The 57,671-nt window shown below is 50.0% G+C and carries 48 protein-coding genes (1 of these 48 running past the window's edge); 21 read left to right on the top strand and 27 right to left on the bottom strand.

Features of this window, described 5'->3' with window-relative positions; genetic code table 11:
* The 3 genes from mqo to F566_RS34190 form a co-directional block, all read right to left on the bottom strand.
* A protein-coding gene (gene mqo, locus F566_RS0126325) for a malate dehydrogenase (quinone) (RefSeq protein WP_026180328.1) crosses the window boundary here: on the bottom strand, positions 1-1,100 show its 5' portion. Its footprint begins 403 nt before the window's first position; 1,100 of the gene's 1,503 nt are visible here — the first part of the coding sequence; its start codon is at positions 1,098-1,100; its stop codon lies off the left edge, out of view.
* 490 nt (positions 1,101-1,590) lie between these two features.
* On the bottom strand, positions 1,591-2,814 hold the full coding sequence (locus F566_RS0126320; protein WP_157497110.1) for a flagella assembly protein FlgT: 1,224 nt from the start codon (positions 2,812-2,814) through the stop codon (positions 1,591-1,593).
* 39 nt (positions 2,815-2,853) lie between these two features.
* Positions 2,854-3,498, bottom strand: coding sequence for an LPP20 family lipoprotein (locus F566_RS34190; RefSeq protein ID WP_245555314.1), 645 nt, complete (start codon positions 3,496-3,498; stop codon positions 2,854-2,856).
* A 337-nt stretch (positions 3,499-3,835) separates the two neighbouring features.
* Here F566_RS34190 and F566_RS0126310 point away from each other — a divergent pair, with 337 nt between their 5' ends.
* The 8 genes from F566_RS0126310 to F566_RS0126275 all read left to right on the top strand — a co-directional run bounded on the left by F566_RS0126310 (position 3,836) and on the right by F566_RS0126275 (position 16,303).
* Positions 3,836-5,065 (top strand): multifunctional CCA addition/repair protein, encoded by a 1,230-nt coding sequence (locus F566_RS0126310; RefSeq protein WP_020410033.1) that lies wholly within the window; start codon positions 3,836-3,838, stop codon positions 5,063-5,065.
* Positions 5,066-5,222: 157 nt separating this feature from the next.
* Positions 5,223-6,401, top strand: coding sequence for an acetyl-CoA C-acetyltransferase (locus F566_RS0126305; RefSeq protein ID WP_020410032.1), 1,179 nt, complete (start codon positions 5,223-5,225; stop codon positions 6,399-6,401).
* Positions 6,402-6,604: 203 nt separating this feature from the next.
* On the top strand, positions 6,605-7,069 hold the full coding sequence (locus F566_RS0126300; protein ID WP_020410031.1) for a chemotaxis protein CheW: 465 nt from the start codon (positions 6,605-6,607) through the stop codon (positions 7,067-7,069).
* Positions 7,050-8,570: a CheR family methyltransferase gene (locus F566_RS0126295; RefSeq protein ID WP_020410030.1), complete on the top strand. Its 1,521-nt coding sequence runs from the start codon at positions 7,050-7,052 to the stop codon at positions 8,568-8,570. The genes F566_RS0126300 and F566_RS0126295 overlap by 20 nt, the downstream gene beginning before the upstream one ends.
* Positions 8,567-9,169, top strand: coding sequence for a chemotaxis protein CheW (locus tag F566_RS0126290; protein WP_020410029.1), 603 nt, complete (start codon positions 8,567-8,569; stop codon positions 9,167-9,169). Before F566_RS0126295 ends, F566_RS0126290 begins: the two co-directional genes overlap by 4 nt.
* Before the next feature lie 111 nt (positions 9,170-9,280).
* Complete coding sequence (locus F566_RS0126285) at positions 9,281-11,566, top strand: hybrid sensor histidine kinase/response regulator (protein ID WP_020410028.1); 2,286 nt, start codon at positions 9,281-9,283, stop codon at positions 11,564-11,566.
* Between the two features lie 63 nt (positions 11,567-11,629).
* Entirely contained in the window at positions 11,630-12,652 is a 1,023-nt protein-coding gene (cheB, locus tag F566_RS0126280; protein ID WP_020410027.1) for a chemotaxis-specific protein-glutamate methyltransferase CheB, read from the top strand.
* Between the two features lie 15 nt (positions 12,653-12,667).
* The gene (locus F566_RS0126275; protein ID WP_020410026.1) at positions 12,668-16,303 is read left to right on the top strand and encodes an EAL domain-containing protein; all 3,636 of its coding nucleotides are present in this window, start codon (positions 12,668-12,670) and stop codon (positions 16,301-16,303) included.
* Between the two features lie 119 nt (positions 16,304-16,422).
* Here the strand turns inward: F566_RS0126275 and F566_RS0126270 are convergent, their stop codons facing one another.
* From F566_RS0126270 to F566_RS0126245, 6 genes are all read right to left on the bottom strand, one after another.
* On the bottom strand, positions 16,423-16,962 hold the full coding sequence (locus tag F566_RS0126270) for a response regulator (RefSeq protein ID WP_020410025.1): 540 nt from the start codon (positions 16,960-16,962) through the stop codon (positions 16,423-16,425).
* Between the two features lie 2 nt (positions 16,963-16,964).
* On the bottom strand, positions 16,965-18,332 hold the full coding sequence (gene nosR, locus F566_RS0126265) for a response regulator c-di-GMP phosphodiesterase, NosR family (RefSeq protein WP_020410024.1): 1,368 nt from the start codon (positions 18,330-18,332) through the stop codon (positions 16,965-16,967).
* A 4-nt stretch (positions 18,333-18,336) separates the two neighbouring features.
* Positions 18,337-20,178 (bottom strand): ATP-binding protein, encoded by a 1,842-nt coding sequence (locus F566_RS35850; RefSeq protein WP_020410023.1) that lies wholly within the window; start codon positions 20,176-20,178, stop codon positions 18,337-18,339.
* Positions 20,179-20,218: 40 nt separating this feature from the next.
* Positions 20,219-21,055: an HDOD domain-containing protein gene (locus tag F566_RS0126255; RefSeq protein WP_020410022.1), complete on the bottom strand. Its 837-nt coding sequence runs from the start codon at positions 21,053-21,055 to the stop codon at positions 20,219-20,221.
* Positions 21,056-21,072: 17 nt separating this feature from the next.
* Complete coding sequence (locus F566_RS0126250; protein ID WP_020410021.1) at positions 21,073-21,930, bottom strand: response regulator; 858 nt, start codon at positions 21,928-21,930, stop codon at positions 21,073-21,075.
* Positions 21,931-22,078: 148 nt separating this feature from the next.
* Complete coding sequence (locus tag F566_RS0126245; protein ID WP_020410020.1) at positions 22,079-22,507, bottom strand: hypothetical protein; 429 nt, start codon at positions 22,505-22,507, stop codon at positions 22,079-22,081.
* 212 nt (positions 22,508-22,719) lie between these two features.
* On the opposite strand from F566_RS0126245, the gene F566_RS0126240 reads away from it, so the two are divergent.
* The 5 genes from F566_RS0126240 (at position 22,720) to trmL (ending at position 26,584) form a co-directional block, all read left to right on the top strand.
* Positions 22,720-23,088, top strand: a complete 369-nt coding sequence (locus F566_RS0126240) for a response regulator (RefSeq protein ID WP_020410019.1) — start codon at positions 22,720-22,722, stop codon at positions 23,086-23,088.
* Positions 23,089-23,091: 3 nt separating this feature from the next.
* The gene (locus F566_RS0126235) at positions 23,092-23,694 is read left to right on the top strand and encodes a hypothetical protein (protein WP_020410018.1); all 603 of its coding nucleotides are present in this window, start codon (positions 23,092-23,094) and stop codon (positions 23,692-23,694) included.
* 30 nt (positions 23,695-23,724) lie between these two features.
* Positions 23,725-25,020: an ATP-binding protein gene (locus tag F566_RS0126230; protein WP_020410017.1), complete on the top strand. Its 1,296-nt coding sequence runs from the start codon at positions 23,725-23,727 to the stop codon at positions 25,018-25,020.
* 150 nt (positions 25,021-25,170) lie between these two features.
* The gene (locus F566_RS0126225; RefSeq protein ID WP_020410016.1) at positions 25,171-25,893 is read left to right on the top strand and encodes a DUF6901 family protein; all 723 of its coding nucleotides are present in this window, start codon (positions 25,171-25,173) and stop codon (positions 25,891-25,893) included.
* A 226-nt stretch (positions 25,894-26,119) separates the two neighbouring features.
* Positions 26,120-26,584 (top strand): tRNA (uridine(34)/cytosine(34)/5-carboxymethylaminomethyluridine(34)-2'-O)-methyltransferase TrmL, encoded by a 465-nt coding sequence (gene trmL / locus F566_RS0126220; protein ID WP_020410015.1) that lies wholly within the window; start codon positions 26,120-26,122, stop codon positions 26,582-26,584.
* A 40-nt stretch (positions 26,585-26,624) separates the two neighbouring features.
* Here the strand turns inward: trmL and F566_RS0126215 are convergent, their stop codons facing one another.
* From F566_RS0126215 to F566_RS0126195, 5 genes are all read right to left on the bottom strand, one after another.
* Positions 26,625-27,500: a hypothetical protein gene (locus tag F566_RS0126215; RefSeq protein ID WP_020410014.1), complete on the bottom strand. Its 876-nt coding sequence runs from the start codon at positions 27,498-27,500 to the stop codon at positions 26,625-26,627.
* Positions 27,501-27,762: 262 nt separating this feature from the next.
* Positions 27,763-27,915, bottom strand: a complete 153-nt coding sequence (locus F566_RS37050; protein WP_020410013.1) for a hypothetical protein — start codon at positions 27,913-27,915, stop codon at positions 27,763-27,765.
* Positions 27,915-28,898 (bottom strand): cytochrome d ubiquinol oxidase subunit II, encoded by a 984-nt coding sequence (locus tag F566_RS0126205; protein WP_020410012.1) that lies wholly within the window; start codon positions 28,896-28,898, stop codon positions 27,915-27,917. Before F566_RS0126205 ends, F566_RS37050 begins: the two co-directional genes overlap by 1 nt.
* A 108-nt stretch (positions 28,899-29,006) precedes the next feature.
* Positions 29,007-30,380 carry a cytochrome ubiquinol oxidase subunit I gene (locus F566_RS34180; protein WP_020410011.1) on the bottom strand — a complete coding sequence of 458 codons (1,374 nt, stop codon included), beginning with the start codon at positions 30,378-30,380 and terminating at the stop codon, positions 29,007-29,009.
* Positions 30,373-30,651: a hypothetical protein gene (locus tag F566_RS0126195; RefSeq protein WP_157497108.1), complete on the bottom strand. Its 279-nt coding sequence runs from the start codon at positions 30,649-30,651 to the stop codon at positions 30,373-30,375. Before F566_RS0126195 ends, F566_RS34180 begins: the two co-directional genes overlap by 8 nt.
* 115 nt (positions 30,652-30,766) lie before the next feature.
* Here F566_RS0126195 and F566_RS0126190 point away from each other — a divergent pair, with 115 nt between their 5' ends.
* Both F566_RS0126190 and F566_RS0126185 read left to right on the top strand, forming a co-directional pair.
* Positions 30,767-32,716 (top strand): sensor histidine kinase, encoded by a 1,950-nt coding sequence (locus tag F566_RS0126190; protein ID WP_020410009.1) that lies wholly within the window; start codon positions 30,767-30,769, stop codon positions 32,714-32,716.
* Positions 32,713-34,074, top strand: coding sequence for a sigma-54-dependent transcriptional regulator (locus F566_RS0126185; RefSeq protein WP_020410008.1), 1,362 nt, complete (start codon positions 32,713-32,715; stop codon positions 34,072-34,074). Before F566_RS0126190 ends, F566_RS0126185 begins: the two co-directional genes overlap by 4 nt.
* Positions 34,075-34,095: 21 nt before the next feature.
* Here F566_RS0126185 and F566_RS37790 read toward each other — a convergent pair whose 3' ends face one another.
* Together F566_RS37790 and F566_RS0126175 are read right to left on the bottom strand one after the other, a co-directional pair.
* A complete protein-coding gene (locus F566_RS37790; protein ID WP_245555309.1) occupies positions 34,096-34,257 on the bottom strand; it encodes a phosphotyrosine protein phosphatase in 162 nt (53 codons plus the stop codon).
* Between the two features lie 159 nt (positions 34,258-34,416).
* Positions 34,417-34,920 carry a DNA/RNA non-specific endonuclease gene (locus tag F566_RS0126175; protein ID WP_020410006.1) on the bottom strand — a complete coding sequence of 168 codons (504 nt, stop codon included), beginning with the start codon at positions 34,918-34,920 and terminating at the stop codon, positions 34,417-34,419.
* A 299-nt stretch (positions 34,921-35,219) separates the two neighbouring features.
* On the opposite strand from F566_RS0126175, the gene F566_RS0126170 reads away from it, so the two are divergent.
* Positions 35,220-35,936, top strand: coding sequence for a YebC/PmpR family DNA-binding transcriptional regulator (locus F566_RS0126170; RefSeq protein ID WP_020410005.1), 717 nt, complete (start codon positions 35,220-35,222; stop codon positions 35,934-35,936).
* Between the two features lie 97 nt (positions 35,937-36,033).
* Here F566_RS0126170 and F566_RS0126165 read toward each other — a convergent pair whose 3' ends face one another.
* The 3 genes from F566_RS0126165 to F566_RS34170 all read right to left on the bottom strand — a co-directional run bounded on the left by F566_RS0126165 (position 36,034) and on the right by F566_RS34170 (position 39,694).
* Entirely contained in the window at positions 36,034-38,022 is a 1,989-nt protein-coding gene (locus F566_RS0126165) for a methyl-accepting chemotaxis protein (protein WP_020410004.1), read from the bottom strand.
* A gap of 240 nt (positions 38,023-38,262) precedes the next feature.
* Complete coding sequence (locus F566_RS37420; RefSeq protein WP_020410003.1) at positions 38,263-39,039, bottom strand: hypothetical protein; 777 nt, start codon at positions 39,037-39,039, stop codon at positions 38,263-38,265.
* 34 nt (positions 39,040-39,073) lie between these two features.
* On the bottom strand, positions 39,074-39,694 hold the full coding sequence (locus F566_RS34170) for a SatD family protein (RefSeq protein WP_020410002.1): 621 nt from the start codon (positions 39,692-39,694) through the stop codon (positions 39,074-39,076).
* A 354-nt stretch (positions 39,695-40,048) separates the two neighbouring features.
* Between F566_RS34170 and F566_RS0126150 the strand changes: the two genes are divergently transcribed.
* Positions 40,049-40,846: a substrate-binding periplasmic protein gene (locus F566_RS0126150; RefSeq protein ID WP_020410001.1), complete on the top strand. Its 798-nt coding sequence runs from the start codon at positions 40,049-40,051 to the stop codon at positions 40,844-40,846.
* A gap of 22 nt (positions 40,847-40,868) precedes the next feature.
* Here the strand turns inward: F566_RS0126150 and F566_RS0126145 are convergent, their stop codons facing one another.
* The 7 genes from F566_RS0126145 to F566_RS0126115 all read right to left on the bottom strand — a co-directional run bounded on the left by F566_RS0126145 (position 40,869) and on the right by F566_RS0126115 (position 51,538).
* On the bottom strand, positions 40,869-43,133 hold the full coding sequence (locus tag F566_RS0126145) for a LemA family protein (RefSeq protein WP_020410000.1): 2,265 nt from the start codon (positions 43,131-43,133) through the stop codon (positions 40,869-40,871).
* A 284-nt stretch (positions 43,134-43,417) separates the two neighbouring features.
* The gene (locus tag F566_RS0126140) at positions 43,418-43,975 is read right to left on the bottom strand and encodes a LytTR family DNA-binding domain-containing protein (protein WP_020409999.1); all 558 of its coding nucleotides are present in this window, start codon (positions 43,973-43,975) and stop codon (positions 43,418-43,420) included.
* A gap of 405 nt (positions 43,976-44,380) precedes the next feature.
* Positions 44,381-45,868 carry an alkaline phosphatase family protein gene (locus tag F566_RS0126135; RefSeq protein WP_020409998.1) on the bottom strand — a complete coding sequence of 496 codons (1,488 nt, stop codon included), beginning with the start codon at positions 45,866-45,868 and terminating at the stop codon, positions 44,381-44,383.
* Positions 45,869-45,872: 4 nt separating this feature from the next.
* Positions 45,873-47,837 (bottom strand): alkaline phosphatase family protein, encoded by a 1,965-nt coding sequence (locus F566_RS0126130; protein ID WP_020409997.1) that lies wholly within the window; start codon positions 47,835-47,837, stop codon positions 45,873-45,875.
* A 96-nt stretch (positions 47,838-47,933) separates the two neighbouring features.
* Entirely contained in the window at positions 47,934-49,037 is a 1,104-nt protein-coding gene (locus F566_RS0126125; RefSeq protein ID WP_020409996.1) for a ferritin-like domain-containing protein, read from the bottom strand.
* Positions 49,038-49,052: 15 nt separating this feature from the next.
* Positions 49,053-50,912 carry a GMC family oxidoreductase gene (locus F566_RS0126120; protein ID WP_020409995.1) on the bottom strand — a complete coding sequence of 620 codons (1,860 nt, stop codon included), beginning with the start codon at positions 50,910-50,912 and terminating at the stop codon, positions 49,053-49,055.
* A gap of 128 nt (positions 50,913-51,040) precedes the next feature.
* Positions 51,041-51,538: a hypothetical protein gene (locus tag F566_RS0126115; protein WP_020409994.1), complete on the bottom strand. Its 498-nt coding sequence runs from the start codon at positions 51,536-51,538 to the stop codon at positions 51,041-51,043.
* A 361-nt stretch (positions 51,539-51,899) separates the two neighbouring features.
* Between F566_RS0126115 and F566_RS0126110 the strand changes: the two genes are divergently transcribed.
* From F566_RS0126110 to F566_RS0126095, 4 genes are all read left to right on the top strand, one after another.
* Positions 51,900-52,853, top strand: coding sequence for a heme-binding protein (locus F566_RS0126110; protein ID WP_033416944.1), 954 nt, complete (start codon positions 51,900-51,902; stop codon positions 52,851-52,853).
* Between the two features lie 231 nt (positions 52,854-53,084).
* On the top strand, positions 53,085-54,248 hold the full coding sequence (locus F566_RS35845; RefSeq protein WP_020409992.1) for a hypothetical protein: 1,164 nt from the start codon (positions 53,085-53,087) through the stop codon (positions 54,246-54,248).
* A gap of 267 nt (positions 54,249-54,515) precedes the next feature.
* Entirely contained in the window at positions 54,516-55,277 is a 762-nt protein-coding gene (locus F566_RS0126100) for an Hpt domain-containing protein (protein ID WP_020409991.1), read from the top strand.
* A gap of 92 nt (positions 55,278-55,369) precedes the next feature.
* Entirely contained in the window at positions 55,370-56,557 is a 1,188-nt protein-coding gene (locus tag F566_RS0126095; protein ID WP_020409990.1) for an FAD-dependent monooxygenase, read from the top strand.
* A 117-nt stretch (positions 56,558-56,674) separates the two neighbouring features.
* On the opposite strand, the gene F566_RS0126090 is transcribed toward F566_RS0126095, so the two are convergent.
* Positions 56,675-57,415 (bottom strand): substrate-binding periplasmic protein, encoded by a 741-nt coding sequence (locus F566_RS0126090; RefSeq protein WP_020409989.1) that lies wholly within the window; start codon positions 57,413-57,415, stop codon positions 56,675-56,677.
* Positions 57,416-57,671: the final 256 nt, after the last annotated feature.

Here is a 57,671-nt window from a genome sequence, read left to right as displayed (position 1 = left end):
GACTGGAAAACTTCCTTGATCAGATAACGGGTCAGATCCAGGTTGTCCATACCTGCGGACCAGATTGGGCCAAAGTTATCTCCCTTAAAGGAAGACGGCAGGTCAAACACAGAACCTTCTTTCAGGAAACGTGTCGTGAAACCGGCGAATGGGCCAAACAGCAAAGCCGGTTTGCCATTGATGATTCGGGTATCCAGATGCGGTACAGACATTGGCGGAGCCCCGATGGGTGCCTTTCCGTAGACCTTGGCATAATGCTGCCGAACGATCTCCGGCTTCTGGCATACAAGCCACTGTCCACTGACCGGAAATCCTCCGTAGCCCTCTCCTTCAGGAATGCCGGATTTCTGCAGTAACGGCAGTGCACCACCACCGGCACCAAGAAAAACAAACTTGGCATTGATATGAAGATTGTCTTTGGAATTACGGTTTTTCACCCGCACATTCCAACGACCGTTCGGCTGCTGGGTCAAAGATTCTACTGAATGAGACAGCATCACTTCATAATCAGGAAGGGTTTCAAGATGCTTGACCATGTTGCGGGTCAGAGAACCGAAGTCCACATCCGAGCCATATTCCACCCGGGTGGCGGCGACCTTCTCCATGGGATCACGATTATTCATCACCAATGGAATCCACTGCTTCAGGACCTCAGGGTCTTCAGAGTATTCCATATCTTTGAACAAGTGATGCTGATGCATCAGTTCGTAACGTTGCCGTAAAAATTGGATGGCATCATCACCCCACACAAAGCTCAGGTGTGGCGCGCGATTAATAAATTCTGTTGGCGTCGGCAAAGCACCATTTTCTACCAAATAGGACCAGAATTGCAGGGACACTTCGAAAGCAGCATTAATGGCAATGGCTTTGGATATATCAATAGTGCCGTCGGGCTTACGAGGCGTATAGTTCAGCTCACAATAGGCGGCATGCCCTGTGCCGGCATTATTCCAGCCATCCGTACTTTCGTGGGCGACATGGTCAAGCCGTTCGACCATGATGATTTTCAGGGACGGGTCCAGGTGTTTGAGCATCATTCCCAGAGTCGTGCTCATGACACCGGCGCCGACAAGTAGTACATCAGCAGATTTTACGGTCATTTTGTATTGCCTTTCACGAGAATCAGTTAGCTGAGGTTCATGTTTGGAACCCCAACGATAGACCTGTGTCATAGTAGTATCTGACTCAGGCTGCCTGCCGACTCATAACGGTTAGGTCTTGAGCCGCTCGAGATTGAGCCTGTTCACACAAGGTCGATAGCCCCTGTTGTAACGGTTATTTCGTCACAACCCCCTGGCTGGGAGTATAGTCACGCCAGCATAGACAATCGAATCGCGTAAACAGCCCACAGGTTCCGGATCATCTGTCCACCCGGCGGGTAATAATTGTGTCACCCGGGCCAGTTCTTGTGGCCCTCCATCGAAATTGGCCCGCGCATTATACTTATATCTAATGCTGAATCCTAATTACCTTACGTTTATTACGTCTAGACAGACGGCTGTGGAGGGTGCTAAGAGAAGATCAGGAAGGAAGCGGGCAGGCGTCAGTGCTGCCCGGCATTGCATGAACTAAGGGATATTTTGTTACCTGTCACCAACTTACGACCACATCGTCCACCTGGATATTGATACGAGTCGGGTCAAGACTGAGGTTACCGCTGGCCAGTTCCGGCTGGACCAGTCCCACCTGCAAAGCCAGTTTCATGTCGGCAAGATGAGTCCCCTGGAACCGGGTGCCATCGTATAGTTGACGGGAGCGGTAAATCTGGAAGCGATCTCCGGGCCGGATGCCGGAATTGGCACCAGCCTCAAACAGGACATTGCGCCCTTCGACCCGAGTGATTCTGGTCATAAACGGCTGGCATGACAGGTTACTCTCGATATCTGACGCCATCTGGTGAAGTAAATTGGCCACTTTTTTGCCGTATTCCAACTCGCGGAATTCAGCAGAAAGGAGCGATCTGGTCTGCCCCGGATCTGCGTCCCATTCGCCCATTGTGCTGTAACGCTGTTCAAACATGATTGCACCACTAAAGCCGTCATGTATAAACAGGTCCACAACAAAGGCCCGCTCCAGATCACTTAGGGTCAACCAACGGCTGACATTCTTGACGATGGAACGCTCATAGGCATCGGGGCTACGTACAGACAGGTCTCGCACCACCCCTGAAACGACAAACTGCACACCAAGTTTGCGTGCCTCGTCTACCGCTTTGGTCAGCGTACGCTGTTCCGTCTCATGGGTAGGCGCATTCACCAGTTCGTGATACAGCTGGATATGGCTGGCCTGACTGACCAGAAGCCGCGGAGAGTTGACCAGCATGCCATTCAGAGCCGTGGGCAATTCCCTTTCGATGTTGTATAGCCCTCCAATGTCGGCCTGCGTCTGATCCTCCATGGCAAAGCCAAGCAAGGCCACATGGCGTCGGTACTTATTGGTCTCCATGCCTTCGCAAAGCTCGGATTTTCTGGCCTGCATATCCAGGTCCAATGTTAGCTGCAAGGTATCATCGAATATTTCTTCAGACACCGGCACAATTCTGCGGGCGTAGGAATCACTACTGACTTTGATGGTGGACTCTGTCAGAAGTCCCTGCTCCACCGTATCCTGACTGGAGATAGAAGCACCGAATTGTAGTGATGCCTGCCTGATCGCATCTTTTTGCGCTTCCTTACGCGCAGTGGCAACGTCACCACCGCGAACCACCGCCTCACCGGTGACTCGAACCCACTCGGCATCAGCCATCGCAGCGAACAACATCATCATCGTTGCCAGAACGATACCACCGCGATTTCGTTTTTTAGTCAGCATCATATGGCAATCCCGTTCAACCGTTTTTTCCTGATCAGCCCGCTATTTCTGATCTGATTTGTCGCCATCTTCAGACCCAGGCTGACTACCGATGTAGTACATGCTACCGGAGGTTGTAGAAGGCGATTCCATGCTGGCATGTATTTCCGGGTCACCCTGCGGCAAAGGCATACGGCATTCTTCGGTATAACGGAAGTAATTAACATTCGTCAGGCATTGGCGAAATCTGGGGGCGAGCACGACCTCCAGAACGGTCTCAAATCCGCCGCCCTTCATCTCAGAAACACTGATCACCCGGGCACCACGAATCACGCTGTCCACCATGGTCTTGTACTCATCATGTTGCAAAACCAGCGCCTGTACCGATGATGAGCCATATATCACCGTGCCATAAATCCGCTCAGCCAGAGCCCGATAGGCATCCAATTTGGAAGCCCGCATTGCCAGCAAACGCATCCTCTGGGATTTCGCATGTTTTGGGTCTTCATAGGTGCCATAACCAGACACCCGGACAACAATTGGATCATAGTTCTGAGCGGCAGCTTGTTGCCCCGTGGAACTGACCGAGTTACATGCCCCCAGCAACACTGCCACTACCATCAACACCAGCCAGTTGAAACAAGACTTGATACCTGACGGTAGAAGATTACTCGTTCGAACTGCCTGGAGGCTGTTTTTTGAATTCATCACAAGCATTTACCTCTGGTTATTGCCAGTCGCGCCCGAATCGGTCGCACCTTTATTCCGGGGAGCTTCATGACCTGCCTGATCACACGGAAAATCAAAAGCCATGACCTTTTTAGTGAACACACTCCGGCATAACTTTGCCGCTATTGTCCGATTTTATACTTGCGAGAAGATAATGAAATTTCCATGCCATAACCTTCTATAACCTTGAGGGCTTCCGACAACCCGAGTAATCTACCCGGTCCTGTATGGGAATGTGGGCAAGGAAGAAGTAGAGGGAAAGGTATAGGAAAATGATAAGGGTAAGGGTAAGGGTAAGGGTAAGGGTAAGAACAGTATGCAACGATATCTGGTAGGTGGTGCAGTCAGAGACCAGCTTCTCGGAATTAAGAGCAAAGATCGCGATTGGGTGGTTGTTGGCTCGACCCCTGAAGAAATGCTTGCCAAGGGATATCAGCAGGTAGGGGCCGATTTTCCTGTCTTTCTGCACCCTGAAACCAAAGAAGAACACGCCCTGGCCAGAACTGAACGCAAAAGCGGACGCGGCTATACCGGATTTATCTGCGATTTTGCACCGGACATTACACTTGAGGAGGACCTGAAAAGACGGGACCTCACCATCAATGCCATTGCCATGACGGAATCTGGTGAACTCGTTGATCCATACCACGGTGCCGTTGACCTGAAAAACGGCATTCTCCGGCATGTGTCCGAAGCCTTCGAGGAAGACCCCCTGCGGGTACTGAGAGTCGCACGATTCGCCGCGAGATTTCATCATTTGGGATTTCAGGTCGCCGAGGAAACCCGCAACCTGATGTCTGCAATCGCCGCGTCCGGAGAACTGGAAAGCCTCACTGCTGAGCGGGTCTGGCAGGAAACCCAGCGCGCACTGGGAGAAAAAGCACCATGGATTTTCATCCGGGTCTTACGGGACTGCCGGGCACTATGCCCACTGCTCCCGGAAATCGACAGGCTTTTTGGTGTTCCCCAGGTGGAAAAATATCATCCGGAAGTGGATACCGGCATTCATGTACTCCTATGCCTGGAACAAGCCGTTAAGCTGGAGACAGACACCGATACACGCTTTGCCGTGTTATGTCATGACGTTGGCAAGGGGCTGACACCTGAAGACGTCCTGCCACAACATATCAATCATGAAAAAGCGGGGTTACCCGCAATCAAGCAACTTTGCGAAAGGCTGAAAACTCCCAAGTCAGCCAAAGAACTGGCCTTGCTTGTTGCAGAATTCCATACCCACTGTCACAAAGCGTTGGAGCTGCGTCCCGGTTCTGTGGTAAAGCTACTGGATCGTTGTGACGCCTGGCGTCGACCGGAACGCTTCGAGAATTTCCTATTGGCCTGTGAGGCAGATGCACGTGGCAGAACAGGGTTAGAAAGTTGCCCTTATCCTCAGGTACAGTTTCTCAGAGAGGCATTGGTCGTGTGCCGCGAGATCAGTCCCAAAGAACTGGTTGCCAAAGGATTTCAGGGGACCAAACTCAGACAGCAGCTGGATCGTCTTCGCATCGAGGCGGTCAAGCAAATAGACAGGCAGTCCTTTGCGTAAAGGAATGCCTGTGACCACGCTTACTGACAGATTTTACTGACATAGCTTTCTGACATAGTTTTCTGACAGAGCTACCGGGTCTGTTATCAGGCCCATAAAAAACCATCTTATAAAAAATAATAACACCCGTTAGATATCCAATGAGGAGAGGCACTATATGAAAAAAGTGGTGATTGCCGCAGCCACCCGGACCCCTATCGGGGCATTCGGTGGCGCATTATCAGGCGTAAGTGCGGAAACGCTGGGCAGTATTGTGATCAAACGTCTGCTGGAACAAACCGGTATCCAACCATCACAGGTAGACGAAGTACTTATGGGTCAGGTTCTGACCGCCGGCAGCGGACAGAACCCTGCCAGACAGGCCGCCATCAAGGCAGGACTGCCCAATGGTGTTCCCGCCATGACCATTAACAAAGTCTGTGGCTCAGGACTGAAAGCGATTCATCTGGCTGCACAGGCCATCGCCCTTGGTGATGCGGATATTGTCATTGCCGGTGGACAGGAAAATATGAGCCAGGCCCCACACGTTCTGCCGAAATCCCGTAACGGACAGCGTATGGGCAATTGGGAACTGGTAGACACTATGATCAAGGACGGATTGTGGGATGCATTCAACGACTACCACATGGGAATAACCGCGGAAAATATCGTCGACAAATACGATATCAGCCGGGAGGAACAAGATGCTTTTGCTGCAGCTTCCCAACAGAAAGCGGAAGCCGCCCAGGCCGCCGGAAGGTTTACTGACGAAATAACAGTAGTGAGTGTTCCCCAGCGTAAAGGTGATCCGCTCGTGGTGGATCAGGACGAAAACCCGCGCCACGGCACCACTGCGGAGTCTCTGGGCAAACTGCGGCCAGCCTTTAAAAAGGACGGATCTGTCACCGCTGGCAACGCTTCAGCCTTAAATGATGGTGCTGCGGCCGTCATTCTGTGTAGCGAAGAGAAAGCCAAAGAGCTCGGACTGACCCCGCTGGCGACCATTGCAGCCTACGCCAATGCCGGAGTCGATCCCTCTATTATGGGCACTGGTCCAGTGCCAGCCACCCGTCGCTGTCTGGAGAAAGCCGGCTGGAACGTCGATGACCTGGATCTGATTGAGGCCAATGAAGCCTTTGCCGCCCAATCGATCGCCGTCAACCGAGATCTGGGCTGGGACACCGGCAAAGTCAATGTTAACGGCGGTGCAATTGCACTGGGTCACCCCATCGGGGCCTCAGGTTGCCGCGTTCTGGTTACCCTTCTGCATGAAATGATCAAACAGGAAGCCCGCAAAGGGCTGGCAACCCTGTGTATCGGCGGAGGCATGGGAGTTGCATTGGCTATAGAGCGTTAAATCTATCCGGTCCCGGCCTTTGGTCCGGGACTTTTCCTGACGTATTTTTTCTCCCTTTTTCAGCCTCCCCATATATTGCGCAAACCTTTCATTCATCTATTTCATGTCATTATCACCCGCTTGGTTAGATAGTCCGTATAACCTGTAGCAGTTTGTACAAAGTATCCCAGGGAGACTATGCTTTTTTTGGGAGGAGAAATGTCATGCAGGACGTCAAGGACGTTCAACTGCTGCGCTTTAGCCTCGATAAGCAAAGCTACGCAATTGAACTGGACTGTATCAGGAAGGTACTACGGACTGTTGCCATCAGCCCTTTTCCTCAGGCACCCAGTGTCATCTGCGGCATGATCAACGTACATGGCTTGATCCTGCCGGTTGTGGACCTGCGTCCAAAATTCGGCCTGCCCGCCCGATCACCTCAAATGGAAGATCGTCTGATCTGGGCGAACGCCAATGGTCTGGATCTGGCGTTGGTGGTGGATCAGGTCTCTGATGTCATCAGCATTCCCTTTACTACCCCAGTAGATTCCAGCGCCTTGATCTCGTCACCTTCTCTCCTGAAGGGGATTGTCCCTTTACCCGATGGAGTATTGCTGATACACGACCTCAAGGCCCTTCTGGATCAGGAAGAACAAAAGGAGCTTGCAGATGCCATGTCGGACGACTGACACTTCCATCAATGAAGCAGAGCTGTCTGTTGATGAACTGTTTCGTGTCCAGTGCAGAATTGAGACCTTATTGGGCCTGCATTTTCCCCGGGAAAGATGGCAGGATCTTACCCGCCATTTACAGTCAGCCACATCCGATGCAGGTATGGAGAGCTGCCGGGAGTTCGTTCGGGAACTGCTTAAGGCACCACCCAATCCGAGAATACTTCAGCGTCTGTCCCGTGAGCTCACCATCGGTGAAACCTACTTCAAGCGAGACCCTCAATTCTGGAAACACTTCAGTCTGCATGTTCTCCAGCCTCTTATTCGACAACGACGGGAACAGGGAAAGCAAAGTCTACGTTTCTGGAGTGCCGGCTGCAGCAGCGGTGAAGAAGCCTATACTCTCGCAATTCTGTTGCATCAACACATCCCCGACCCGGAGGCATGGGAGATCAGGATAGAAGCGACAGACCTGGACGGCCATTTCCTCAATCTGGCCCGGGAAGGCGTCTATCGCCCCTGGTCATTCAGACAAACCAGTCAGCAATGGAAACAAAACTATTTCGAACCGGCAGGAGGTCATCATCTGTGGAAAATCAAAACGACCTTCACCCGATGGGTCAGATTCAGCCAAATCAATCTGATCACGTTTGCGGATACTCCATATCTTTACTCAAATTTTTCTGCCGGACCGGCGTTCGATGCCATACTTTGCCGAAATGTCCTGATGTATTTCAGCCCCCAACAGGCTGCCAAAACATTACGCTCTATGCGTCAGAGGCTTTCCCCCCGGGGAATATTGGTTCTGTCCGCTGTTGAAAGCCTTATTGCTCAAAGATCAGGATTCACAACAGAAAATTGGCCAGGTTCCGTAGTTGTCAGAGATCAGTTGCCAGAACCAACAGAACTTCCCTCAATCCCCATTCAGGCTTCAGAAAAGACTACGTCGTCCATCACAAAACCATGCGAGCCATCTGTATCGACTCACAAAGTCTCCGAGGCTCCATCCGCGCTTCATCAAATCGAAACGGCAAAAGCTCTGTATTCCAGGCAGTCCTATCAAGAGTCCCTGGACATTGCGATGAATATTTACAGAAATCCATCCGGCCTGATCCAGCAAACCGAATGCGCAATTCTGATCACGCGTTGCTACGCCAACCTGAAACAGTGGGATGAGGCGGAAAGATGGGCCAGGTCAATAACCCGTATAAATCGTCTGGAGCCAATGGCTTACTGGCTACTGGCCATCATAGATTTGGACCGTGAACAGCTGCCAGAAGCACTCAAATGGCTGGACGATCTGTTGTACCTGCAACCTGATTTTATACTGGGGCACTATTTTGGCGGTCTGATAAATGCACGACTGCAAAGGAGCTCTGCCGCCAGAAGACACCTCCGCAATTGCCGGAATTACCTCGATCAGCTCTCCCCGGACACACAGTTACCCGAAGGAGATGGCCTGACCGCTGACGACTTGCTTCACCTGATCAACCAGACTCTGAAGGATCTGCCCACATGAAGATCTCCGAATCAATGGACTGGGATGCTCTTAAACGACAGCTTGAACAAAACGAGGCGGCGTTGGCTAAGCAGTTCGCGCCTTCAGACCAGGCTGTACAACAACGCTTGTTGGAAAGAGCAAAAGCACTGGCAAGATCGTCTCCCGTTCATCAGGAACAGAGCTCCACAGACTGGCTGCTGTTTTCTGTCGCGGATGAAGTATATGCGATTAACCCTGTTTACGTGGTCAGTGTCATCCCCATAAAACATATTACCCAGATTCCCTGTACACCAACTTATGTGCTTGGCGTTGTCGGATTCAGGGGACGGATGATTTCAGTTATCGATCTACGGATTTTGTTTGATCTTCCGGTAAAAGGACTGACTGACCGAAACAGCCTGGTCATATTGTCTTCCGGTCAGATGGAGTTTGGTCTGCTGACCGATCAGGTCAGAGGGGTAGAGGCATTGGACGACAGTAAGATATATCCTCCTCCGGCCAATATCACGAGTAACCAGGCAGATTACCTGCACGGAATCACGTTGTCCCAATATGCCGTTCTCGATGCGGTCAAACTTCTGACAGATACGCGTCTGATCGTAAACACCCCTGTTTAAGGAGAGCAATATGAAACGGCATCAGAACTTGCAAACGTCTCATAAGATCAGAATTACCCCCTGTCAGATAATAGCTGTTCGGAACAATTACAGAAGGACCTGATATCAGCGATGACAAGCTCTCAGGATGCTCTTCGTAAACGTTTGCTTTTGGCTTTCAGTGCCGAAGCCAAAGAGCGGCTTGCCAGCCTGGCGGATAAGCTTGCCATGGCTCAGCTCCCGCTCGACCATACACTTATCGAAGAGGTATACCGTGAAGTCCACAGCCTGAAAGGCGCTTCCAGGGCTGTTTCCCTGGGTAATGTAGAAAAGCTTTGTCAATCCTGGGAAAACCTTTTGGGATCGTTCAAATCCGGAAAATGGGAAATCACCCAACAACACCTGGAACTTTGCCGCCAGGCAGAAACGCTACTCCGTCAGTTAGTAAAGCAAGTGGACCAGCCTCCTCCCTCTATACTCGACAGATTTTGCTCCGAGCTGGAATCTGGCCAGTTACCGTCCATACAGGCTTCGCTCCACACTCCTGTCGAGGCACCTGCCAGTGACAAACTGATGGAAGCCGGCCTTCCCTCTTCGTCACCAACACAGGATCAACCGTTACCCTCTTCTGACGCCATAAATGGAATCGAGCGTCGTCTAAAGGTCAATGCCGCCAGTCTGGACACGCTGTTGTTTTACATTGAAGACCTTCAGCAGGCCAAGCTGGATGCCGCCCAGAATCGACTTCAGCTTGAAGAGGCCGCCAATGGTTTTGCCAACTGGCGCAGACATCGTCATGAAGTCGCTGTCGCGTCCCGCCAGATCAAGCAACGCCAGGAACGGCATGAATACCCCATCAGTCCAGAGCAACAAGTATTACTGGACTTCAGCGATTGGGTCATAGACTACCTGGGGCAGTGGGAATACCGCCTGAACATACTGGCCCAAAATACTGTGCAATTGACCAAAGACATCAGTATGACCAGCGACGCCTTGCAACAGGAAATGCAGAATGTCCTGCTTCTGCCCTGCAACGTGCTGGTTGAGGGAATCCCGGTGATGGTCAATGAAATCGCCCGGCATGCCGGGAAGAAAATCAGCCTGGTTGTGAAAGGGGATTCCCTGACCGTTGATAAACGCATTCTCGATGAACTGAAAAGTCCACTGCAACATCTGGTTCGCAATGCGATAGATCATGGAGTGGAGTCTCCTTCAGTCAGACAGCAGGCAGGAAAACCTGAAACCGGCATTCTGACCATTGAATTCCTGCAGGAACAGGCAGCGAGCTTTGTCCTGAAAGTCCGTGATGATGGCCGTGGACTGGATTTAGAAAAAATCAAAGTCAAAGCCGTGAAGCAACATCTCATAGAAGAAACAGAAGCGGCAACTCTGCCAGAACGGGAAATCCAACAGCTGATATTTGCCTCCGGACTGTCAACCAGTGCCATGATTACAGATATCTCGGGACGGGGGCTCGGGCTGGCCATCGTCAGGGAAAAAGTGGAGCAAATAGGTGGCCATATTGAAATGGGCAGTCCTCCTGAAGGCGGCACTGAATTCAGCTTGCAGTTACCAGTCAGTATGGCAACTTTTCGTGCGCTGCTGGTCAGAGCCAGTGAATCTCTGGTAGCCATTCCTGCGCAAGCAGTCATACGAGCCCATCGCTTTACTCTTGAATCCATCAAAACCATAGAAAATCACATGACCGTTTCCGTTGATGGCTCGGTACTGCCTTTCTGGCGACTCGCCGAAGTCTTGCAACTGGAAGAAGATATCGAGCATCAGCTCGATACATCAAACACCAGACTAAAAGCCGTGCAAATGTTTGCGGCTGGCGAGTCATTCTGTCTGCAGGTTGATGAGATCATCGGTGATCAGGAGATGATCGTTAAACCTCTGGGGCCCCAGCTCGTGAGGGTTCCAAATGTTTTAGGAGCCACCCAACTCGGTGATGGAACCATCGTACCTGTACTTAATCCTCAGGACTTGTATCGAAGTGCCTGCGAAACCGGGCCCTCACAATTTACGGTCAAGTCCAGCGTCACCACGGAACAACGCCATAAAATCCTGGTCGCTGAAGACTCCATTACCTCACGGGGATTGATGAAGACTATTCTGGAGAACGCCGGGTATGAGGTCAGAACGGCCAACGACGGTATGGAGGCCTGGACCCAGTTAAGACAAAACGAGTTCGACCTGCTGGTCTCTGACATAGAGATGCCCCATATGGATGGATTTACCCTGACGGAAAAAGTCCGACGCTACCGATCACTGTCCGGTCTCCCTGTGGTCCTGGTGACAGCTCTGCAAAGCCCGGAAGACCAGGAGCGGGGCCTTGAGGCGGGCGCTAATGCATACATTTTAAAAAGCAGTTTTGATCAGGTAAATCTACTCACAACCATCAGGCAGTTGCTATAACTCCTGCGGGAAAGCCATGGCAGGCATTAGGGGAAGCATAAGGAGAGGAATCAGGTAAGGCTTATGAAAGTACTCATCGTCGACGATTCACCAGTGGTCCGCGAGCTGTTACGACATATTATTGAAAATGCCGGGATGACTGTCGCCGGAGAAGCCGAAAACGGGAAACAGGCATTCGAACAGGCAATAGAACTGAAGCCCGATGTCATCACGATGGACATTGATATGCCCCAAATGGATGGTTGTGAAGCTTCTCGCCTGATCATGGAAAATCAACCCATCCCGATTGTCGTGGTCACGGCTACCTATAGTTATCAAGACACAGCACTCGCCATGCAGATACTGGAGACCGGGGCCATTACTGTGTTGCAGAAGCCTCAAGGGCCCGGACATCCCGAGTTCGAGAAAGATGCCGCCGCGCTTGTCAGTACAATCCGCGTGATCAGCGACATCAAACTGGTACGCAGAAAACCGCGGCATGGAAAGAGCAACCATATCGCCGGCTACATTACCAAAAGTCGTCCAGAAATCATTGTGATTGGAGCTTCCACTGGAGGTCCTGTGGCATTGAAGGAATTTCTGACAAAGCTGACGATCAATATTCCCGTGCCCATTCTGGTGGTTCAGCATATTTCCCAGGGTTTCCTGTCCAGTTTTTGCGAATGGTTATCCAGAAACACTGGTTTTCCTGTTCATATAGGAGAATATGGTCAGTTGACTGAGCCGGGACATGTCTATCTCGCCCCGGATAACTGCCATATGGAAATCAGAGCAGACAAACGAATTCAGTTGAGCAATGTTTCGCCGGTCAAACACAACCGTCCCTCCATCGGCCATCTATTTGAAAGTGTCGCAGAGCACTTTGGACAACGGGCAGTCGCCGTCCTTCTCTCGGGTATGGGTGATGACGGCGCCCGGGAAACGCTGCACCTGCATTCGATGGGAGCCATGACACTTGCCCAGGACGAGGCGACGGTTGTGGTCAACGGTATTCCCGGTGAAGCCGTGCGAATCGGAGCGGTCAATCAAACAGCCCCTCCCTGGAAGCTGGCTGAAATCATTAACGCAGTGTTCAATAACGGATAACGGTAGGGAAGAGTTATGTTGACAAATACCCAGATCCTGATTGTTGAGGATAGCCTGACCCAGGCACTGCAATTACAAACATTGCTGGAAGAGCATGGCGCCAGTGTATTGGTTGCCGCCAATGGAGTCGAAGCTCTGGAGCGTCTTAAAGATTACCATCCGACACTGATTATCAGCGATATCATGATGCCGGAGATGGACGGCTATACCCTCTGTAAACATCTGAAGAGTCACCCGGACACTGATTCGATTCCCGTCATATTGGTCACCACGCTGACAGATCCCCAGGACGTCATTCAGGGCCTTGTTTGTGGTGCAGACAATTTCATCCGCAAACCATATGACGAAGAATACCTCCTGTCACGCATCCAGTATTTCCTGGCGAATATCCGCCACCGGGAATATGACCGTGTCAAATTGGGTATGGAAGTCATCCTGAACGGTAAACGCCATTTTATTACTTCCGCCCGACAACAGGTTCTGGACTTACTGATATCCACCTATGAGGAAGGGATACGTCTCAACAAGGAGTTGAAAAACAAGCATCAACAACTGACGCAATCCAACACGCTTATCAACAGCCTGTTCCATTTCACAGCAGACCTGAGTGCCGCCACTAATGAACAGGAGATCATTGAGCGGGCCTTGATTCAGGTAACCGAATTTCCAAACGCCCATAGTGCCTGGCTGCTCATGCCTGATCCTATCGATTGGGAAAAGCCATGGCAGGCAACTGGCAGTATCGGTGAACACGCAACCCCCGACAGACTTGCCCATTGCCAACCCGATTGCCCCTGCCTTCATGCAGCCATAAATGACCAGTTATCCGATGCCATCAATATCGAGGGCTGCCCTGTACTGGCGGATATCTCTGAATGCCGTGCTCATGCCACAATTCCTCTCAAGCTGGGAGGAGAGATTATTGCCTTACTTATTGTTGCCAATGAAAACGGAGAGCCCTGGAGCCAGGAAAGTCTCAAGCCTCTGACTTCTATCGGACAGCAGTTCTCAGTGGCACTTGGTCGAGCCAGGCTTTATGACAGCCTTGAGTCACTGGTAGAGCAAAGAACCTCAGCGTTAGTCGCCGAGATAGAAGAAAAGGAATACGCACAGAATGCACTGGCAAGAAGTGAGGCTCTGCTTAGAAAAATTCTTGAAACATTGCCAGTCGGTGTATGCGTTGCCGAAACCTCCGGCAATGTATTACTTCATAATAATGAAATGGAGCGGCTCTGGGAACAAGAGGAAATAAAGAACACTGATGCATTTAATGCAAGGCAATGCTGGTGGGAACACACTGGAAAAATAGTGGAAGAAGATGAGTGGCCTTTGTCGGAAGCATTAACGGACGGACACCCTTCCCTGAATAAAGTCATCAGTATTCATCCAATGTCCGAGCATGAACGAACCCTATTGGTTTCTGCCGTCCCCCTGATGGATGGCAACCACCAACAATCCGGCGCCATTGGCGTTTTCCAGGACATTACCAGTCAACGCCAGGCAGAAAGAGAACTTATCCTTAGAAATCAAGCGATTGAAGCCAGCGTCAATGCTGTGGTCATTACAGATTACAATCAGAAAGACAATCCGATCGTTTATGTTAATCCGGCTTTCGAACGTATTACCGGATACACCAAAGAAGAGGTACTGGGCACAAACTGTCGTTTCCTGCAGAAAGATGACCGCAACCAGATCGGAATTGCCAGTATCAAGCGGGCCGTCAGCTCCGGAGAACCCGGTTCTGCGCTGTTACGCAACTATCACAAAGATGGCACTTTATTCTGGAATGAGTTACAGGTTGCCCCGGTCAAAGATGCTGCCGGAAAAATCAATCACTTCGTCGGTGTCCTGAATGATGTGACGGAGACCAAGCGTTATCAGGAGCAGCTGGAATACAAGTCCAACTATGATGAAGTCACAGGGCTCCCCAACCGGAACCTGTTGATGGATAGAATCCAGCGGGCAATTGCCAGCTCAGCCCGGCATAAAACCAGCTTTGCCCTTGCGGTTATCGACCTGGACAATTTCAAACTCGTCAACGACACACTGGGACACGATGTTGGGGACCGACTACTTAAGAATATCGTCAGCATTTTCAAGTCCTGCGTAAGGGACGTCGATACCCTGGCGCGAATGGGTGGCGATGAGTTCGTACTCCTCCTGAATGAAGAGTGTCATCTGGATACCATTACCAATATTCTCCAACGCATACTGCTAAGGGTGGCACAGCCACAACTGCTTGACGGCAAGGAACATGTGATCACCACCAGTATCGGCTTTTGCATGTATCCCGCCGACGGCCAGGATGCCACAGCCCTTCTGAAGAATGCCGATACAGCCATGTACCAGGCCAAACACCGGGGAAAAAACCGAATCTGCAGCTTCACCAAAGATATGAACACCAGTATCCAGAAACGCATGTCACTGGAGCGCTATCTCAGGCAGGGTATCGAACAGGATGAGTTACAACTGTACTACCAACCCCAACTGAATCCTGCAAGTCGACGCACCGCAGGGCTGGAAGCTTTGGTGCGTTGGCGCAGAAACGAAAAAATTATCTCACCGCTGGATTTTATACCGATTGCCGAGGAGACCGGCCTGATTCTTCAGATAGACGCCTGGGTCATACGCCAGGCCTGCTTGCAGGCAATCAGTTGGCGCAAACAGAATCTTCCTCCGGTCACTATATCAATCAACCTGTCTTCACGGCAATTTCAGGACGTCAACTGCGTGCCACTGATTAGGCGCGTTATAGAAGAAACAGAAATGGATACTCGTCTGCTGAAAATCGAAATTACTGAAAGTATGGTCATGGCAGATGTTGAACAGGCGATTAAAACCATGCGTCAGATCAAGGATATGGGAATCCGATTGTCTATGGACGACTTCGGTACTGGCTATTCCTCACTCGGGTACCTGAAACGCTTTCCTTTTGATCAGATCAAGATTGATAAAAGTTTTGTCGATCAGATTACAACCAACCCTCAGAGCGCAGCCATTGTCAGGGCCATTGTGGCATTGAGCAAAACTCTGGGCATGCAGATTGTGGCCGAGGGAGTGGAAACTCTGGAGCAATACAACTTTCTGGTGCGAACAGGCTGCGATCTGATACAGGGCTATTTCTACTCCCCTCCACTTCCTGTCGACGCCTGTAAGCATTTTGTGCTGGAGGACCAACCTTGGGGCAGCAGCGAAGAGAGTATTCTCGCGCAACCGGAATCACGCACATTGCTGGTGGTGGATGATGACATCAATATATTGAGGTCCATCAAACGTGAATTGCGCTATGAAGCATGCCACATATTGACCGCCTTGTCTCCCAGCGAGGCCTTCGGCATCATGGCCGGTCACCAGGTCAAAGTGGTCATTGCCGACCAGCGTATGAAGGAGATGAACGGAACCGAGTTTCTGCGCCGGGTGAAAGAAATTTACCCCGAAGTGGTGAGAATCGTTCTGAGCGGATATACAGACATCAACACTGTGCTAGCGGCCATCAACGAGGGTTCCATATTCCGGTTTATCTCAAAACCCTGGGAACCGGAACACTTACGTGAAAATATCAAGCAGGCGTTCCGCGAGTATGATCTGGTGAGGGAGAACCACCAATTGCGTCAACAGGTGGCTCAGCTAACAGGAAACAATGGCAACTGATCATCCGACAGGCAATGCGCTTCCTGTTAGTAGTTAGGATACGCCAGTTGACGCGAGTGCATATTCCTTGTGGGTCTATTATTGGTCAGACATGTGCAACTCAGGTCTGACATGCGTAGTCAGGATGGAGAGTCCTCTTCATCCAGCAGGTCAATACTGCCATCGTCGTTCCACTCGACCTGTGTGATCCCCGGAGACTCCCGCTCCAGTCGCTGGAGTTCTTCCAACTGTTTGCGAAGTGTGATTTCCTGATCCCGGACAAGAGTCGCCAGGCGACGGTTCTCCTTCTCCAGCTCATTAAACTTCAGCGCATTCTCCAACGTCATAATCAGTTCACTGTCAGTCCAGGGTTTGGAAATAAAGCGATATACCTCAGCCTGATTGATAGCTCCCATTACTCCTGCCAGATCCGCCTGGCCACTCAACAGAATTCTCAACGCATCTGACACGATGGTCTTAAGCAGGTTCAATAGTTCTACGCCGTTCATATCCGGCAGACGATAATCCGATATGATGATATCCACCTCGGCGAATCTCAGCTCCGCTAATGCGGTCTGGGGGTCCTCAAACGTCAATACCTCCCAGCCCTGCTTGCGCAATAAACGCCGAAGAGAATTCAGGATATTCTCTTCATCATCAATGATTGCAATCGTCACCATACTCAGGCTCCAGAAGTATTCTTACGGATATACACATTTATTCTTCGCTGCTCGGATTTTTCCAGAAGAATGATCTTTTCAATAATGTTGGTCGTCAGTTTATAACCTCGGGCGAACAACAGAATGCCGTTGCTGTTGACCAGATCCCGGGAAAGCGTCATTCCCGGTTCCAGGGCATTCGACGACAACAGCCGCTCATAGGGTAAAATCCTGTCCGGAGAATATTCCGCCACCAACGGCTGTAGACATTTCACCACCGCCGGATCATATTTTTTGCCTGCTGCCGCCAGGATATAATCAAAAGCGGCGTCCTTATCCAGAGGCTGGGTCTTCATCAGACCGCTCTGTAATCCGATAAAATCCCTGACGACACGTATAATACGAGCTCCCAGTGGTATTTCTTCTTCCTTGAGCTTATTGGGAAAACCGGATCCATCCAGGTACTCGGCATGACAGCGAATCAAATGTGCTGTGGGCTCCAGCTCATCAATGGCCATCAATGCCATTTCACCCAGCACCGGATAACGGACATATTCGGGTATATCCTTCCGATTCAGTTTTGCTTCCGCACGACTGAGAATTTCATCCGACAGACTAAGCTTACCAAGTTCATGCAGTAGCCCCGCATAATAGATATGCTTCACATCCACTTCGGGAAGCTCCATTGCCTGCGCAATCGAGCGGGACAGATCGGCAACACTCTGTGCATGCCCCCTGATCATTCCCCGACTGGTAACAAAAGTGGAGAATACCCGGACAAATGCGTCATAGCTGTCTTTCAATTGCTGGTAGGAAAGTTCCAGCATATCAGCGGTCTGTCGCAATTCTTCAGTGCGCGCTTCCACCATCTGCTCAAGATTCTTATTGAACTCCTGCAGTTCCTGATTCTGCTCTTTGGTGACCTGTAAAAGGTGCTTTTTTTCCCGCTCCAGTCGACGGATGCGAAGACCTTCTTCGAGTATTTCCAGTAGTTCATCGCCGTCCCAGGGCTTGCTGATATAACGGTATATCCCCCCTTCATTCAGCGCTGTGATGGTGGCAGATATATCCGAGTGCCCGGTCAATAACATGCGTACCGTCTGTGGCCATCTCTTTCGGACAGTGGCCAGAAACTGCGCACCGTCCATTCCCGGCATCCGCATATCGGATACCACCAGATCAATGCGTTGCTGTTCCAGAATACTCAGCCCTTCATCGCCGCTGGCGGCAAAGTGACAGCGGAAGTTTTGCTTTCTGAGTAGACGCTGCAGAGAACTCAGAATTCCTGGTTCATCATCCACAAACAGAACTTGCTCCATATCATCCGCGGCATCAGACAATACGGTCGTTTCCGGCTCCAGATGATTTGAAGGTGACGAAGTCTGGTGCATGACCCTAACCTTTTTTTGGCTGCACAATTGGCAGGTAAACCATGAAAGTACTTCCTTTTCCTGGTTGACTGTCGACCTCAATACGCCCGTGATGCTTGTTCACTATCCCATAGGATAACGCCAGCCCCAGACCTGTTCCCTGTCCTACCGGCTTGGTAGTGAAGAACGGATCAAAAAGTTTTTCCAGGTTGTCCTGGGAAATTCCCTGACCATTGTCCTCTACCGCCATACAAACGAAATCCCCCTCCTGAGAGGTCCGTATGACAATTTGGCCTTCTTTTTCGATGGCATGACCAGCATTTACCAGCAGATTCAAAATCACCTGACCAATCTGGGATTCCACCATTTCAATTTCCGGTATATCGCCATACTCCTTCACGACGACAACCCGGTGCTTCAGTTCGTTATGCACAATATTCAGAGTCTGATCAATATTCCGGTGCAAATCGGCAATGGTGTATTCCCCCGTATCCGGGCGCGAAAAGTCTTTAAGAGACTGAATAATCTGCCTGACCCGGTGAATACCATCTTTGGATTCTGCGATCAGATCACGCACATCATCGCGGATATAATCCGCTTCATATCGTTCTTCCAGTTCACTAATATGAGCCTGCAGATGTTCAGATTTATCTCCATCGTTCTTCACGCTTGTTTTTATGTCATCCAGCAAACTGAACATGGAATCAATGTACTCAGATAATGTCGAAATGTTAGAGCTGACGTATCCGACCGGATTATTGATTTCATGGGCAACCCCCGCCGCAAGCTGACCGATGGAAGCCAGCTTTTCAGACTGTACCAGTTTAGAAGTGGTATCCTTGAGCTTCTGGATCAGCTTTTCCTGTTCTTTGCGCTCTGCATCCAGCTCCCGGTGCCGACTCTCCAATCGGCGCAACAGAATATTTTTTTCAAGGCCATAGAAAACCTGAGTGATCAACTGCGATATCAAAATCTCATCCAGTTGGCTGTAACCCGGCTCTTTCTCCGTTTTCAGAACATATATAACGCAGCTAGACTGCTTGGAATCCCCATTGACCGGATACACCATCAGGTGCCGCACAGGATTACCGCCAGGGGATACCAGATCCATATCAAGATCATTGAAACGACAGACTTCCCTGGGGGTCATTACCCGATCATGACCCAACTTTTCCGCGACCGCCTCAACACAATCCTGATGGGTCTTGCGATACAACCAGTAGTCTGTAGTCTGTAGTCTGTTTTCGGTAGCCAAGTCCTCGCCAACGGCATCTTCCCGCCTGACACTGATGCGAATCGCCGAGGCTGTAGACTGGGTCACCAGTTCCGCTCGAATCAGCAACTCAAGATAAAACTCATCATTGTCTTCATAGACCCGCTTGATCCATTCCTGGGCTTCGGCCCAAATTGCCTGAAACCGGATGTGCTGTTGCATATCCAGTATGTGGCTCTGCAAGTCGCGACTGGACCACACCATACCAATCGCCACCAGAGCGAACGTCAGACGATCACGAAGTTCCCGGTCAAAATCAAATCCCTCACCACCAAACAGAAGAATGGTACTAAAGGCCCGGTCACCAAGATCAATTTTGGATGACCAACCACAGGAAGGTGCATTATTGTGAGCATATTCGAAACACTGCCATTCCCCCTCTACGGCTTTTTTTGCCAATGAGACTACATCCTCCTCTGGCAGATCTACTGTCTCGCAGGCACTCCCTGGCACCCTCAACAATCTGTCGCCCCTGGGTTCCGACCAGAACCAATAGAGATTGAACTGGGAGTGATCGTGCAATAACTCATCCAAAAAAGCTTCGATATTGATATCGCCGCCTTTCAGGTATTTGGCAAAGGTTGCAAGCAACATACTCCGGTACCGATTCAGCGTTTCGCTTTATTTCATAGTTTTACTTGCTACTGGAGAAAAACTCGCCAGCCAGTTCCTGGTATAGCTGCTGGGCCTCAATCAACAGGTTGGGAAGCTCCACCAGATCAATACCACAGGATTCAAACTCACATTTCTCCACCCTGTAAATGCGGACACCGTCGACTAATTGCCGGGAAATCCCTGTCGTCAACACATCGGCAAAGGCGACGATTGCAGCCTCAATGCTGGCCGCCGGAGAACCGGAAATATTTTCCACAATTTCTTTCGGGAAAGACCAGATATCCAGTACCACACCTGTCAGTTCGTGATGATCTTTTCCCATCGACGCCTTTTCGACTTCCAACAGGTTACGCTGTTCGGTGATAGCCACATCGGTACACTGCTGTAACTGATCGGCGTAGAAATAATCCATCAGCACCATGCCCAGGTTGTAGAACAGGCCTGAGGTAAAGCCCACCTGAAAATCGAGTTTCAGATGTTTGAATATCACCTGGGCAATTGACGCAGTCATGAGACCATGGTGCCAGAGGCGGTTGTAATCCAGCCGACTGCCCTCCTGAGGATCATTGAACCTGGCAAGCACCACCAGTGTGTATACCAGGTTCCGAATAGTGTTGGCCCCGAGAATGACACACGCCATTTCCACATCCTTTACTTCCCGGGGGAATCCATAAAAGGAACTGTTTGCCAGATGCAGCAACCTGGCAGAAAGAATTGGATCCAGTTTGACTTTCTGGGCAATCAATTTGAGGTCACTGACCCCGTCCTCCATCATCTGTATTACAGCTTCAATTTCCGGATTTGGTGAAGACAGTTCAGATAGTTTCGATTTAACTTCCTTCGCATCCCAACTCATAGGTTATTCACCTTCCATTATATTTCCCGGGTCGATGGTGGTTGCGCAATGCCCACAATGACAGTACCGGATATGTTGAAGTTTCCCGAAAAACGTTTCATCAGAACGCGATAATCCCGAGCCCCCATAAGAGTGACTATCTCTGAGATTCCATTGGTAATATCCTCCTCCATCAATCGATAGTATTCCTTGACGATCTCAATTGGCAGAGTTCCGTCAAGCGGCATACCAACCGCTTTAACGGGTTCCAGCAAACCATTGGCAACCGCATTTGCCTCAACCACGATTCCCTCATCGGACACTCCGAAAACAGCCAAAGGTATCTGATCAAGAATTTCCTGGGAAACTCTAAGAGATCTCATTTTCACCAACAATCGCCGGTGCTGTTCCTCGACTTTCTCTTCCAGGTTTTTATTGAGCTCCGCCAGTTGCAGATTCAGACGTTCGTTGCGAATTTTGAGTTGATAGATCGACATCGCCTCCCGAATATGTTCGAGAAGTTTGTCATCGTCCCAGGGTTTCAGTAGAAACTTGAAGATAGCCCCATCATTGATGGCATTAGTAATGCTTTCCAACTCAGTGTAACCACTCATAATGAGCCGGATTGTTCGCGGATACAGGGTCTTGACTTGCAAAAAGAGCTCGGAACCGGTCATACCGGGCATTCTCTGGTCCGAGAGAATGACAGACACCGGCGTTGTATTCAGCAACTCCAGAGCCTCAGTGCCGGAAGTGGCTGTAATAACCCGGTATTCCTCCCGCCGGAACAGGCGCTTAAGCGACCGAAGAATGTTCTCTTCATCGTCAACAATAAGCAAAGTTGATAAGTCAGTTTCTTCCACAATGAGATCCCTTTCTCCGTGTGGCAGTGACATTCGTAAACCTTGTTAGGGGTTCCCTGATTAATTCACCTTGAGACGCTTATCCATTTAACAAATCAATCAATCCCTTGCCTGTGTCTAAAGATAAAAAGCTGTTCTTACTTTAGTGTAGTTGGCCGCCGAATGACTGCAACAAAATTGATCAGATATCAGTCACATCCTTTAAATATGTGGCCAATAACTCAGACTGCTGTCCATTCACCACTTTACGCAGTTCGACTCTTGCCACATCAGGATTCACTCCCTTGCTTTCCAGGGCCATCACCAACTTCTCGAACCTCTCCCGAAGTTTTGCCGCGCTTTCAGACTGACTGCGACGGTCTCCACAAAATTCCATCAGTGACGATCCACAAACACAATTACGGAATAACTCCAGAATCACTTCACCGTCTTCTTCGGTCACCTCACGCAAACCGCTACCAGAAGTACCGCAGGGTGTGGTCTGACTCACGAACTCTTCCAGGGTCTCATAAACCCGGCCGCAACAAACACAGCGCTTGGGAAACGCGACCTCAGCCAGGCTCCTCAATCCAACCATCAGTGATTCGTCCGCTTGCGTACCAGCCCCCATATCCGTTCCTCCTTCAATCGTGGCTTCCTGATTTGTCCGTGAGCCCCGGAATAACCTTCATATTGTATAACGCCCGAAATCGGATACTGCAACCTAACTAACCGCACTCCTGGATATTTCAGGTACGTGGCGATGACATGGACCACACCCTATCAACGAATCCGTAACTCTTGTCTATACTAATTAGTCAGGACGATGTAGGGAGGACATCTATGACCATGCATATTGTTATTGCTGACGACTCATCACTTTCCAGGAAAATGGTCATGAAAGCTTTGCCGTCGACATTAAAGGATGTGGAGATCACTTTTGCCAGGAATGGCAAGGAAGCTTTGGACGCATACTATTCCGGCAAGGCTGATGTCATGTTTCTGGATCTCACCATGCCGGAAATGGACGGATACACGGTACTCAAGTCATTAAAGGAGATCGATGCCAATACCATCGTAATAGTGATCAGCGCGGACATTCAGCCCGAAGCCCAGCAGAGAGTCAAAGCCCTGGGTGCTGCCAGTTTCATCGGCAAACCTGTCACAACAGATATACTCCGCAAGCGAATCCATGAGATAGGTTTGCTATAAAGCATGTTTACTCGAGATCAGCTTAATGCACTGCAGGAGATCATCAATATCGCCATGGGCCAAGGCGCAGACCGGCTTGCTCGCCTGATCGAAACCTTTGTCGTGCTCTCGGTTCCCAAGCTCTACGCGGTAAAAAGCAGTGAAGATATCCATCAGGCGCATCAGAAAATGTCCGAACAGCCTGTCATTACCACCCGGCAATCGTTTATCGGACCATTCAGAGGCGAAGTTCTGGTGATTTTCGGCGTGAACGGAGCCAATGAACTCGCCGAACTGATGGGATATGTGGACAAAGGAGAAGAGCAGATCAAAGAAGAGCTGATTCTTGACCTGACCAACCTGCTGGTTGGTGCCTGTGTTTCAGGAATCTGTGAACAACTCAAGCTTGAGTCCTCGACTTTTTCTTCGCCCGGGCTGTTCTTTGAAGGGGGCTCACTGGATGCGTTCATGCAAGGGAAAGCCCTGAAGGATTCCAAAGCACTGCTGGTGGAAATCCAGTTCAGGATTGAATCTCATGCTTTTGCCTGTGAGCTCTTGATATGTATTTCCGATGCATCGATCAAGGCTGTTTCCGATGCCGTGGACAGACTGATCGATAGCGTTTGATCATTAGATGCAAAATAACAAGGATGAAACATGATTCCGGCACCCAACTTTTTCGAAGGCATCATCCAGCAACTCAATACCGGGATTGTAATCGTCGACCAGGTAGGTGACATCCAGTTCTGGAATCAGTTTATGAAGCTGAACAGTGGCCACGACCACGAGGACGTACTGGGAAGAAGCATCTACGATATTTTCCCGGAGATCCCGCAAAGCTGGTTTCAAAAGAAAATTGATACGGTATATACCCTTCAACACATGGCGTTCACTGACTGGAAGAAACGCCCGTATGTCTTTCGATTTCCAACCACCCGCCCCATTACAGGCGAGGTGGAATTCATGTATCAAAACTGCACTTTCAGTCCACTGATCAACGAACAACGCAAGGTGGCGGGAGTTCTGATCGTTTTTACGGACATTACAGAGGTTGCAGAGCAAACTCTGGCCATGGAACGCCTGACGAACAATCTAGAGAAGGAAAAGCAGGAGCAACAAAAACTGATCACCAAACTGGAAGAAGCCCAGAATCAGTTGCTTCAATCGGAAAAAATGGCGGCGATCGGTCAGTTGGCGGCTGGTGTGGCACACGAGATCAACAATCCCACAGGCTTTGTATACTCCAACATGGGCTCGCTCGGTTTGATGGTGGAAGATCTCATGGCCGTTATCGACGTTTATGAAGACCAGTTGTGCCGCAACAGTACCCCGGAAGCACAACAGACTATCAACCAAGCCAAGGAAAAATACGACTTTGATTACCTGAAAGAAGACCTGGTCAACCTGGTGAAGGAATCCAAAGACGGCATTGAGCGTATCAAACGCATTGTTGAGGACCTGAAAGGGTTCTCGCATGTCGGGGAGTCCGACTGGCAGATGGCGAGCATCCACAAGGGCCTGGAAAGCACGTTGAATGTGGTCTGGAATGAGATCAAATATAAAGCCGAAGTGGAGAAGCATTTTGGTGATCTCCCGGAGATTGAGTGTATTCCCTCGCAGATCAATCAGGTGTTCATGAATCTGGTGGTCAATGCGGCTCATTCTATTGAGAAAAAAGGCAAAATCGTCATTAGCACCGGACAAAAGGATCAACAGATTTTTATCTCCGTTGCCGACTCAGGATGCGGCATCTCCCAGGAGCACATGAACCGGATTTTTGAACCTTTCTTTACCACCAAGCCTGTCGGTAAAGGCACCGGATTGGGCTTATCCGTTTCCTATAACATTATCAAAAAGCATCATGGACACATCGAAGTGGACAGCAGACCCGGTGAAGGCACGACCTTTACGCTTTGGTTGCCGATACTACAACCAGTACAGGTGGAAGATTAGATTCCTCAGATGTCTTATCGCCCCTGCTGGCACAGCGTAGACAGGCAGATGGCAAAGCCACGTAGAAAGGCCAAAGAGGAAGACGATTATCATTGGTCACTTGAATAATCAGTCGTCATATCAGGCATCGCCTGATCCAGGAATATAAAAATGGCGAATATCAACATCAGTTATATTTTTCGATTCGAGGACGGTTCAGAGAATTCTTTCAGGCTCTGCCTTGATGACAGAACTGCCGAAATGCTGGACCCAAAACATCACGACGGACCTGAGTGGACCCGGCTTGAATATCATCAATGTTCCCATTGCCCACTAAACGGGGATCGGCATGAGTATTGCCCTGCCGCCCTGAGCCTAATTGATTGTGTCGCAGCCAGCAGCGACCTGATGTCTTTCGATCGGGTCAGCCTGGAGGTCAGAGTTGACAAAAAAGTCACGTCCATCGACACCACAGTGCAAAAAGGCCTCAGTTCCCTGATTGGACTTCTGCTCTCATCCAGCGGCTGCCCCTACCTGAAGTTTTTTAAACCCATGGGCCGGCAGCATCTTCCACTGGCCTCAGAAAAAGACACCATCTTCCGGGCTGTCGGCATGTACCTGCTTGCGCAATATTATCTTCAGGATTCAGGTAATCCGCCGGATCTTGCTCTCAAAGGGCTAAAAAACATCTATGAGAAACTGCAGGTGGTCAACCTTCACCTGGCCAATCGAGTCCGCGAAGCCTCGGAAACAGATTCTTCAGTCAATGCCGTCATTTTACTGGACCTTCTCAGTAAAGCTCTGCCCATGGTGATTGAGGACAAATTGGAAGACATCCATGGCTGGTTTGACATTTATCATTCCGAGCTGTTCACAGAAATTTTGAAGGAATAGCAGTTACAGGGGGTTTGGGAGCCCATTGCCCGAACATTCCCGCTTGCATCCCTTTGCCCAACCGCCAACAATAGGCAGTTGGCCGCTGCAGGTAACTAATACCAGGCTTTCTGGTTCGGTTTGATTCCTGAGCTTTGTTTGGAATCATTTCATTGGTTTCGACTCGCAAGTAGATTTATAGCTCGCAAGAATATTTCATTTTAGAGAGATAAGCAGTTTCGTCCCTATGTTGCATATTGTCCTGTTCCAACCTGAGATCCCCCCAAACACCGGCAATGTCATCCGGCTGTGTGCCAATTGCGGATTCCAGCTTCACCTGATTGAGCCTCTGGGTTTTATCTGGGACGACAAGCGACTGCAAAGAGCAGGCTTGGACTACCATGAATACGCAGCCGTGAAAAGACATCAAAGCTTCCCTGAGTTTTTGGCAGCAGAGGAACCCAATAGGATATTCGCGCTTTCCACCCGGGGTAAACGTCACTATCACGAGGTCGCATTTGAGGCTCACGATGCGTTGGTGTTTGGCCCGGAAACCCGAGGGTTGCCTCAAAACTTCCTTGACGACCTGGGGACGGAGCAGTGCCTCAGAATTCCCATGAAAGCGGCCAGCCGCAGCTTGAATTTATCCAATACGGTTGCTCTAGTCGCATATGAAGCCTGGCGTCAGCTCGGATTTGAAGGCGGCCTGTGAAGATGCGGCTTTCGCTGCAATACCAAAATCTCAACCGATCCTATGACCCAACCGCAAATCTGGAACCGGGTTTCGGGCGATGAGTGGTTTCTGGCGGAAACGGACCTTCAGGTGGCTGTGTTGGTTCAGAAGACGATGCTGTCTTATTGGACAATCGAGCTTCAGAAGATAGAAGCGTTTCCTGGCGAGCAGATATCGAGGCTTCATATAATTCGGATAAGTCAGACTGACTCGTTAATGGCCAGGAGTCCCTGAGGTCTTCTGTCTGCTCAGAATTAATAACCTCTCCACTCACGCTACTGTCCTGATGATCATCAGCCACCGGCTTAGCAGAGCCTGCAAAGAAATCACCGATATAATCACTCAACGCATTATCTGTCGAGCTGAAAGTCGCGACATTCGAATCAGCCTCCTTCCCGTCACCGGCATACGTAGTCTCAGGAGCGGAGCCGTCCAACTCAGAGCCATTAACCGGCGCAAACGTTTCAGCCGAAATATCTGCTGCAGAGAGAGTTTCAGGTTCATCAACCAGCCGCTCAGGAGCCACCTGAACTTTCGCATTATCGCCCGCGCTTTCCTTATCCTCTCCGCGCCCTTCATCTTCTCCTCGCTCTTCATCCTTTCCAGCCAGAACAGGGTCAGGATTATCCAGATTGCGCAGTGTGGCTTGCACCATATCCACCATGGCACCAACTTCCCTTTCCATGACCGGAATATCGAATATTGGGTCAGGCTCTGAAGTTGGCTCGGTTTTATTTGCTGAAGTAATGGGAATATCAGATATCTGAAAAAACTGCTGGCGGTGGTGTTTGTCTTCCAGTATGGATTGTTTGTAGGTGTTATGAAGGCGGTAAAAGAGAAAGGCGACCAGACAGAATGTCAGAGCTTCAAGCAGATGTATAAATAGAGACATCATAACGACTTCTAATCAGCAATCTGTAGATATGACAACCGAACGACCGGATAGACTCCGGTTCTCTGGTATCGATTACGCGTCCCTGGGTCTGTTGAAAAACTCCACGATAAGTTTTGAATCGGAATTGCGACGCTCAACGATCAAAACATTAACAAATGCCACGTTAATATAACCTTGAGAGATATGCAAATTTCGACATAGTCCAAAAGATATAACAGCCTCGAGACGAGGCTGTTATATCTTTCATATTAATGACAGGGCCTCAAAGCATCCCCAGTCCCCATCGAAGGATGGCGGCCGTCATCAATAAAGTGAGCAGACCGCCAGCATATAGCGCTCCTGCCGCGATCCATTCTGAGCTGATCTTATGATCAGAGCTTACGCCAGAGTCTGATTCCTTGGTTCGACGGGGCATCAGTATCCATCCTCCATGCGGGTCTTCCCTGCAAATACCCGGTAATTGTAGATGTTGTATCCAATGACAACCGGCAGCAGTACAACAATCCCAACCAATGCAAATATCAGCGTACTTTCCGGTGCCAAAGCCTGCCAGATCGTCAGTTGCCCTGGGACGATGTAGGGAAACATCCCTGCAACGAGGCCAATAAAAGACAACAGAAACAGAACCATTCCCAGACCCAGAGGATGGAGGTCGTTACCAGTCTCATCCCCCAGTCTCTGCCAGAGAGACCTGGTCACCCAGCCACACAGCAATGGCACCGGCGCTAAGATGAATATACCCGGAACGGTCAGCCAACGTTCTGCCACCTGCGCCTGGGTCAACAACATCCAGACACTGACAATCCCCAGGCAAGTCACGACACCGATCAAAAGCGCTCTCGCTATTGTCCTGCTTCGCCTGGCCATGCTTCCCTCGGTCTTTCGGACCAGCCAGCAGCTTCCCAACAGACCGTACCCCAACAACAGACTCAAGGCTGTCAGCAGCGAAAAAGGAGTCAGCCAATCAAGCCGTCCAACTTCAGCGCCGCCCTGTACCAGCGTGCCGAGAATCAGTCCCTGACTCAACGTTGCCAGAATCGAACCAAAGCTGAAACTGAAGTTCCACCACCAGCGACTGGTGTCGGATTTAAAATAAAACTCAAAGGCCACTCCACGGAAAATCAACGCTATCAGCATCAAAATAATCGGCAGATACAACTGAGACAGCACCAGGGAGTAGGCTTTGGGGAACGCCACAAAGAGAGTGACGCCACCAAATACCAGCCAGGTCTGATTGCTGTCCCACAAGTGAGACAGGCTTTTGACAGCTATTGCCTTGTCCTCATCCCGCTCCAGCCAGGGAGCCACAATCCCCACACCAAGAGAGAACCCATCGAGAAGGACATACATCAGTACGCCACAGGCAATCAGGAGCAGATAAACCAATGCCAGATCCATTTCTCAACCCTCCTGTTCCGGTTTGTGATAGGCAACATTTCCGGTCTCCACAAAGTGGCCGGTCTCTGAACCACTGCCCTTATCAGGACGCTGTTGACCTCGCCCACTCTAATCGGGATTCAGCGTCACCGGTAACAGGTCTTCAGGAGTGGACACATTGCCATCCTGACCGACGCTTTCTGCGGGTCCTTTTCGTATCAGCTTGCGCATGAAATACAGATAAGTGCCAAACAACAGGGTGTATACCACGACAAAGAGGGTTAGGCTTGTCGCTACCTGCTCAGCCGGAATGGGTGAGACCACATCCATTGTTCGCACCAGGCCCTGAACCAGCCATGGCTGTCGCCCGACCTCCACAACATACCAGCCGGCCAGTGTCGCGATAACCCCGGAAGGAATCATCGCCACAGCAAAACGCAGTAATATAGGATGGTCATACAGACGACCGCGTAACCTCGCATATACCCCAAACAGGCCCAATATCAGCATCAGGAATCCCAGCCCGACCATCACGCGAAATCCAAAAAACACTACGCCGACCGGTGGACGCTCATCTGCCGGAACAGCATCCAATCCCTGAATTTCTCCGTCAGCTTCGTGGGTCAGGATCAGGCTCGCCGCTTTCGGCAGAATAACTTCATAATGATTGGTGGCGTTTTCCTGATCCGGGATAGCAAACAGGCGCAGACCAACCCCGGAATGGGTCTCCCAGATTCCCTCCATCGCTGCCAGTTTTACCGGCTGATTTTCAAGGACATTCAAACCGTGCAGATCTCCCACCAGAATCTGAACCGGCGCCACCACCATCAATACCCACATGGCGAAGGACAGGCCGACTTTGGCGAATTCCCTGTGCTTACCCCGTAATAAGTAAAGAGCATGAACACCGGCAATCAGCAGCGATGAAGACAGCAGACTCGCAATCACCATGTGAAAATAGCGATAGGGAAAAGAAGGATTGAAAATGATGTCCATCCAGTTCTCAGGATGAAACTGGCCATCGACGATCGTATACCCTGCTGGGGTGTGCATCCAGGAGTTGGCCGCCAGTATCCAGAAAGCAGACAACAAAGTTCCAACAGCCACAATCAGCGTAGATGCAAAGTGAACCCTCGGGGATACCCGCTTCCACCCAAACAACATAATGCCCAGGAAGCCAGCTTCCAGAAAGAACGCCGTGAGCACTTCATAGGACAACAGAGGACTCAGTACCGGCCCGACAATTTCGGAGAACCGACTGAAGTTTGTACCGAACTCATAAGACAGAACCACTCCGGACACGACCCCCATTCCAAAGGTAATCGCAAATGGCTTTTGCCAGAACTTGGCCTGTTGTAGATAGACCTTACGTCCGGTCTTCAGCCACAATCCTTCCATGATCGCAAGGTAGACCGCCATTCCGATGGTAATGGTAGGAAAAATAATGTGATAACTGATGGTAAAGGCGAACTGAATCCTGGATAGTAGCGCGGCATCAAGCATTATCACCTCCCACATCCAGCTCCCCCGGCGCCTGGAATAACTTCGGCAACACACAAAGTGTTCCAGCAACCAATACAACAGCGGTGATTGCTAAAACTTCAGTTAACCATGCTCCCATGATGACTCCTCCCCAATTATGATTCACAGCATTCAGGACTTTGTCCCGATCATCTATGGAGTTAGGAGCAAGTTCAGTGCCATACATAAATCCCTTCGCTTCGCCTTGATTTAACGCAAATTTAATGAACAATCCAAGTTTACACCTGGGCATTAACGGCTTTAACCCTGTGAATCGTCCCCGACACAGTTTGGAAAAAATCTGGAAATATAGTTTGGAAAAATCTGGAAATAGTTTGGGAATAATCTGGAGATAGTTTGGAAGAAGCATGACCGACGATCAGATGTTTTTGGTTTCAATGTGGATTACGGTATTTTCCGCCACTGGTGTTGCCGTCTGGCTATGGCTGATGCGTCGCCAGGAAACCGCTTTGTCAGCTCTTGCCGGTTTTTGTCTGGCCATGGCTGTCTGGTGTTTTGGACACATATTGGTCATTACCAGGGGCTCTCCGCAGGATACGTCCTCTCTTGGGGTTCTGTTACTGCTGAGCAATCCATTACTGCCCACTTGCTTCCTCCATTTTGTTCTATCGTGGCTTTCAGAGCCACTTGACCTCCCTCGACAATTGCGACGTCTGCTTCCCCTGTTCTACTTCACTGCCGTCATCGTCACCCTGGCCAGTTACCTGATGGATGGAGGAAAGCTTCTCCCCTGGCAATCCTTTCCGCAATTTATCCACCTGCAAGCCTGGGGCTGGCTCAATTTAGGTTACACCGTGTTTGTGGGCGTTCTGGCTCACCTGATACTGCTCGCCGCATTTTTGAACAGCCGGGGCAATCTGCGCCGATCGATCATTGCCATGTTTGCCACTGGCGCCTGGGGCTTTATCCTATCGACGTCCTTTATATCGCCCTCCGTTCACTTCGACCATTTTCCGTTCCCAATGCTCGCGTTACCCAGTTATGCCGTACTCGTGGTGTACAGCCTGGTCCGGTATCGTCTGGTCCGGGTTAACCGGTGGGTCAGTTTCGGCGTTATGTTTATCACCTTAATGACCGCCACTATGGTGGTGATGTCTGTCATTGTTGCGATTCTCGCCCAACTCGGCGTGGAAGGGCTGGCCAGAATCCCCATGAGTGAACTGGTTCTGTATTCGGCCCTGTTGCTGGCAGTCGCATGGGGCCTTTACCGTCCGATGACCGAGCTTGCTGAGCGTGTCGTCTATCCGGGTGGACGAATCGACCAGCAGACACTCAACCATTGGGTCACCACACTGAACAAGGCAGAGGACTGGTCACAACTGGTGGAAATAGCACAAACCCTTTGGACAGATAAAACCGGCATTAGTATACCGGTCTATCTGAAAACACCTGAGCGAGTCCCCCAGGCTCCTGCCATTGCCTGCTACTATCAAAACCAGGCAACGAATCAAATGAACAGAGATCATCATGACGGTCAGCGTGAGTGGCTTTGTGAGGCTATTGACTGGAGTGAACTCAGCCCCTCCCATCAAAGGCTTGGGGAGACATTTACGCGACTGTTGGCCTCTGCCTGCAGCAACCTTGAACGCTCCCTGCAATTAGCAGAAACCAAACAAAAACGCCTGGAAGAAAAACATCTGGTGGAACTCGGCGGGCTGACGGCGGCCATCGCTCATGAGCTTCGCAATCCTCTCAATATCATTACCATGGCCGCAACTCAGACAGATCCGGTCATCCGGGAACACATCAGCAATCAGGTCAAGCGCTCTGAGCTCTTGATCAAAGACATTCTAAGCTACGCCGGTCGCCTGGACCTGAAACACGAAACCGTGGACCTGTGCGGGCTGATTCGTAATGTCTGTAGCCAGATGCAGGCTATTCATGGCGTTCATATTGATCTGGAATTACCATCTTCTCAGGAAATAGAAGCCGATACGGGACGTCTGCAGCAAGTCTTTATTAACCTCGTTGAAAATGCCGCAGCCTTTGTCAGCCAGCGTCCGGATGGTCGCATCCTTGTGAAGCTGGATACAGAGGACGACAACTATCTGCAGATTGGAATACATAATAACGGACCTGCCATTTCCCCAGAGATGCATGGACAATTATTCCAGCCTTTTGTGAGCAAAAGGGCCGGTGGCAGCGGACTCGGACTGGCGATTGTCCGACGCATCATTGACGCCCATCAGGGACGCGTCTGGCACGGTCAGGATCCCGACTGGCCAGTCTCGTTTTATCTGCAACTGCCGATACGGCCGCCTCACCAACAACCACAGCTGAGTACGCCAATCCTATGACTCAACCCACCGTTTTGATTGTTGACGACGAATCCGCCTTCTGTGAACTATGTGCTATGTGGCTCACAAAAGCCGGGTATCAGGTGGAAACCTGTGGTGATGGAGCCAGCGCGGAAGCAATCTTTCAAAGTCGCCAGATTGATCTGGTATTACATGACCTGGCTCTGCCTCCAAGCTTTCGTCCGGAGGATGGTATCGCACTGCTCCCCCGTTATCAGGATCGCCCGGTCATCGTCATCACCGGACACGATGACAAACCTTTGGCGATGCAGGCAATTGAAGCCGGCGCCTGGGACTTCATCGGTAAACCCGTAGACCCGGAATTACTGTTGGTGGTGCTGGAACGCGCCTTGATCAAGCGGCGACTGACTCAGGAAGTTGAAAGGCTTCAACAAAATCAATCAGGCAGTGACGATCATCTGGGGTTGATTGGCAACAGTCAGGCGATGGCCGATACTCGTGAGCTGATTCGCCGTATCGCCCCGACGGATGTTCCCGTGCTGATCCAGGGACCCAGCGGCACCGGGAAAGAAGTCATTGCCAATGCACTGCACAAACACAGTCTGCGTCAGGATGGACCTTTCATTTCCGTTCATTGTGGCGCTATTCCCGGCGAACTTCTGGAAAGTGAACTCTTCGGCTATAAACGCGGGGCTTTCACAGGTGCAGACAAAGACCGGAAAGGATTACTGGCCATGGCACATCAGGGCACTCTGTTTCTGGATGAGATTGGTGAAATGCCACTTAATATGCAGGTTAAACTTCTCAGAGTCCTGCAAGAGGGAACCTACTACCCGGTTGGAAGCAGGGAGATGGAAAGCATCAACTTCAGGCTCGTTAGTGCCACTAACCGGATTCTGCCCGAAGCGATTGAGCAAGGTATTTTCCGCGATGACCTGTATTACCGTATCAAGGGGCTCACACTCACCACATTACCGCTGAAGGATCGACCATCGGACATTCCCGTATTGATACGCTATTTTCTGGAAAATATTCAACAGGATGGCAAAACGCTGCCCCTGGATGCAGATGCCATGCATTGGTTCTGCCACCAACCTTGGCCAGGTAACGTGAGGGAGTTACGCAATATTCTGGAAAGCGCGGCGGCTATTTGTCTCGGACAAACCATTACCCTTCAGGAAATACAATTAATCACCGGACAGGGCACATCGGACAAAACGACCTTATTAACCGGCAATGAGTCTTTGGATCAACAAGTCAGCCGGTTGGAAATACAGCTCATCAAGCAGGCCCTGGCCCAATTCCAGGGCAACAAAACAAGTGCTGCAGAACACTTGGGCCTGACAAGACAGGGGTTGCTGAAGAAGATTCAGCGATATGGGATTGTGACGGCTTAAGAGATGGGCTTTACGGTTGTACTACAAAGCAGAGAGTATTTCTGACACTTTACATTCAATTTCTGCGATCAGCTCAGGGTCCATATAGGCATATTCATCCGGAATGTCCAGGACATGAACTGCCTTATGATCCAACATGCGGGTGAATTCAGCAACGAGCCGATTCTTGTGCTTCTTTTCCATGACAAATATCACGTTGGCCCAGCGAATATCCGCTGGGCCAACAGTTCTTCTGGCTTTAGGACTGGTCCCTGCAGATCGGGCACTATAACCTGACCGCTTTTTCCAAACTTCTTCTGAACTGCCCCCCACTTTCTAATCGCGGTGTTTGAAAGGAATAGACTAGCAACACCCTAACGCAGCATGATTTTTTACAACACCATTAGGATACCCTTGTTCAAACAGTAAAGCCCCACCAGACGAACTAAATATTCGAACGATAATCCTACCAACCATGCCGGGAACCCAAGGCGCTGCAGTCGGCCCATTATAGTAGGCAGCGGTCCAATCAACTTCTACTTCTAAAAAAACTGTAGATCCCGGTCCATTTGCCATAATAATATCGCGACACTCACCTTCAATATCTGACATTAGTGGTGCGTTAGTACCGTCAGATAGGCCCACCAGGTTTCGCGCATCACCTCCGTCCCCTCCTAGCTGTTTACCAATAAGGTGCCCTCGCTCATGATGATAGGGATGAGCATTTCCCATATGTCCCTTGACTAAACCATTAGCCACTGACGCAGATGTACCACCGGCGGCCGATCCAACTACACTGATTGTCGCTCGGGCAAACAAGGGACGTCCTGTCGCTGGATCAGTTATGTAGGTTGTTGCTACTGGCATAATATATCTCCTTTATTCTCATGATCCTTGAATGGGTTAATTATTCTGTATATTGGAGCTCTCTAACATAAATAGTCTAAATAATGATTTGCTCACTTTTTATCAATGCGTTTTATTTTAAGAACACCCTTGAGCTCTCTATTGTCTCACTCGACAAACCCAGACCTCCGGCCACATCAATTCCCTAATTTCTTCATCGGCTAAGATTGGACTTCTCACCAATTCACACATAAAACTACCCACCACCACCCAGTTATCTGTAAAATTGCCTCTTTTAACCTCAGCAACGGGACAGCGTGATGGGTAGAGCCTTCCAAAACCGCAAAGAATCCATGGCCAAAACGGCCGCGGCCAAAACCAAGGTATACAGCAAATACGGTCGTGAAATTTATGTATGTGCAAAATCCGGTGGGACAGATCCATCAGGTAACCTGGCTCTGCGAGGCCTGATCGATAAGGCCAAAAAAGATCAGGTGCCCACTCACGTGATCGAAAAAGCGCTTGATAAAGCCTCCGGTGCCGGTGGCGAGGACTTCGCCGCGGCACGTTATGAAGGTTTCGGTCCCGGCAACTGCATGGTGATCGTTGACTGCCTGACAGACAATCCCAACCGTACCTTTGGTGACGTTCGTCTGTGTTTCACCAAAACCAAGTGCAAGATCGGCACTCAGGGCAGTGTCAGTCATATGTTCGACCACTGCGCTATCCTCGCCTTTGCCGGTGAAGATGAAGAAGCCACGCTGGAAGCACTGCTCGGGGCGGATGTGGATGTCACGGATATCGAAGTGGAAGACGGCAAAGTGACCGTTTTTACGCCCAATACAGAATACTTCAAGGCCAAACAGGCACTAATCGATGCTTTCGGTGAGATTGATTTCGATGTAGACGAGATTCAGTTTCTGCCTCAGACCACCACTCCAGTGGAAGGCGAGGATCTGGAAATCTTCGAGAAATTCCTCGACATGCTAAACGACCTGGATGATGTACAGAACGTTTACCACAACGCAGAAGTGTAAGCACAATCCCAGGGCCTGTTTAGGTTTCAGATGAGGCCCTGGAGTGTATGGGAAGCAAGAGTCCAGCTTCCCATACACACACCACTCAAATTCGCCCTCAGAGCTTGAATTTACCGACCATTGATACCAATCCACTATTTGCCTCAGATAGCGCATGAGTGCTTCTGGAGGTCTCTTCCGCGCTTTCATTGATATCATGCACTATGGTTTCGATGTGATTCATTATCTCGCTGATTTCCCCACTGACAGTACGCTGTTCATTCGCAGAGCTGGCAATCTGCAGGCTAAGCTCGTTAATCTGTGAGACAGACTCCGCCATGGAATCAAGACGGGAATTTACCTTCCGGGTGTTTTCAGCGGCCGAATGGCAGCTTTCTTTGGTTTTATCCATGGAATCCACGACTGATCCGACGCCGGACTCAAGCTTCAACAACATCTCATTGATTTCTTCTGTGCTGGTCTGAGTTCTTGCAGCCAGATTTCTCACTTCATCCGCTACCACAGCAAACCCCCTTCCCTGCTCTCCAGCCCTTGCAGCTTCAATCGCCGCATTCAAGGCCAACAGATTGGTCTGTTCAGCAATATCGCCAATGACCTTGATAATCGTTCCAATCTGAATGGTGTTCTCATTCATGTTCGAGACATTGGTCGCGGCACTGTCCACTTCCTCCAGTAGATCTTCCACGCTCTTGGAAGCGACCAATACGGTTTGCTTGGACTCCAGCGCTTCGTTGCTGACATTCTGAGTAAAGGAGGCTGCATTTTCCGCATTACTGGCCACATGTTCGGCAGAAGCACTCATCTCGGTAATCGCAACGACTGCCTGACCGGTCTCATCAGAGTGTCGGCGAATCACTTCCCTGTTTCTCTCGATTTGTTGTTCCACCTCGCCGAGATAGCCGGAAATCTCCTGACAGGACCCAGACACTGATTGCATCATCCCATGCAGGAATTCGATAAACTTGTTCACCGACTGCCCAATTTCACCGACTTCATCCTTGGAATTAATGTCAACCCGTGCCGTAAGATCTGCATTCCCCATCGACAACTGATTGATTTTTTCCCTGAGAAACACCAACCGGGTCGACAGTTTACGAAATGAAAAGAAACAAAATCCGACGATCAACAACGCCAGTGGAATCTGTATACCGGCCAGGGTTTTGATCACATTCACCGTTTGAAGATTCAGCAGTGATGAGGGAATCGCAAACGCCAGACTCCATGGCGTTCCCTCCATTTTCAGCACATATAACGTGTGCTCAACGCCCTTTTCATCCTCGAACTCTGCGCGGTAATAATCCCCGGAAACGCCCTGAGCCACCGCTTGGCTGACCTGATTCGCGAATGTGGAGGCTGAACGAACATCCGAGAGATTTCCCAGTATAAGCTCACGTTTAATCGCGTCGGTATTATTCAGAATTTTACCATCGTCTTCGACAATCAGAATCTGGCCTTTAAGCTTCTTCTCCATTTCCTGGGCCAGGTCATTGAAAAAGCCGAGTGTGACATCTATCGTTGAAACGCCATAAAAGGACCCGCTCTTGTAGATCCCCATTGCACAATTGGTTCTCGCTTCCGTACTGGCAGAATCCTTATATGCGGGAGCCCAGGCACATTGCCCACGGGGGGCATTCTGGCCATTCTTGTACCAGACCTGTTCATAGTAGTTCAGGGATTCCGCAGAGTTCCAATAGGTGTTGACGATCAGTTGATTACCGGCGTCCCGATGATAGAAGGTGCTGTATTTAACCCGTCCCTGCTCCCGCTTATTGGGAAGAGGCCAGATCCCACCGCCGAAAACCTTTTTGTCACCATACTGATCAATCATCGCAGGCAACAGGGCATCAATCTGATCGCTGCTGAGAGTAGCGACGGTCTGAGTGATGGCGCGTTGTTGGGCCTGAACTTTACTCAAGTCACTGAGAAAATTATCCGTCAGGTTTTCCAATACGCTGATGATATTGGTTTCTTCTGTTTCTTGGAGCTTGGGAGCGACAGTCTGGCCGATTCCGACCGAAGTAAGCGCCGCAATCAATACCATAAAAGCCAGGAAATAGACCGTGTAGGTATATTTGATTGAGTTCATTATCCCCTCCGGCGTTAGCCCTACTGACAGTCCCTAACCTCCATTGAATTTGCCAGCTATTGATTTTTTTTATCCAGAGTACAAACCACTTTCATCGTTCCAACTGACAAAGTTCTGAGGGGACGACATTTATCCTTAGGCAGGAGGCATCCGGCCGGTTATCCCACAGAGATAGGTCTGCACTGATTTAAGGTTAGACTAATCCCGCTATCCTTGCGGACAATTTCTACGAAGGATCGCCTACAAGGAGAATGTGAAATAGAATTTTCCCAGGGCCATGGCAACCACCAGGGTCAGGAAAGTGGAAAGCAAAGTGCCGACCAATACATATTCAGCAAACACTTTTTCCTCCAGTTGTTTGAATCGCGCAAAGCTTTTTGCCGCCATGATAAATGCCACGACGGATAATTGATTGGCCACCAGAATCACCACCAGAATGATCCAACGCTCCAGGATGCCGATAATCCTGCCGGCGTTATATTCCTGATCATCCCGTTCACTGGCCATCATCAATTGATCGGTTGTTTTATCCTCTACCGCCCGCCGGGGTTCCAACTGAAACAGATGAAACACCAGACGTATGATCAGGTTCACCTCATTAGCGGTTAACAACATGCCCAGCAAAATCACATTCAGCAATTGCCAGACATTTGGCTGCAGGGAGGGAATTAACGCGGAGTTTGTCTGCACCCACTCACCAGTGCGGACAACCCAGGGGGCCAAAGTCAGGCCTCCTTCGGCAAAAGCGAGACTGGAAACCGCCATCAGGAAAAGGAAACTGAACAGACGCAGCCCGTGACGCTCCGATTGTGCTGGCTGCAGGTGCAATTCAGCAATCAGAATCACTCCGAGTAGAACCGCACAGTAAAGCTGCATCAGGTGCCAGTTGAAACACAGAAGCCCCAGCAACTGCACTCCGATCATCGTCATCCATTGATAGCGGGTCAGGGGCCCATCCGAGAACAGGTATACCAGCCTGCCGATCATGCAGATATTCAAAAACAGCGTATATTCCATGAAAGTCGCTTTCCTTTTGCGCTTTTCTTTTATCTTAAAGGGTCTGGTTTATTTGCAGCGAAATATCGTCCAACAGCCCCAGCACGGATTCCAGAGAACCATCGGAAATGTTCTTGTACACCGCCTGCTCACTGATCTGTAGCTGCTCCGCCAGATCTTTCACAGACATTCCTTCAGACAGCCCCAAGAGAATCTGAAACCGGCTGCGCCGCCACTTGGCCGAAATATGAGAGAGTAGCTGCAGAGAATGATTACAAAGACTGTTCAGGCTATCCGGCAAGCCTTCCAGGCGCAACAGGTCTTCCGATTGCTTTAGATAGGTCATCCCTTCCCTGGCTCGATAAAATGCCGGCCCGTCCATCCCCAACGCCTGATCCGGATTAATATCTGTGGTGATGTCACCGATTCCGAGGGAAAAACGAATGCTGACAGGGTACAGCTCGTACATAATCCGAAAGACATCCAGCAACACCTGATCAGCACGGCAGAAGAGAGCCTGGAACTCGTCCCCCAGTGTGATGGTATAAGGCGATATTATCCCCGGGTTAGTTTGGGTCAGTCGTTGCAGGCAATGTTCCATTTTCCGCTGTAATTCAGCGCGCTCCTTAACCCGACGTGAAGATTTGATATCAGCGATTAACGCCAGTTTAGGCATAAGTGACATTTCCAGGCAGAACGTTACTTTCAACCATATTCATTCAAAGGCAAAAAATCAACCAATTTGGTTTAATCATAAAATACCAACCAGAATGGTTTAATATTCAAATAACAACCAGAATGAAATACCCGGGAGTTTCTGAAAACGCTTAAGACCGCCAGGGTATGGAAAACATCCGATCCTCTGTAGCCTACAGCGCACGCATGCCAGAATATTTAGGCTTTGCAGAGAAAGAGAATCCAGACCATACTTTCAATAGACGAGTGGTTGTTTCAACGCCACCCCATGAACTCATTCCTTCAGGACCCCCTCATTGAAACAGGACGTGCGATAATCATTACGAGGAAGCTCATGAGCTTACCAGGGATAATCGCAACAATCCTCCTACTATGCAGCCAGACAGCGGCGGCTCTCTCCATATGTTACGAGGAAGAACCCAAATACCCCTACACACTGGGTCATAATGCTCTGACACTGAGCAAAGGCGGCATCCTGATTGATATGCTCCGACAGACCACCGAGCAACATCAACTCCCTCTTGAACTACATGCCTGGCCCTGGAAGCGATGCCTTCAGGCACTTCAGTATAATCAAGTGGACGGCGCTTTTGCCCTGGTCTGGTCCAAGGAACGGGACAACATCGCTGTGTTTCCAAAGACCAGCGAGGATGCATCCTCCCCACCCAATGAGGAGTACCGACTCTGGCGGGCTCTGTACCCAATTTTTGTCATTCGTACCGGTCAGGTGAAATGGGACGGCCAGGTGATTACCGGACACAAATTGGGATTTGCCGCCCCCACCGGATATGTCGCCCAACAGAAGCTTATCGCCAGTGGCCTGCATATCGGTGCGGAGGTGAACAACCTGGAAACGGCCTTCAGGCTGATCGACATGGAGCGGCTGGATGGCTATGTCATCGAAACCGCTATCGGCATTCACCAGATCCGGGAGCTGTCCCTGAGTGAAAGGATCAGCCCTTTACCCAAGCCTTATATGTCAGCGAACTGGTATCTGGCACTCTCACACAGCTTCTATAACAACCACCGGGAGCTCGCCTGGCAGATTTGGACCACACTTGCGGAAGTCAGACGAACACAGGGCGCCCCTCTGATGTCCGACTACTTGCCGGATAGCGACATAATGCCATAACGCCTGGAATCTCCGCTTCTACTCAGACTGCGGTAAAAGCCTCCTTCTGAAACTTGCACATACGGGCCAGAATCACATCCGGGAATGACTCAATTCGGCTGAGATAGGTTTCCACCGCATCGTTATATCCATCTTTCATGAGGCTGACGTAGGTTTCCTGAGATTCCAGCGTCGTCATGAAGCGGCTCATCAGTTTCTGCTGCTTCAATTCAGGGTACTGTTCTGCCAATACCCTAATATCACTTGCCATAGCTTTTTCCTTCTCACTCCATTGCGCCATGTTGGCCTGACGAACCTGTTGCTGTAGTTCGGCACGGTTGAGAGTTATGCGTTCCATCAACGCTTTTTCATGCTTGCCGTATGCATTGACGGTTCTGACCAGATTATTGATCAGATCAAACCGGCGCTGCAGTGCGACCTCAATATTAGCCGCGTTCCTGCGTACTCTCTGACGCAGAAACACCAGATCGTTGTAGTGCATGATGATTGTCAGGACCAACAGATACCCCGCGGCAACAGAAGCTGTGGTCAGAAAGTGATGCGGAGCGAAATCACCACTTAACGCCTGCATGAACAGAGCAACGGCAATACAGGCGGCCACGGCGATTGTCAGCAGCCCCAACCCTCTGCGAGCCTTGTAAAGCATCACCCCCTGTTCTGTAAGATTACTCAGAATATAGGGCAGACCACCTTCTGCCGGGTCAGCTTTGACTTCCAGCTGAACAGGTTGCTCATCGGTGCTGGCTACGTCCGCATTCCCCAGCAGGTATACCTGATCTCCCATACGGACACTTTCCTCGACAAACCGCCAACTCCCCTCCGTTCTGGTTTCCTTGTGCTCAGTAATAATTTCTGCGCGGGCCGGCATCACTTTAACCTCGCCGCTTTTATCCTTGAGAAGAAAAGGCATGTCCTCCTGTTGATCCGTCCGTAGCTGCCAACGCTTGTTTTTTCCACTGCCGACACGCTCATATTCACGATACCTGAACCAGACACAATCGCAGTCGCTGAGTGGCCCCTTTAACGGCTCCCCTCCCGGTAACACCACTTTTCCTGTCACTTCATTAAGCCCCCAGGTCATTCCTGCAACGGGGGAAGTGGGAATATTCTCGATACAACGCTTCTGGCGGACGGTTTTAAGTCCCAACCAAGTCATCAGCACCAGCAAGACGCCCCCTCCCGCGACTGCCGCGATATAGGGGATATCAACTTTTCCAGCCGGCACCGGAGAAATGCTCAAGGTCTCATCATAAGGGAGGTATTCGGGCCACTCTAGATGAATATTTTCCAGCGCAGCGAACCAATTAAACGGTGTTCTGGCAAGGTAATGGTTACTACGCAGATAGGTCTTCTGCAAATAGTCGACAACGGCTTCCAGGCGACCGCGGTCATATTCATCCAACACTGCGGTCAACTGATCATATTGTTCCAGAGATCGATTCGATGACGACAAACCTTTTGCTGAACTCAACTGCTCCAGATATCGATTCATAGTATGGACCTGCTGTTGCCAGCGGTTCTGAACATCGGCCAGGTCCGCTCGGATCAGGTTCACCCCCAGATAAAGCAGCACCAGGTCCAATACGAGTACCAGAATAAACAGATAAGCAATCAATCGGTGCAACTGAACCGCCAGTGTCAGCAGATAAAGGGAGAGACATAACAGTGCCAACCCCGCAAATACCCAAAGTAACCCGCCTTTGCCAATATCCTGGATCACATCCGTCGGAGAAGCCCGGGAGATAATGGGACGGTATTGACCGAACTCCAGAAAGCTCAACTGTCCCTGCCCTGAATGGCGCTGCATCCATCCGATAGCCGTGAGACTTTGCCCCGGATATAACGCCCACTCTGTATAACGATGATCCCCCTGCGACTTCCGGGTAGCGATATCCACTTCCCAATCAATTACAGAGAGCGCTTCACGGGCTTTAACCCTGACGTCTTCTATACCATCAGTCACGATGAAATCAACGGCTCTTTGGGTATCCTCAATCGTGACCCAACGCTTGTCATCTCCCGATCCTCGTTCTTCCTCATGCAGATATCGGTAATACAGTGCCCCATTGCTGCTCAGCCGTGGTTGCAACGTTTTTCCCGAAGACTGAGTCGATCCTGTCAGGATGGCTTCTCCTTCGAGTATCGCCATCATCGGCGCAGAGGCAATACACTCCAGTTGCCAGACTGCCCGGATATCCGACAATCCCATCTGCAATACAAATACCGATAAGGCTGCCGCAATGAAAGCCAAAGCCGCAAAAATGATCCGCTTGAAAATTCCGTGCATGTCCCGGTCCAAATCTCTTTTAACTCAATACCGATGACTCCCCCTGCACCAAACACTAGCCCTAATCTGCTGTCCACAGCCTGTAACGCAAAGCAGGACGACAGACACGACCAGTGAGAACTCAGGGACAAGATAACGCCATGACCAGTGGTCACATTGTAGCAGTCTGGTGTGACCGGGCCAGGCGACAAAATAACAAGGCGATCACAGAAATGAACCGACCCATAGGGCCTTGCGATATTTCAGAAGGACGACGGCCTCCCTGCCGTCCGGATTCGTGCGCTTTACTGCTGAGCCTCGATCTCCTCGCATTGACGGCACTCCTGCAGAACAACACTTTTGTAAAATGCCGGCGGCATACCACTGTTGAAACTGTCACGCTCACTGACCCGATTGTAGACAGGAACAGAATACTGCAGCGGATACTGCTCACGGGAAGAGGTATAGCCACCGCAATCGCCGTCAGTGCGGAAAGTACAATACTCGAAGTTGTAGTCAGCCGGGCGTATCAACTTTACGGTTTCCGTAACCAAACATTGACGATGGCTGTCGCTGAGACTTCCAGTGACCGTATACTGCCGGCAAACTTCCGCTGTTCCGCCATAAAGATGAGTTTTACCGTCAGCGCTGTAAAAGTATCGAACCTCGTCCACCCGAACCATCATCAGTCTGGAGTCTGAGCCATTGCTGGCCTTCGCGTGGAATGGAATAACCGGCATATTCGGCTGGTAAAAACGGTGGCGATAAATTTCCCCCCAACTGGAGTCAGGGCCAACCTGCGCCAATGCCCACTCAGAGACCAAGAGCAGCAGAACCAGACTAATCGACGTCAAATTTTTCATTGAGACCTCCTTTCCTGCCATCCGCATACTTACTCCGGCTTTAGTGGCAGACCAGGTTTATCAACTCGACAGGGCTGACCTTTTTCAGGATCAGTATTTTGTTAGACGCCGGAAACGGTAAAATTGATCACCAAACATGAAGAAAACTTCATTAATTTTTGTTTAGAAACCATTGTTCAGAATCATTTCCAGCACTGTCGTATTGCACTCAGGTGCCAAGTACCAGTAAACCTCCGAAAAAACTCGGGAGACTGCCAACATTTGACATAACAATGGCAACTCAGTCAGTTTTCAGAGGCTCTATAGGTCTCACACAAAAGACCCCCCCCATCGGAAGATGATGGGGGTTGAATGACAGCTCAGACAGGGAGGTGAATCGTACTACCAAATAGCGAATCTTCTTAGCTAACTCTTGTAGTAGCGATGATAACGGTCCCGGGAATATTGCTTCGCTTCCTCTTCGCTCTTGTAATCTGTCTTGTAACGGGAATGATAATCCCCTTTCAGACTTAACTGTGAGGTCAACTCGGCCTCAGCATTCTGCAAGTGATCAGCCTGCCCCCAGGAACCGTTTCCTTCCAGGGTGGGAGGTCCTTCACTTTTCGGTGGTGTAACACCTTCCAGAGGATAATCATTACGAGGTGTGGCCAGCGTGAGTACCGCCCCCACATCGGGTGCCGCAGCATCCCGGTCCGTCAGGCTTGGCAGACCAAATCGCTTTTCAACCGTTGCCAGGATAGAAGTGTGATCAAACGGCGTTGCAGAGGAGGTGCTGCCCTTAAGATCCGTATCCGGTTGCGGAACACGGAATACAGTTCCGGCTTCGATCAGTGGAGATACCAGCACGGTGGGCACTCTCACCCCGAAACGCTGAAAATTAAACCCATCATTGTCCGGGCAGTCCTTCGGCTGTGCCGCATTCTCCGGTGGTGCAACATGATCATAAGTTCCGCCATGTTCATCATAGGTAATGATCAACAATGTCTTATCCCAGGAGGGGGAGTTTCGCAGTGTCTGATACAGATCAAATAGATACTGCTCCCCTTTCGCCACATCATAATTGGGATGCTGGCTATTGCCCTTGGAGCCAAATTCCGGCGTCAGGAAAATATAGCTTGCCAGTTTTCCGCTGGAAGCCGCCTGCTTGAATGAATCAAAGTTACCAAAAGTCCCGTACACAGGGTTGGCAGGCAAAGCCTGTAAGGACTCTCGGGTCAGTATCGGGTCATCTTCGTATCCATCGATACTCCAGGTCTGCTTGGCATCTTCAAGCAGGTTAAAGATCGTGTTCGCATTATATTTCTTATCATGGTCATTCAGCCGGCCCAGACTGGTGGCCATATGTACGAATGCCCGGTTAGGCAAGGTTTCAGTGGGAACTGAGCAGTACCAGTGATCGCAAACGGCATATGACTTGGCCAACCCCGAAAGTACAGGCAACAGCTCTGGTGTGTACATTCCCATGATATCGCCGGGTTCGGTTCCCTCGACAATCTGCCAGCTGTTGGGCTTCTTCTCGTTATCCTTGCGCTGCCACTGAAGCGTGTAGGCAAAGTCAGTGATAAACCCCTGATTGGTCGCCTCAGTCCCAGCCTTGGGAGTTTTGTAATAACTGAACAACTGGCTGTTGGTGTTGTAGTAGCCTTCTCCGGGATCAGAACCCGGCCAGTAGTACGGATGCTGGTCGGACGGAATTTTGAACACCTTGACGTTATAGCCTTTACCGTCAGGGTTCGATTCCTCACCCGTTAATCCCTCAAAGGGATGGCCAAGCGGCGAGACATTATTTTGATCCGCATACAGATATCCCAACATATGATCAAACGAGCGATTTTCCAGCATCACTACAACGATATGATCAACTTGATCCAGCATATTGTTTTCAGAAGTCATCCTCTTACTCCTTTTTTTTCAGATAAGCGCCCGGGCACACCCAGATCCGCTCGTTTGTCAGGGGTTGATAAAACAGCCAGAGAGTGTCATTCAAGGTCGCCATGGCCAGTGGTGTATCAGAGTTACGGAAAACCCCGTTGACTGCACCAGTGGAACTCCAGCCGGCTTCGGCTAACGTCCCATAGCCGTTGCTGGTGGTATCGTTTTCCGCCGGATTGTAGGAAACCGGATTGGCCGGTGTCAGGGTGCCGCTTATAGAGAACGTTTCATATAACAGTTGTCCATTACCACCTCCGTCCGAATGTCGGTTGTGTACCAGATATATACTTCCCTGGAGCGTCGCAACAGCCAGCTCTCCCGATGCATTGATCCCTTCTGTCACCGGCTCCTCTTCATGAGGCGTGACAGCATTGGGAGCTTCACTATAGTGATTCAGGGAAAAAGCACTTGCTGACCACTGGTTGACGGTCGTATCGTCATAGGGACCCGCATATTGACTGTTCTCCACAGTGACTTTGTTGAACTCTGCCGTGTTATAGCTCAGGCAGGACAACTGACCTGTTTTGATCACTTTATAGATGAACATTATGGTCGGACCCAACGCAGCCAGAGTGAAGGATCCGTCGCTGTGGGAACAGATGGATTCTGAAGGTCCCTGCCAGAAACCTCCGCTGAACGTCAGACTGTGTACCTGCTGATTTCCGTTATCACGATAAACCAGAATGAATTTCGGCTGATGGGGAACCGCCACCAGGGAGATTTCTTCCACTTCCCCCGTGTCAGGAAGCTCAGCGGTCCGCCATCCGGTTTCGAGGTCGTACTGCTTGATGACCAGTTGTTTGCAGGAATTGCGGTAAGCCAGAACCAGCATATCATCGTTGGCAGCAAGGTCCAGATAACCGTCACCATCCTCAGCTACCGGCACCTCCGGGGACCACTCATGGCCATCGAATACACAATATTTCAGCGTCCCGTTAAGATCCACACTGACCACATAAAGCTCGTTTCGGAATGACACAGCACTCAGATTCTGCTTGCCCTTTAAAGGGGTTTCACAGGGACCTTGCCATTGAAAGCTTTTTCCCCACAGAAATTGAAACCAGTTGGCGTCACGATCGTTCTTCTGCAAATCTCCCAGATGAAAGTTTTTCTCAATCGTCCTGAGTAGGCTGTAGTGGTTGTACCCTTCAGATTGTTTGCCCGGTTTAATCATGTCCCCGAGCAAAACGGTGTAGATCTGATTGGGGCCGTCGTAGGTGTACTTCTTCCCTTTATCATAAAAGGCTTCAAAGTCTGCCTCGTCATAGGTCACAACAACCAATGTCTTTGGCGGCAGTTTGCTGCAGGGGCCAGGAAAGTTCAGGCCGGCAAAAAATGACTGCAGCCATTTCGCCTGCTGATCAACCAGCACCGGAGCTCGTTCCCCGTTCAGGTTGTCATTCAGAGTTCCCACAAGATAATGGCCGTCATTCCACATATTGGGAGTGAACCAGGCATACTCAGGAAAATCATTATTGAGAAGATCCCGCCAGAACCCCGCTTCATTATCGATCTTCTCCCAACGCTGGCGGTTATCAAGGATGTTCTTGAACGACGAGAATGGATTGTGCTTGATCACATAAGGGTAGTGATCTCGTGGACTGAATCCTTCCGGGCACCAGGGCGTATCATCCGATACATAGCTGTCCATGTACGCTTTCCAACGGAGGTTCAGCGGTGATGCCTCAATCAGATCAACAATGGTTTTCTGTGGCAGTGGCGCTGGCTTGTCATCATCGCTCACATTGCAGAGTTCACCAGAGATTGAAGTGATGTAGTTGGTCTGGGAAGGGTGCATGACACCAAAACAATTGGTCAGCTCTATCCCCTGCGCTGCCAGTCCCCGCATGTACTCATTTTCCAGCACATACCCACGATACTCATTCTCGAACATGATGATCAGGACATGATCAAACACCCTGTCTTCCATATAGCCTCCCTATCGTTGAGATTGCCCTTTTTATGGCTTGGCTCTCTGGGTATCGGTTTCTCCCGGGGAATTAGCGCTTTTCCTCCAAAGACAGGCTCACCAGCAGGATTCGGAAATAAACTCCCAGGTCGGGCCTGCGTAATATCCTTGAGGTGAATCGGGAATAGGAATCCGCATCAACTCCTGCGCAGCATACTTGAGCCTGAACATGGTACCGACAGCAGGCTCAAGCGTTTCCGGTTTACCGTTGAAAGCACTGTGCAGCTGGTTGAGCAGCTCAGTAAAGATCAGGTTGAATTCCTGATTCAGAGTCTGCAATTCACTGCGCCCCTCGTAATATTTGCTGCACGGATTGGGAACCATGTTGTAAACCGCGCTGTAGTCGATGGGAATTTCCGGACCGGTAGGACCACTATTGTGAGTATCGCCACAGACATATCGCCGCCCCTGGGCCAGTTCATCAAAGCGATAGTAGTGAGCCAGTTCGCGAGGCTGCATAAACAGAGGATCATCACCGCTCCAGATACCGGTGGTTTCATCCAGCGGAAGCGGTTTATCGGGATCCCATTTCGCCGTCGGGATACCTTCGCCCTGAACCACAATCGCATTCAGCGCAAAGATGGCCGAATCCAGATCTGTGACTCTGGAAATAATGCCGCCTCCTCCGTAATAGTATTTATGCTCTATCTGAGGACAGGTGCCTGAAGGGAACAGGTCCAGTCCGGACTGCTCATTCAGATGAACCAGTCCGTGGATAATATTCTCGTAAAACTCGCCAATCGTAATGAAACCATGGGCCAGCTCAGCCGGCTCTTCAATGTATTTGAAGGTGCTCAAAGCCTCGGGTGAAAACTTCAGCAGATTGACAGTAAACCACTCTTCCTTATCCGGCAGCTTGGTCGGGAAGGACGGAATAAATTCCGGATTGTTCAGGGCAGGTTTTCCCCCTGTAGCAATCAGTACATTCGCGGCATTGGTCAGATGGAACATCTCTTCCATGACCACACTGCCGATGACGCTGTAGGCACATACATTGGTATTTTCCTTAATGCTGTACAAAGCGCTCAGGTAGGTGGGCAATGTGGCGAATTCCAGTTCAATGGCCAATTGCAGATTGTGGTGCAACTCATCAATTGTGGTAATCGGGCACAGTTTATTGCCGGCGACTTTTATCGGTTTGCATTCTTCATTGATATACATAATCCGTCTCCTTGGTCACATATCCGCAAGAGCTTTATACACATTGTCTGCCGCCCAATATGTCAAAGCCGCCATTGTCAGCGTCGGATTGGATGTGGCAATCGTGGGCATGTTGCCACATCCGACCAGGTACAGGTTGGGATGATCCCAGCTGCGCTGGTCCCTGTTGACCACGGACGTTTTACTGTCAGAGCCCATGATATGGGTGCCGACCAGATGCCCTGCACCGTTGTAGGTATAGCCCTGCCCTTGATAGGTCAGATAGCCAGGGTCTGAGGGTTTGTACTCAGTGAAGCCTTCCACTCCCAGGCGCTGGAAGATCAAATCAGAAACCTGCTTGGCCGCGGCCATACCGGCCCTCGTGTAGTCACTGACATCATAATCAATAACCGGCCGGTAGTTACCCAACTGATCCCTGTACGTAGGATCAATTGTAACCCGGTTATTAGGATCCGGCAGTTGCTCAACTAGAAAGCCAAACCGGAACATGCGCGGATACACGGAGGCAATCGTCTGTTTCAACTGCGCGCCGAACAGGTTTTTCTGGTCAATCAGATCCGGCACAGTGCCGACAGGCGCACCTTCAGGCCATGACCATCCCCAGTTGCCAATCTCGATCCGAAACGCCGCCCGGTTCCTGCGAAAGTCTCCTCCCCGCAGGGAAGGGATACCCGATGTGGAACCCGGTCCCCGGAAAGCCCCGATCTTGGTCGGCATCAATCCCCAGGTCAGCATGGTGGGATGATCCATCAGATTGCGCCCCACCTGATCACTGGAGTTGCCGACACCTGAAGCGAGCATCAGTTTCGCGTTCTCAACAGCATGTGCCGCCAGCACGATGATCTTACCCTTCACGGTTTTACAGACATGTTCCGGCGAGTTCGGATCTGAATACTGTTTGTAGTGAACTTTGGAAATATGTTGTGTGGCCGGATCCACCTCCAGGTTGTATGCAACACACTGGGTACGAATTTCAACATGGTGGGTTTTCTGTGCCTGCGCCAGCGTTTTCAGGGCATTGTATTTGGCTTGAATCGGACATATGGGCACGCAGTTAGAATTACCCGCACAACGCTGTCCAAGATCCGAGTCACCCACAGCCCCTACCGGTCGGTACGACCCCCGCGGCATTCCATTACGCCCCTGAGGAGTACTGACCACATCAACAGGATAATCCTTGCCATCCAAAGTCACCGTCATCTGCCTGAGCCCGCTGGACATGTATTTGTCCAGGTAACTCTGGGGAATGGCTTCCATCGGATAGTTGTAGCCGCTTTCATAGGGGATATGGACAGCCTTGTTGGGAATATTGCTGTAACTTTGCTCTGCGGCATCCGCCGACACCCCAATATTTTCTTCAGCAACCTGATACCACTTTTCCAGGTCACTGTAACTGATCGGCCAATCGAGACCTCGACCAAACTCTGTCTTGATTTTGAAGTCTTCAGGTAACATTCTCAGACAGGTTCCCAACCAATGCAGCGTTGTCCCTCCCTCGGCACGGGTATAAGTACTGGCGAAGGGAAGTGGGCCTTTCTGCACAAAGTAACCATTGGTCAGGGTCTGATTTTGCGCGATGGGTTCCAGATCTGTGACCAGGGGTTGGGGGGCATTGGGATTGTTGGAATAAGGTGCGTTGGGGATTTTGGCGAGCGCAGTAAAAAACGTATCCATGTAGGATTCGTATCCCGGCTTTTTACCATTTCCAGATCCGGCACCAGTAGAAGTACTTGAGTTCCAGAACCGGTCACCGGTTCCACTGCCAGCCTCCAGCACCAGAACTTTTTTTCCTTTCGAACCGAGTTGTTCGGCGATGATGGCGCCGCTGATTCCCGCGCCAACGACGACGACATCAAACTCATCCACAGTATTCATGTCCACCTCCATATGTTTACGTGTTGTTATGGTGGGGTGTTACCAGAAATTTTTTCGATATATAAATGTTTCTTAAAGTTTTGATCCCACGGAGCTATTGATCCTGCACGACATGGCTAATCCTGCATCTAGCTCGTAGTACTGACAATTGAAGATCTGTCCGATGGTTTATCTCCCCAGGTACCGTATCCGGGTTGCTTGGCTCCCATCGGGTGTGAACCGAGGGTCTGCCAGACAAGCCCCTGAATATAAGCATTGCGCGAAACGACGAACTGCACATCCTGATACTTGGGATCGCCCTGATTGGGCTTGCCGTATAACTGGCGCCAGTCCTCCGGCATCTGATACCAGATTGACAAGTACCACATCTTGATAATGTTTCTTGCCACTGGACCAAGCTTGGCGTTGGATAATATGCCATCGCGTATCAGCTGTTCCGTGGGGGTTGCAGAGTTTTCCGCTACGATACTTCGATATGAACCAAACAGTTCAGCCAGAATGGCATGGGGGATGATCGTGCTGAGCACTTCAAGGTAATCCTCACCTACTCCTGTCCCCTGGAGTTGTGCAACCTTGTAGTCAGTGAGAGCAGCACTTAGCTGATAGAAATCGTCTAACCAGTCCATGAGGTGTCTCCCTACGCTCGCTTTCCACTTACCACTTGCCTGTGGAATTTGATGGGCAGACGACTAATTTGTCGTCCGCTGACGCCTAGTATAGACCATTTTTTAACCAGTCAAGAAAATTAACAAAAATGACCGTCATCATTCGGTATTTCCAATAATTTTTAATTTCAATGAGTTACAACCTGGCACGAAACCATCTTGGAATATTGAACCTCTTGCGCAAGTTCATTTTTTAACCAATTAAAGTTATTTCAACTATATTGATCTTGGGACTCTATCGGATAGCTGCAAAGGACTGATGGAGACCTGGAGTCTGTTTGTGATCAGGCTCCCGGATCAACAGCACACGAAGGGACTAATCATGACAACAACCGCCCCCAATCTTACCCAACCTCTGATTCACGAACCTGACCAGAGTGAGCCTCCTGCACCAACCACCGCATTGGGTCCATTGGAATTTTTAGTGGGCACCTGGACGAACCAGAATCTGGCAAATGACAATCAAGGCGGGCCAGCATCTCCCTATTCCTACTGTCTGATGCCACTGCCGCAGGAAGAAAGCTACATCCTGAAAAATTTCTCCTACTACGAAGAAATCACATTCTCTGCCATTCATGGTACTGCCCCTAACCGAGGAGGCTACGGCACACAGGTAGCGAACACCCTGTTCTATGAACAAAGAATCTATTTTGCCGACGGTCCAGCCAAAGACCAGTTGGTCCATGCAGAGAATGGCTCCTGGCTCTACCTTACTGATGCCAAGCAGCTTTTGGGGCCTTACGGTAATGGAGAAAAGCCAGGATTAGGAGACCAGACAGTCCCCAATAGCCAGGCACCATCTCAGAAATACGATATTATCAAACAGATGTCTGTCCCCCACGGTAACTCGATTCTGTCCGCTGGCAGCTATGCAAATAAAACAGGGTCACCGGTCATAGAACCCCCTCCCCTGATTCTGCCCACGGGGGTGAATACGGACCAGTACAAGGTTAAAAACGTGGGCAACCTCAATCCGGAGTTCACTGAAAATCCGAACCTACCGCTGGCTACGGCAATACAGAAAAACCCGGCCAGCAGTTACATTCAGTTCGACGTGGATTCTAATGATGGCGGCCACCCGGTCACCAATATCGGCTTTGAGCAGCAACATGCCAAAGTTTCACGCTATTTTGCCCGCTACTGGCTGGAATCATTTGGTTCCTCAGATTACACCCAATTGCAGTACAGTCAGACCATTGTGATGGATATTCCAGTCAATGGCACAGTCATCAGTTTTCCCCATGTCACGACCAATACTCTGACCAAGAAAAATTGACCGGGACATGAGAGTCTGTGCCATCTCCACCCATAGGGAGGCCGGCAACGGCTTCCCCTTCCGATGCTTACATTCTCACTTTATTGAGCTAGTCTTCCAGTATTAGAATCGATATTGCGGTGATGCTTGTTTTCCTGATACGCCTTCGGCGAGCATGGTATTACGCTGAACAGCCGCAAGACACATCATGGAAGCACACGGAACGACGTCGATAACCAGAAGGAACAGGACATGGCGGAATTGCACTCCAAGCTCTACTATCACCATCCCAACCCCACAACCCATGCTCGGCTTAAAGAGTTTATAGAATCCCTTTGCGAGACCGATGACACAATTTTTCAGGCAGCCCAGTCTCTGAATTTTGACTCAGGTGAAAGCCTTGTGAAGCGCTTTTTGAATGAACTGCACAATCGATATCAGGAACACCTGCACCCCGAATCCACATTGGATATTGAGGGATACTGGATCAGTCAGTTCACCAACAGCGCCCAGGGAGATCACCTGATCGGGAAACTGGTGAAACTGCTCAGTGATCTGTGCCCCAATATTCACGCCCAGGCCTGGGGGTATGGAGATCAGGATACCTGGGAGTTCTGGTACAAATGCGAAGGTGGTCGCCTGCTCAGATGCGAAAATGAACTGTACAGTGAAAAAGACAATGAACGAACCTACAACACCGTTTACCGGTGGTGGCATGATAAGCTTCCAGGTCAGATTCAAGCGGGATTATTGAACGAAGGAAAAGTAGAGCGCTTCGGACAGGAGTATAGCGAAGAGAGCTATGAACTCTGGCTGGAAAAACTGAAATCAAAAGCCAGCCAGGCCACAACGAATTTCATTACCGGCAATGGTATGGAATATCTTACCGGCGACCAGGATGCACAGGACGCCGCTTCGGCGTTTGGTTATCTCTTTTCTGCCTATAAGGATTCTACAGGCATACAGAAAAACCCACAGGAAAATGCGGTGCGCGCCACCAAGGTTACGCGCGAGAAAGTTATTGCAGCCTTTAAGGATATACAGATTTCCAGCCGGACTTCAGACATAAACGGCATCCTGAAGCACTTTTCTCCCAAGCTAACAGGCACACTGATTTTTCAGGAAAACGGCCGCTATACCGAACTTGAAGCAAACTACACGACCTACAAGTTTGATCTGGGAATTATGTTGAAGCCCCAGACGAAGTATGAGGTCTCAACCACCATTAATTCTTATGTTCTTAATCATGATGGCAGAGCCATTCTGAAATTCACGACCATCAGCCAATATATCGACCCACAAAGCAGAAAAATGACCCGATGTACCTCGGAAGATGAATATGTCTGGGGTATTGAAGATGGCAAACTGCAGATCATGGAGATGAATTCGCGACAGCTGGAGTGTGAAGACGTATAACGTGAAGAAGAATAGTGTGAGCCAGTATTCCGCGACACCCGGCGAAACAAACAGATAGATAGGTTCAATACTAATATTTGCAACGGGCCCGATTGACAGCGGGCCCGTTTACAGTGGAGATAAGGATTACAGCAGACTAACGGGTTTGAATTTCACGCCTGCTCATTCCCTTACCGGATAAGCAACCAGGTCCATCTCGGACTATACTGTCATGATAATTCCCAGTGGCTACAGAATTCAGGTAGCGACGATCAGGAGGCTAAGACTATGCCAGAGAGGAGGGAAAGCCTCGTTAAACTGCTGGCCGAGCTGCGCACCCGCTTTGCGCAGGAGCTGGATGAACGCTGCAACACAATGGAAAACCTGGCCCTGTCAATGGAAAAGGAAGTCTATGCTGCAGAACAATACAATGAGCTATACCGCAGAGTCCACAGCCTGAAAGGTGCTGGCGGCACAAACGGCTTTTACTTTATTACAGCCTGTTGCCATCAGCTCGAAAGTTTCCTGTCCGAACTCCCTGCCGAAGGTCGATTGGATTCCGTCGCCGTCAATACCATTCTTGCCTACATCGATTTGCTTCGTCGGGCAAAAGACTGCCCACAGGATGACAAGGGCCTGGCAGTGGTTTCCCAAGAGCTGGAAAATCTTTCCAAAAAGGTAATGAAAAAGCGCTGGTTAGTCATGGTGGCAGAACAGTCCACGATGCTGTCATCACTCTATTGTCAGGTTCTTGAGTCTTTGCCTCTAAAGATTGTTCAAGAGAAGAACGGATTAGCCGCCCTGACACGACTTATCCAGGATCCTTTCGACTTAGCCATTATTGGAAAGGAACTCCACGAACTCAATGGCAATGCCGTGATGGCCGCCCTGCGCTCCTCTCACTCCAATAGACGCAGTATTCCAGCGATTCTGGTCACAAGTCGTGACGTTACAGAGACAGAACAGATGCTTTTCAGTACGGTTCTGCAGAAGAATGAGCGCCTGGCCGAGAATATCTATAGCACAGTACAATCCATTGTCTCCGCCTGATCTTTGCCTACTGTACAAATTGATAATTGCCCCATCTGATGCCAACAGGTAGCGTCTTTCCATTTCCACTTCAAACAGATTGCAGCAGAAAAATGAATATTGCCATCTTGGGTGCCGGAGTCGCTGGAATCAGCACTGCGATCGCGTTAAAACAGAATGGTTTCAATGTCAGTATCTATGAGCGGCATAAAACTGCTTCAAACATTGGAGCCGGTGTATTGGTGTGGCCAAATGCCGCCTGTATACTTGAACAGATAGGTGTCCTGAAAGAGATTGAAGCTGCTTCCGGAAAACCGACACGTATGCAGCGTTTATCACATCTCGGAGAAAATCTGGGAGCCATCAATATTGAGCTGCTCAATAGTCATATGGGGTATCCCAGTTTCTCGATTCTAAGACGCGACCTCCAGAAAGTGTTAATGGACAAGCTCGGGACACTCGGGGTGTCCATACAATTTGGTCATGCCGTAACCTCTATCAAGACAAACGAAGAAGATAAAACCGTCGTTTACTTTCAGAATGGCCTGAGTATAACTCCAGATGTTGTCATTGGGGCAGACGGTCGCATGACGTCACACGCACGCCAATATGTCTGTAAGAACAACCAGCCAGTTTACCAAGGGTTTATCAATTGGGTCGGTGTATTTGAGTCCACCAGAGATACCTTTGAGGAAAGCATTGTAAAAGACTACTGGGGAATCGGAAAACGCTTCGGGGTTGTCCCTGTATCCAGAACAAAAGCTTACTGGGCAGGCGGCATGGCCAGTAAAAAGAGCAATTCCAGAACCCCTGGAGATTATAAGACAGAATTAAATGCGGCTTTTTCAGAATGGCCGGAGTTGGTGACAAAAGTCATCGAAAGTACTCAAACTGAAAACATCAATAAAATCTATGTCCATGACCACGATCCTGCCCGAATCTGGCATCAAAACACTCTCATTATGATTGGTGACGCAGCTCATGCACCACTCCCCACTTCCGGGCAAGGTGCCTGTCAGGCGCTTGAGGATTCGTGGCACCTCACAAACTGCCTGATCAAATACCGGCACGACTTAACCTCCGCATTTGAGGCATTTACGTCACTGAGATTTGATAAAACGACGAATATTATAGTGGCAGCACGTCAGTTTGCCTCCTCTCTGTTCCATCAGGATGAAGCCTTCTGCATGGCCAGAAATCAAGAGAGCAAGAACACCGACTTTACGAAAGCAGCGGAAGGAATGGCCCGGTTTTGGGGAACTAATCTCCCTTGTCCTCCCCAGGCCACAACCGGCAAATAATTACTGGAGTAGCAGTTTCAAGTGTTGTCTGCCACTCCATCTCACTTCCTCAACCGGTGTTGAAGGAAATTCCTGGACAGGCACACGAAAACGATGCGCCTGGTCACAGAACAACGTTTACTGCATGTACGCTCCGCTACGTGATTCCTGCAGATATTTATCATAGCGACCGTCATCAATGACTTTTTTCAGTCCCCGGTTAAACGCTTCCATCAGCTCCTGCGCTTTGGGGTGGTTTTTACTGAAGATGACAGAATATTTGCGAGGTTCCAGCGTTTTTTGATGGGGTTCGATCTTATCCGCCAAACCGTATCGGGCAAGACTTTCCAGCCCGACTTCCGTGTCCTCAAGCACGATATCCAGTCTTCCGGCAGCCAGTTTGCGATAGTTCCCCTGGTCATTGTCGATACGTTCGATCTTGACCGCTCCGGATTTTTCAAGGTCTTCAATACCATAGGCATAGCCGATAATGCCGCCAATCCGGTACTGACTCAGATCCTCAGGTTTACTCCAGTCGATGGGTTTGCTCTTGTTATAGAACAAAGAGGTACCCAGGGTGGCAACCGTATCTGAATACAGAAAATCCTTGGCACGTTCATCGTTGTAACCCCAGATCAGCGTACCGGCATAGACGCCTTTCTTGGCTTCCTCATAGCCTCGCTTCCAGGGCAGGAAAACATACTCCACTTCAATGCCTTCTTCAGCAAAGGCATCTTTAACGATCCGGGACATATAACCGTCATGCTTCAGCTTGTCGGAAAGATATGGAGCCCATTCCCCGTTAGCCAGGGTGATCTTTTCCGCGCTGGCCCAGAATGGAGCGAACATTATCACCAGCAGCATTAATAGTCTGATCATTTGTACAATACCTCTTAATTCTTATCGTTAATCCTGCACTCGCGGTCGCAGTATTGAAGCGTTGGTAGTACAAATCCTTCTAAAAACAACAATCCCTCAGAAAAGTATAGCTGGCTCGTGGAAAGTGAACGTGAAAATTCGTAACCTTGCTAAGGAGAGTCTGAATAACCCCAAGGTTCTGAGGTAATTCAAACTCTCGACGATATATGGCCGAATATTCAGAGTGTTTTTCCGGCCATTTTGGATCTTCCCCCCC

The sequence above is a fragment of the Hahella ganghwensis DSM 17046 genome, from assembly GCF_000376785.1.
Taxonomy (GTDB): Bacteria; Pseudomonadota; Gammaproteobacteria; order Pseudomonadales; family Oleiphilaceae; genus Hahella; species Hahella ganghwensis.
Note: the sequence above shows the minus strand (reverse complement) of the source record. Positions and strands in the feature narration are given on the sequence as shown.

Excerpts from the sequence above, each read along its gene's own strand:
- F566_RS0126320 (WP_157497110.1), bottom strand. The coding sequence starts at position 2,814 with ATGATGCTGACTAAAAAACGAAATCGCGGTGGTATCGTTCTGGCAACG.
- F566_RS34190 (WP_245555314.1), bottom strand. The coding sequence starts at position 3,498 with ATGAATTCAAAAAACAGCCTCCAGGCAGTTCGAACGAGTAATCTTCTA.
- F566_RS0126310 (WP_020410033.1), top strand. The coding sequence starts at position 3,836 with ATGCAACGATATCTGGTAGGTGGTGCAGTCAGAGACCAGCTTCTCGGA.
- F566_RS0126305 (WP_020410032.1), top strand. The coding sequence starts at position 5,223 with ATGAAAAAAGTGGTGATTGCCGCAGCCACCCGGACCCCTATCGGGGCA.
- F566_RS0126300 (WP_020410031.1), top strand. The coding sequence starts at position 6,605 with ATGCAGGACGTCAAGGACGTTCAACTGCTGCGCTTTAGCCTCGATAAG.
- F566_RS0126295 (WP_020410030.1), top strand. The coding sequence starts at position 7,050 with ATGCCATGTCGGACGACTGACACTTCCATCAATGAAGCAGAGCTGTCT.
- F566_RS0126290 (WP_020410029.1), top strand. The coding sequence starts at position 8,567 with ATGAAGATCTCCGAATCAATGGACTGGGATGCTCTTAAACGACAGCTT.
- F566_RS0126285 (WP_020410028.1), top strand. The coding sequence starts at position 9,281 with ATGACAAGCTCTCAGGATGCTCTTCGTAAACGTTTGCTTTTGGCTTTC.
- cheB (WP_020410027.1), top strand. The coding sequence starts at position 11,630 with ATGAAAGTACTCATCGTCGACGATTCACCAGTGGTCCGCGAGCTGTTA.
- F566_RS0126275 (WP_020410026.1), top strand. The coding sequence starts at position 12,668 with ATGTTGACAAATACCCAGATCCTGATTGTTGAGGATAGCCTGACCCAG.
- F566_RS0126270 (WP_020410025.1), bottom strand. The coding sequence starts at position 16,962 with ATGGTGACGATTGCAATCATTGATGATGAAGAGAATATCCTGAATTCT.
- nosR (WP_020410024.1), bottom strand. The coding sequence starts at position 18,332 with ATGCACCAGACTTCGTCACCTTCAAATCATCTGGAGCCGGAAACGACC.
- F566_RS35850 (WP_020410023.1), bottom strand. The coding sequence starts at position 20,178 with ATGTTGCTTGCAACCTTTGCCAAATACCTGAAAGGCGGCGATATCAAT.
- F566_RS0126255 (WP_020410022.1), bottom strand. The coding sequence starts at position 21,055 with ATGAGTTGGGATGCGAAGGAAGTTAAATCGAAACTATCTGAACTGTCT.
- F566_RS0126250 (WP_020410021.1), bottom strand. The coding sequence starts at position 21,930 with ATGTCACTGCCACACGGAGAAAGGGATCTCATTGTGGAAGAAACTGAC.
- F566_RS0126245 (WP_020410020.1), bottom strand. The coding sequence starts at position 22,507 with ATGGGGGCTGGTACGCAAGCGGACGAATCACTGATGGTTGGATTGAGG.
- F566_RS0126240 (WP_020410019.1), top strand. The coding sequence starts at position 22,720 with ATGACCATGCATATTGTTATTGCTGACGACTCATCACTTTCCAGGAAA.
- F566_RS0126235 (WP_020410018.1), top strand. The coding sequence starts at position 23,092 with ATGTTTACTCGAGATCAGCTTAATGCACTGCAGGAGATCATCAATATC.
- F566_RS0126230 (WP_020410017.1), top strand. The coding sequence starts at position 23,725 with ATGATTCCGGCACCCAACTTTTTCGAAGGCATCATCCAGCAACTCAAT.
- F566_RS0126225 (WP_020410016.1), top strand. The coding sequence starts at position 25,171 with ATGGCGAATATCAACATCAGTTATATTTTTCGATTCGAGGACGGTTCA.
- trmL (WP_020410015.1), top strand. The coding sequence starts at position 26,120 with ATGTTGCATATTGTCCTGTTCCAACCTGAGATCCCCCCAAACACCGGC.
- F566_RS0126215 (WP_020410014.1), bottom strand. The coding sequence starts at position 27,500 with ATGATGTCTCTATTTATACATCTGCTTGAAGCTCTGACATTCTGTCTG.
- F566_RS37050 (WP_020410013.1), bottom strand. The coding sequence starts at position 27,915 with ATGCCCCGTCGAACCAAGGAATCAGACTCTGGCGTAAGCTCTGATCAT.
- F566_RS0126205 (WP_020410012.1), bottom strand. The coding sequence starts at position 28,898 with ATGGATCTGGCATTGGTTTATCTGCTCCTGATTGCCTGTGGCGTACTG.
- F566_RS34180 (WP_020410011.1), bottom strand. The coding sequence starts at position 30,380 with ATGCTTGATGCCGCGCTACTATCCAGGATTCAGTTCGCCTTTACCATC.
- F566_RS0126195 (WP_157497108.1), bottom strand. The coding sequence starts at position 30,651 with ATGCCCAGGTGTAAACTTGGATTGTTCATTAAATTTGCGTTAAATCAA.
- F566_RS0126190 (WP_020410009.1), top strand. The coding sequence starts at position 30,767 with ATGACCGACGATCAGATGTTTTTGGTTTCAATGTGGATTACGGTATTT.
- F566_RS0126185 (WP_020410008.1), top strand. The coding sequence starts at position 32,713 with ATGACTCAACCCACCGTTTTGATTGTTGACGACGAATCCGCCTTCTGT.
- F566_RS37790 (WP_245555309.1), bottom strand. The coding sequence starts at position 34,257 with ATGGAAAAGAAGCACAAGAATCGGCTCGTTGCTGAATTCACCCGCATG.
- F566_RS0126175 (WP_020410006.1), bottom strand. The coding sequence starts at position 34,920 with ATGCCAGTAGCAACAACCTACATAACTGATCCAGCGACAGGACGTCCC.
- F566_RS0126170 (WP_020410005.1), top strand. The coding sequence starts at position 35,220 with ATGGGTAGAGCCTTCCAAAACCGCAAAGAATCCATGGCCAAAACGGCC.
- F566_RS0126165 (WP_020410004.1), bottom strand. The coding sequence starts at position 38,022 with ATGAACTCAATCAAATATACCTACACGGTCTATTTCCTGGCTTTTATG.
- F566_RS37420 (WP_020410003.1), bottom strand. The coding sequence starts at position 39,039 with ATGGAATATACGCTGTTTTTGAATATCTGCATGATCGGCAGGCTGGTA.
- F566_RS34170 (WP_020410002.1), bottom strand. The coding sequence starts at position 39,694 with ATGCCTAAACTGGCGTTAATCGCTGATATCAAATCTTCACGTCGGGTT.
- F566_RS0126150 (WP_020410001.1), top strand. The coding sequence starts at position 40,049 with ATGAGCTTACCAGGGATAATCGCAACAATCCTCCTACTATGCAGCCAG.
- F566_RS0126145 (WP_020410000.1), bottom strand. The coding sequence starts at position 43,133 with ATGCACGGAATTTTCAAGCGGATCATTTTTGCGGCTTTGGCTTTCATT.
- F566_RS0126140 (WP_020409999.1), bottom strand. The coding sequence starts at position 43,975 with ATGAAAAATTTGACGTCGATTAGTCTGGTTCTGCTGCTCTTGGTCTCT.
- F566_RS0126135 (WP_020409998.1), bottom strand. The coding sequence starts at position 45,868 with ATGACTTCTGAAAACAATATGCTGGATCAAGTTGATCATATCGTTGTA.
- F566_RS0126130 (WP_020409997.1), bottom strand. The coding sequence starts at position 47,837 with ATGGAAGACAGGGTGTTTGATCATGTCCTGATCATCATGTTCGAGAAT.
- F566_RS0126125 (WP_020409996.1), bottom strand. The coding sequence starts at position 49,037 with ATGTATATCAATGAAGAATGCAAACCGATAAAAGTCGCCGGCAATAAA.
- F566_RS0126120 (WP_020409995.1), bottom strand. The coding sequence starts at position 50,912 with ATGAATACTGTGGATGAGTTTGATGTCGTCGTCGTTGGCGCGGGAATC.
- F566_RS0126115 (WP_020409994.1), bottom strand. The coding sequence starts at position 51,538 with ATGGACTGGTTAGACGATTTCTATCAGCTAAGTGCTGCTCTCACTGAC.
- F566_RS0126110 (WP_033416944.1), top strand. The coding sequence starts at position 51,900 with ATGACAACAACCGCCCCCAATCTTACCCAACCTCTGATTCACGAACCT.
- F566_RS35845 (WP_020409992.1), top strand. The coding sequence starts at position 53,085 with ATGGCGGAATTGCACTCCAAGCTCTACTATCACCATCCCAACCCCACA.
- F566_RS0126100 (WP_020409991.1), top strand. The coding sequence starts at position 54,516 with ATGCCAGAGAGGAGGGAAAGCCTCGTTAAACTGCTGGCCGAGCTGCGC.
- F566_RS0126095 (WP_020409990.1), top strand. The coding sequence starts at position 55,370 with ATGAATATTGCCATCTTGGGTGCCGGAGTCGCTGGAATCAGCACTGCG.
- F566_RS0126090 (WP_020409989.1), bottom strand. The coding sequence starts at position 57,415 with ATGATCAGACTATTAATGCTGCTGGTGATAATGTTCGCTCCATTCTGG.